Source organism: Variovorax sp. GW822-FHT04E09, assembly GCF_058800845.1.
Genome location: NZ_JBXAMR010000002.1, coordinates 893,772 through 949,390 on the forward strand (window position 1 = coordinate 893,772; position 55,619 = coordinate 949,390).

The 55,619-nt window shown below is 70.3% G+C and carries 50 protein-coding genes (2 of these 50 cut by a window edge); 27 read left to right on the top strand and 23 right to left on the bottom strand.

Annotated elements, in window-relative coordinates; translation table 11 throughout:
- The 6 genes from AC1RL8_RS11570 to AC1RL8_RS11595 form a co-directional block, all read right to left on the bottom strand.
- Positions 1–384 carry the 5' portion of a histidine phosphatase family protein gene (locus AC1RL8_RS11570; RefSeq protein ID WP_492685370.1) on the bottom strand. It extends 270 nt beyond the left edge of the window, so 384 of the gene's 654 nt are visible here — the first part of the coding sequence; it begins with the start codon at positions 382–384; its stop codon lies off the left edge, out of view.
- 3 nt (positions 385–387) lie between these two features.
- Positions 388–2,784 carry a penicillin acylase family protein gene (locus AC1RL8_RS11575; protein WP_492685371.1) on the bottom strand — a complete coding sequence of 799 codons (2,397 nt, stop codon included), beginning with the start codon at positions 2,782–2,784 and terminating at the stop codon, positions 388–390.
- Between the two features lie 100 nt (positions 2,785–2,884).
- A complete protein-coding gene (locus AC1RL8_RS11580; RefSeq protein ID WP_095744927.1) occupies positions 2,885–3,466 on the bottom strand; it encodes a glutathione S-transferase family protein in 582 nt (193 codons plus the stop codon).
- Positions 3,467–3,506: 40 nt separating this feature from the next.
- Positions 3,507–4,145, bottom strand: coding sequence for a CDP-alcohol phosphatidyltransferase family protein (locus AC1RL8_RS11585; RefSeq protein WP_062475593.1), 639 nt, complete (start codon positions 4,143–4,145; stop codon positions 3,507–3,509).
- Between the two features lie 88 nt (positions 4,146–4,233).
- Positions 4,234–4,980, bottom strand: coding sequence for a glutamine amidotransferase (locus tag AC1RL8_RS11590; protein ID WP_492685372.1), 747 nt, complete (start codon positions 4,978–4,980; stop codon positions 4,234–4,236).
- Between the two features lie 34 nt (positions 4,981–5,014).
- Positions 5,015–5,917, bottom strand: a complete 903-nt coding sequence (locus AC1RL8_RS11595) for a LysR family transcriptional regulator (protein WP_492685373.1) — start codon at positions 5,915–5,917, stop codon at positions 5,015–5,017.
- Positions 5,918–6,060: 143 nt separating this feature from the next.
- Here AC1RL8_RS11595 and AC1RL8_RS11600 point away from each other — a divergent pair, with 143 nt between their 5' ends.
- From AC1RL8_RS11600 to AC1RL8_RS11615, 4 genes are all read left to right on the top strand, one after another.
- Positions 6,061–7,215, top strand: coding sequence for a CaiB/BaiF CoA transferase family protein (locus AC1RL8_RS11600; RefSeq protein WP_492685374.1), 1,155 nt, complete (start codon positions 6,061–6,063; stop codon positions 7,213–7,215).
- Positions 7,216–7,267: 52 nt separating this feature from the next.
- The gene (locus AC1RL8_RS11605; RefSeq protein WP_492685375.1) at positions 7,268–8,236 is read left to right on the top strand and encodes a Bug family tripartite tricarboxylate transporter substrate binding protein; all 969 of its coding nucleotides are present in this window, start codon (positions 7,268–7,270) and stop codon (positions 8,234–8,236) included.
- Between the two features lie 8 nt (positions 8,237–8,244).
- Positions 8,245–10,059 (top strand): acyclic terpene utilization AtuA family protein, encoded by a 1,815-nt coding sequence (locus AC1RL8_RS11610; protein ID WP_492685376.1) that lies wholly within the window; start codon positions 8,245–8,247, stop codon positions 10,057–10,059.
- Positions 10,060–10,258: 199 nt separating this feature from the next.
- Complete coding sequence (locus AC1RL8_RS11615) at positions 10,259–10,882, top strand: hypothetical protein (RefSeq protein WP_492685377.1); 624 nt, start codon at positions 10,259–10,261, stop codon at positions 10,880–10,882.
- Between the two features lie 16 nt (positions 10,883–10,898).
- On the opposite strand, the gene AC1RL8_RS11620 is transcribed toward AC1RL8_RS11615, so the two are convergent.
- Positions 10,899–11,444, bottom strand: a complete 546-nt coding sequence (locus AC1RL8_RS11620; protein ID WP_492685378.1) for an SRPBCC family protein — start codon at positions 11,442–11,444, stop codon at positions 10,899–10,901.
- A 40-nt stretch (positions 11,445–11,484) separates the two neighbouring features.
- Positions 11,485–11,832 carry an ArsR/SmtB family transcription factor gene (locus AC1RL8_RS11625; RefSeq protein WP_070059311.1) on the bottom strand — a complete coding sequence of 116 codons (348 nt, stop codon included), beginning with the start codon at positions 11,830–11,832 and terminating at the stop codon, positions 11,485–11,487.
- Positions 11,833–12,008: 176 nt separating this feature from the next.
- On the opposite strand from AC1RL8_RS11625, the gene bla reads away from it, so the two are divergent.
- The 5 genes from bla (at position 12,009) to AC1RL8_RS11650 (ending at position 17,944) form a co-directional block, all read left to right on the top strand.
- Positions 12,009–12,896 carry a class A beta-lactamase gene (bla, locus tag AC1RL8_RS11630; RefSeq protein WP_492685379.1) on the top strand — a complete coding sequence of 296 codons (888 nt, stop codon included), beginning with the start codon at positions 12,009–12,011 and terminating at the stop codon, positions 12,894–12,896.
- Positions 12,897–12,943: 47 nt separating this feature from the next.
- Positions 12,944–13,939: a LysR family transcriptional regulator gene (locus AC1RL8_RS11635; RefSeq protein WP_492685380.1), complete on the top strand. Its 996-nt coding sequence runs from the start codon at positions 12,944–12,946 to the stop codon at positions 13,937–13,939.
- Between the two features lie 141 nt (positions 13,940–14,080).
- Positions 14,081–15,652, top strand: coding sequence for an AMP-binding protein (locus tag AC1RL8_RS11640; protein ID WP_492685381.1), 1,572 nt, complete (start codon positions 14,081–14,083; stop codon positions 15,650–15,652).
- 20 nt (positions 15,653–15,672) lie between these two features.
- Positions 15,673–16,911: an acyl-CoA dehydrogenase family protein gene (locus tag AC1RL8_RS11645; protein WP_492685382.1), complete on the top strand. Its 1,239-nt coding sequence runs from the start codon at positions 15,673–15,675 to the stop codon at positions 16,909–16,911.
- Positions 16,912–16,945: 34 nt separating this feature from the next.
- Positions 16,946–17,944, top strand: a complete 999-nt coding sequence (locus AC1RL8_RS11650; protein WP_492685383.1) for a tripartite tricarboxylate transporter substrate binding protein — start codon at positions 16,946–16,948, stop codon at positions 17,942–17,944.
- A 10-nt stretch (positions 17,945–17,954) separates the two neighbouring features.
- Here AC1RL8_RS11650 and trhA read toward each other — a convergent pair whose 3' ends face one another.
- Positions 17,955–18,578, bottom strand: a complete 624-nt coding sequence (gene trhA / locus AC1RL8_RS11655; RefSeq protein WP_492685384.1) for a PAQR family membrane homeostasis protein TrhA — start codon at positions 18,576–18,578, stop codon at positions 17,955–17,957.
- Positions 18,579–18,771: 193 nt separating this feature from the next.
- Between trhA and AC1RL8_RS11660 the strand changes: the two genes are divergently transcribed.
- Positions 18,772–19,767, top strand: coding sequence for a sialic acid TRAP transporter substrate-binding protein SiaP (locus AC1RL8_RS11660; RefSeq protein ID WP_492685385.1), 996 nt, complete (start codon positions 18,772–18,774; stop codon positions 19,765–19,767).
- Here the strand turns inward: AC1RL8_RS11660 and AC1RL8_RS11665 are convergent.
- Entirely contained in the window at positions 19,764–20,783 is a 1,020-nt protein-coding gene (locus tag AC1RL8_RS11665) for an AraC family transcriptional regulator (RefSeq protein ID WP_062475623.1), read from the bottom strand. The two genes, AC1RL8_RS11660 and AC1RL8_RS11665, sit on opposite strands and share 4 nt — an antisense overlap.
- Before the next feature lie 140 nt (positions 20,784–20,923).
- Here AC1RL8_RS11665 and AC1RL8_RS11670 point away from each other — a divergent pair, with 140 nt between their 5' ends.
- Entirely contained in the window at positions 20,924–21,715 is a 792-nt protein-coding gene (locus tag AC1RL8_RS11670; protein WP_354347690.1) for a crotonase/enoyl-CoA hydratase family protein, read from the top strand.
- A gap of 9 nt (positions 21,716–21,724) precedes the next feature.
- Here AC1RL8_RS11670 and AC1RL8_RS11675 read toward each other — a convergent pair whose 3' ends face one another.
- Positions 21,725–23,149, bottom strand: coding sequence for a GTPase/DUF3482 domain-containing protein (locus AC1RL8_RS11675; protein WP_492685386.1), 1,425 nt, complete (start codon positions 23,147–23,149; stop codon positions 21,725–21,727).
- The gene (locus AC1RL8_RS11680) at positions 23,146–24,531 is read right to left on the bottom strand and encodes a DUF2868 domain-containing protein (RefSeq protein WP_492685387.1); all 1,386 of its coding nucleotides are present in this window, start codon (positions 24,529–24,531) and stop codon (positions 23,146–23,148) included. The genes AC1RL8_RS11675 and AC1RL8_RS11680 overlap by 4 nt, the downstream gene beginning before the upstream one ends.
- Positions 24,532–25,008: 477 nt before the next feature.
- Between AC1RL8_RS11680 and tssE the strand changes: the two genes are divergently transcribed.
- The gene (tssE, locus tag AC1RL8_RS11685) at positions 25,009–25,599 is read left to right on the top strand and encodes a type VI secretion system baseplate subunit TssE (RefSeq protein WP_083258999.1); all 591 of its coding nucleotides are present in this window, start codon (positions 25,009–25,011) and stop codon (positions 25,597–25,599) included.
- A gap of 58 nt (positions 25,600–25,657) precedes the next feature.
- Complete coding sequence (gene tssF, locus AC1RL8_RS11690; RefSeq protein WP_492685388.1) at positions 25,658–27,538, top strand: type VI secretion system baseplate subunit TssF; 1,881 nt, start codon at positions 25,658–25,660, stop codon at positions 27,536–27,538.
- Here tssF and AC1RL8_RS11695 read toward each other — a convergent pair.
- A complete protein-coding gene (locus AC1RL8_RS11695) occupies positions 27,535–28,128 on the bottom strand; it encodes a TetR/AcrR family transcriptional regulator (protein ID WP_492685389.1) in 594 nt (197 codons plus the stop codon). The genes tssF and AC1RL8_RS11695 overlap by 4 nt on opposite strands.
- An 85-nt stretch (positions 28,129–28,213) precedes the next feature.
- On the opposite strand from AC1RL8_RS11695, the gene AC1RL8_RS11700 reads away from it, so the two are divergent.
- On the top strand, positions 28,214–28,642 hold the full coding sequence (locus tag AC1RL8_RS11700; RefSeq protein WP_492685390.1) for a VOC family protein: 429 nt from the start codon (positions 28,214–28,216) through the stop codon (positions 28,640–28,642).
- A gap of 109 nt (positions 28,643–28,751) precedes the next feature.
- On the opposite strand, the gene AC1RL8_RS11705 is transcribed toward AC1RL8_RS11700, so the two are convergent.
- Both AC1RL8_RS11705 and AC1RL8_RS11710 read right to left on the bottom strand, forming a co-directional pair.
- Positions 28,752–30,608: an ABC transporter ATP-binding protein gene (locus AC1RL8_RS11705; RefSeq protein WP_492685391.1), complete on the bottom strand. Its 1,857-nt coding sequence runs from the start codon at positions 30,606–30,608 to the stop codon at positions 28,752–28,754.
- Between the two features lie 94 nt (positions 30,609–30,702).
- The gene (locus tag AC1RL8_RS11710; protein WP_354347681.1) at positions 30,703–31,638 is read right to left on the bottom strand and encodes a LysR family transcriptional regulator; all 936 of its coding nucleotides are present in this window, start codon (positions 31,636–31,638) and stop codon (positions 30,703–30,705) included.
- Between the two features lie 100 nt (positions 31,639–31,738).
- Between AC1RL8_RS11710 and AC1RL8_RS11715 the strand changes: the two genes are divergently transcribed.
- A complete protein-coding gene (locus AC1RL8_RS11715; protein WP_492685392.1) occupies positions 31,739–32,566 on the top strand; it encodes a DODA-type extradiol aromatic ring-opening family dioxygenase in 828 nt (275 codons plus the stop codon).
- A 29-nt stretch (positions 32,567–32,595) separates the two neighbouring features.
- Positions 32,596–33,474 (top strand): alpha/beta fold hydrolase, encoded by an 879-nt coding sequence (locus AC1RL8_RS11720; protein WP_492685393.1) that lies wholly within the window; start codon positions 32,596–32,598, stop codon positions 33,472–33,474.
- A 19-nt stretch (positions 33,475–33,493) separates the two neighbouring features.
- Here AC1RL8_RS11720 and AC1RL8_RS11725 read toward each other — a convergent pair whose 3' ends face one another.
- Entirely contained in the window at positions 33,494–34,498 is a 1,005-nt protein-coding gene (locus AC1RL8_RS11725; protein ID WP_492685394.1) for a Bug family tripartite tricarboxylate transporter substrate binding protein, read from the bottom strand.
- Positions 34,495–35,490, bottom strand: coding sequence for a Bug family tripartite tricarboxylate transporter substrate binding protein (locus AC1RL8_RS11730; protein WP_492685395.1), 996 nt, complete (start codon positions 35,488–35,490; stop codon positions 34,495–34,497). Before AC1RL8_RS11730 ends, AC1RL8_RS11725 begins: the two co-directional genes overlap by 4 nt.
- Positions 35,491–35,656: 166 nt before the next feature.
- Here AC1RL8_RS11730 and AC1RL8_RS11735 point away from each other — a divergent pair, with 166 nt between their 5' ends.
- From AC1RL8_RS11735 to AC1RL8_RS11765, 7 genes are all read left to right on the top strand, one after another.
- The gene (locus AC1RL8_RS11735) at positions 35,657–37,111 is read left to right on the top strand and encodes an FAD-dependent oxidoreductase (RefSeq protein ID WP_492685396.1); all 1,455 of its coding nucleotides are present in this window, start codon (positions 35,657–35,659) and stop codon (positions 37,109–37,111) included.
- Between the two features lie 90 nt (positions 37,112–37,201).
- On the top strand, positions 37,202–38,044 hold the full coding sequence (locus AC1RL8_RS11740; RefSeq protein WP_492685397.1) for an IclR family transcriptional regulator: 843 nt from the start codon (positions 37,202–37,204) through the stop codon (positions 38,042–38,044).
- A gap of 50 nt (positions 38,045–38,094) precedes the next feature.
- Complete coding sequence (locus AC1RL8_RS11745) at positions 38,095–39,390, top strand: aconitase X (RefSeq protein WP_492685398.1); 1,296 nt, start codon at positions 38,095–38,097, stop codon at positions 39,388–39,390.
- Positions 39,387–39,851 carry an aconitase X swivel domain-containing protein gene (locus AC1RL8_RS11750; RefSeq protein ID WP_492685399.1) on the top strand — a complete coding sequence of 155 codons (465 nt, stop codon included), beginning with the start codon at positions 39,387–39,389 and terminating at the stop codon, positions 39,849–39,851. Before AC1RL8_RS11745 ends, AC1RL8_RS11750 begins: the two co-directional genes overlap by 4 nt.
- Positions 39,848–41,548 (top strand): dihydroxy-acid dehydratase, encoded by a 1,701-nt coding sequence (ilvD, locus tag AC1RL8_RS11755; protein ID WP_062475665.1) that lies wholly within the window; start codon positions 39,848–39,850, stop codon positions 41,546–41,548. Before AC1RL8_RS11750 ends, ilvD begins: the two co-directional genes overlap by 4 nt.
- Before the next feature lie 114 nt (positions 41,549–41,662).
- A complete protein-coding gene (locus AC1RL8_RS11760; RefSeq protein ID WP_492685400.1) occupies positions 41,663–42,790 on the top strand; it encodes a porin in 1,128 nt (375 codons plus the stop codon).
- 14 nt (positions 42,791–42,804) lie between these two features.
- Positions 42,805–43,767: a Bug family tripartite tricarboxylate transporter substrate binding protein gene (locus AC1RL8_RS11765; protein WP_492685401.1), complete on the top strand. Its 963-nt coding sequence runs from the start codon at positions 42,805–42,807 to the stop codon at positions 43,765–43,767.
- Here the strand turns inward: AC1RL8_RS11765 and AC1RL8_RS11770 are convergent.
- On the bottom strand, positions 43,754–44,581 hold the full coding sequence (locus AC1RL8_RS11770) for an aldo/keto reductase (protein ID WP_492685402.1): 828 nt from the start codon (positions 44,579–44,581) through the stop codon (positions 43,754–43,756). The genes AC1RL8_RS11765 and AC1RL8_RS11770 overlap by 14 nt on opposite strands.
- A gap of 170 nt (positions 44,582–44,751) precedes the next feature.
- Complete coding sequence (locus tag AC1RL8_RS11775; protein WP_492685403.1) at positions 44,752–45,879, bottom strand: ABC transporter substrate-binding protein; 1,128 nt, start codon at positions 45,877–45,879, stop codon at positions 44,752–44,754.
- A gap of 111 nt (positions 45,880–45,990) precedes the next feature.
- On the opposite strand from AC1RL8_RS11775, the gene imuA reads away from it, so the two are divergent.
- The 4 genes from imuA (at position 45,991) to AC1RL8_RS11795 (ending at position 52,455) form a co-directional block, all read left to right on the top strand.
- Positions 45,991–46,788, top strand: a complete 798-nt coding sequence (gene imuA, locus AC1RL8_RS11780) for a translesion DNA synthesis-associated protein ImuA (RefSeq protein ID WP_095744948.1) — start codon at positions 45,991–45,993, stop codon at positions 46,786–46,788.
- Positions 46,757–48,100: a Y-family DNA polymerase gene (locus tag AC1RL8_RS11785; protein WP_492685404.1), complete on the top strand. Its 1,344-nt coding sequence runs from the start codon at positions 46,757–46,759 to the stop codon at positions 48,098–48,100. Before imuA ends, AC1RL8_RS11785 begins: the two co-directional genes overlap by 32 nt.
- Entirely contained in the window at positions 48,093–51,458 is a 3,366-nt protein-coding gene (locus AC1RL8_RS11790) for an error-prone DNA polymerase (RefSeq protein ID WP_492685405.1), read from the top strand. Before AC1RL8_RS11785 ends, AC1RL8_RS11790 begins: the two co-directional genes overlap by 8 nt.
- A gap of 70 nt (positions 51,459–51,528) precedes the next feature.
- Positions 51,529–52,455: a hypothetical protein gene (locus tag AC1RL8_RS11795; protein ID WP_492685406.1), complete on the top strand. Its 927-nt coding sequence runs from the start codon at positions 51,529–51,531 to the stop codon at positions 52,453–52,455.
- A gap of 19 nt (positions 52,456–52,474) precedes the next feature.
- Here AC1RL8_RS11795 and AC1RL8_RS11800 read toward each other — a convergent pair whose 3' ends face one another.
- The 4 genes from AC1RL8_RS11800 to AC1RL8_RS11815 all read right to left on the bottom strand — a co-directional run.
- Complete coding sequence (locus AC1RL8_RS11800) at positions 52,475–53,491, bottom strand: phosphotransferase enzyme family protein (RefSeq protein ID WP_492685407.1); 1,017 nt, start codon at positions 53,489–53,491, stop codon at positions 52,475–52,477.
- A gap of 78 nt (positions 53,492–53,569) precedes the next feature.
- Entirely contained in the window at positions 53,570–54,175 is a 606-nt protein-coding gene (gene thpR, locus AC1RL8_RS11805) for an RNA 2',3'-cyclic phosphodiesterase (RefSeq protein WP_492685408.1), read from the bottom strand.
- Positions 54,176–54,211: 36 nt separating this feature from the next.
- Positions 54,212–54,448 carry a hypothetical protein gene (locus tag AC1RL8_RS11810; protein ID WP_070059288.1) on the bottom strand — a complete coding sequence of 79 codons (237 nt, stop codon included), beginning with the start codon at positions 54,446–54,448 and terminating at the stop codon, positions 54,212–54,214.
- A gap of 78 nt (positions 54,449–54,526) precedes the next feature.
- Positions 54,527–55,619, bottom strand: partial view of an SGNH/GDSL hydrolase family protein gene (locus AC1RL8_RS11815; protein ID WP_492685409.1) — the 3' portion only. The gene runs 176 nt beyond the window's last position; the window shows 1,093 of its 1,269 coding nt (coding positions 177–1,269); the start codon falls outside the window, past its right edge — the gene reads right to left on this strand; it ends in the stop codon at positions 54,527–54,529.

Sequence of the window (55,619 nt, forward strand, 5' to 3'; positions counted from 1 at the left end):
CCAGTCGATGTGGGCCGACGAGGTGCCGATGAGCGCGCCGAAGTGGCGCTCGCGCAGGTTCTCGTGCGCGCTGGGCACGAGGCCCAGGGCGCGCGCCACGGTGTGGGCGGTGTCGAAGGCGCGGCGCGCGTCGCTGCACACGATGGCGCCGATCGGCTCGCCGGCCAGCAGCTCGGCCGCCTGCACCGCCTGCTGCTCGCCGAGCGCGCTCAGGGGCTCGTCGGGCGCCTGGAAGACGCGCAGCGCGTTGCGCCCGGTCTGGCCGTGGCGCAGGAAGTAGAAGTGGTCGCAGGCCGGGGCGAGCGGCTGCTCGGCGGCCAGGCGGTTGAGCAGGTCGATGCCTGTGGCGGCGTGGGCGGGAAAGGGAACGGGGGTCGAGGACATGGTTCAGTACGCCAGCTGCAGCGGCTTGCCTTCGCGCTGCGCCTGCACGTCGGCCGGGTGGAAGGGCAGCGGATGCCACTGCTTGGCCGCGAACAGCGGCAATTGGTCGTAGGCGCGCGGCGAGGCCGGGTCGCTGCTCTGGCCGTAGGTGAGCAGGCCTTGCGCCGAGGGGCCGCGCGCGTCGAAGGTCACGACCTGCATGTAGCTGCTGCCGTAGTTGACGGCGTAGCCCTTCGGGTCGATCAGCGGCTGGCCCTGCGATTCGAGCTTGTTGAGCACGCCTTCGAACTCGTCGCCGCCGGGCAGCGCGATCTTCTGGCCGCGCACGGTGCGCGATTGCGGCACGCCCAGCGCCACGTCGGGGGCGAAGCCGGCGGTGCGCACGATGCCGACCGCGTCGCCCAGCGCCTTGAACACCGCCTCGCGCGTGGCGGGCGTGGCCATGTCCAGGCCGGTGGGCGTGGTCACGGGCTGCGCCGGGTCGAAGGGCACGCGCCAGACCTTCGGCAGGTCCTTGGCCTTGCGCCAGAACTCGCGGAACAGCGCCGCGCCCTTCGACTCGGCGTTGCTGGTGCGGTCCCAGGCGGAGAGCACGCGGCAGCCCAGGGCCTGGTCGGCGCTCAGCGCGGCGCCGGTGGCGGTGCACGCGGCCTTCAGGTCGTCCATCACCAGCATGCCGGCGAGGTTCCTGTCGCGGAAGATCACGCTGCGCAGCTCGGCCGCGCCCATGCGGTTGCCCGGCAGGCCGTCGGTGCCGGCCAGGCGGCCTTCGATTTCCATGATGCCGCTGCGCGTGCGCAGCCGCTGCGGCACGCCGACGGGGCCGACCAGTGGCGACACGCCGGCCATCGGTGGCACGCGCGGGTTGCTGAGCCAGAAGCTGTCGTTGCTGTTCTGCACCCAGTCGGGCGTGACGACGACGGGCATGCGGGCCGGCGCGATGATGCCGGGCGCGGCGGCGCCGGGGTCGCGGTGCCAGGCGCAGGCGCTGCGCGAGCCGTCGAGCACGGGCAGTCCGGCGGCGTTGAGCAGCGCGGCGGCGGCCGGCGAGGGCGCGCAGGTCTTGAGCATCTCGGCCGACACGTCGGGCACCACCGACAGGTCGGCGTACATCGCGTTGCCTTCACGGTCGGCCGCCAGGGTGTTGATCCACGGGATGCCCTGGTTGCCCATGGCGGCGCGCAGTTCGGCGACGTTGCGGGCCCGGCCCATCTTCATCCAGCTTTCGGCGGAGCGCACGTTGAGCGTGTTGGCGTCGCGGATCGCATAGGCCTTCTGGGCGGTCCAGCCCAGGCCGGCGCGCGGCAGCGACACCACGGGGCCCCAGTCGGTGGCGTAGAAGGTGTGCTGCACGGGCGCGCCGCCCGCCGTGGCGGCGGCCGGCAGTGCGACGGTGCGCGCGACCATCTTCTTCGGCTGGCCGTCGACCCAGTACACGGTCGGGTCGTTGGGGTCGAGCTTGAGTTCGTACAGCGTGAAGCGCTTGCCGGTCGACACGGTGTGGGTCCAGGCCACGTCCTTGTTGAAGCCGATCGACACCACCGGGCTCAGGCCGCCGGTGGCACCCATCACGTCGAGCTGGCCGGGAATGGTCAGGTGCATCTGCCAGAAGCGGTTGGTGCCGTTCCAGGGGAAATGCGGGTTGCCCAGCAGCAGGCCCTTGCCGTCGGGCGTGGCGTTGCGCCCGAAGGCCCAGCCGTTGGAGCCCAGCTCGCCGCCTTCGGGGTTGGCGTTGAAGCTGTGGCGGCCGATCTCGGCCACCGCCTGCTCGAGCGCGACCGGCGCCGCGCCAGTCTTGGCGCCCGGGGCCGGCGGCACGGCGGCCAGCACGGCGCCGGCCAGCGCGCCCAGGCCGCCCTGGATCATCGACTGCTCGGTGGCGCGCGCCAGGTCGGCGGCCGTCATCGGGCGCACCCAGGGCTTGCCACGGCAGGCCTCGGGCAGGCCATTGGGGCCCGCGTCCTGCAGGTAGCGGTTGTAGCCCGCCACGTAGCCGCGCAGCGCGGCCTTCACCTCGTCGTTGGTGGTGGCCGCCGCGCGGGCCAGCGCCGCGTCGTCCATGTGGTAGCGCACGAACAGGTCGATCTGCGCGTTGGGCATGCGGCCCAGGCCGAAGTCGCCGGTGTTCTGCGCCCCGAGGAACTGCGCGCGGTCGCCGCGCAGCGTCAGCAGGTGCTCGGCGGTCTGGCAGACGTTGTCCTGCGCATGCGCGTAGGCGGTGCCGTAGGCCAGGCCTTCGTAGTCGGGCGCCGTGATGTGCGCGATGCCGAAGGTGGTGCGCTCGATGCTCACGCTGCGGCTGCCGGGCGGCGGCGTGCTGGCACAGGCGCCGAGCAGGGCGACCAGGCCCAGGGAGAGGGCCGTCAACGAGAACCGGGAGCGCGAGGTGTTCGAAGTCATGGGGCGGGCGTGGTGGGAAAAGGGTCGAAAAAGAGGGACCGATTAGAGGATGAACCTCCGCCGCGCACTGTCGCCAGCGCGGCACGCCTTGCCACTTACCTCAGCCGAACTTCATGCCCTTGGGCCGCGCTTGCAGCCGGTGGATGTACGCGTCGAGCTTGGGCCGGTTGGTGCGCCCGCCGAAGGCGCGGTGCCAGATGAGCATCGAGCCGATCATCACGTCGGCGGCCGTGAACTGGGCACCGAACAGGTAGGGGCCGTCGCCGAGTTCGCGTTCGACGGCGTCCTTGGCCTGCTCGAAATCGGTCCAGCCGCGCGCGCTGTTGTTGCTCTTGATCTTCAGCAGGCTGTCGCCCATCGAGGGCTCGAGCTGCGCGGTCGAATAGACCATGAGCGACAGGTAGCGCCCGCGCTCGGGCGTGCCCACCGCTGGCGCCAGGCGCTTGCCGGGGTACTTCTCGGCGATGTACATGCAGATGGCCGCGTTCTCGAAGATGCGGGTGCGGCCGTCGACCAGCGCGGGCAGCTTGCCGGCGGGGTTGATCTTCAGGAACTCGGGGCGCTTGTGGGCGCCCTCCCGGATGAGCGTGGGCACGATCTCGTAGTCGACCTCGGCCTCGTCGAGCATCCACTTGGCGACCTGCGCACGGCTGCGCGGGTCGAAATACAGCTTCATCGCCATGCGGGGTCCCCTTTGTCAGGTGGGTGAGATGGGCGGGTTGTCAGAACTTGGGAATGCGCAGGGTCTTGCTGATCATCAGCGTGCCCGAGAGCGCGAACAGCAGCACCAGCGGGTGCAACTGCCAGGGGCCGAGCGTCCAGGCGCCGCCCCACACGTTGGCGCCGAGGGCGCCCTTCGAGGCCGCGTAGGCCAGCACGCCCACCAGCACCACGCTGGTCGGGATCGGCGTGCCTTCGAAGTACTTCACCTTGTCGGCGCCGGCCGAGAGGGCCTCCGCCGTCACGTTGTAGCGCGCGAGCCGGCTCACGCCGCAGCCGACGAAGTAGATGAGCACCGCGCAGTCCCAGCCGCCGTCCAGGCCGGCGGCGAAGCCGAGCGCGGCGGGCAGCACACCGAAGGAGATCACGTCGGCCAGCGAGTCGAGTTCACGCCCGAGCGCCGACTGGGTCTGGCGCCAGCGCGCGATGCGGCCGTCGAGCACGTCGAAGATGAAGGCGGCCGGGGCGAGCGCCGCGGCCCAGTAGAAGTGGGCGAGCGACTGGCTGCGCATGAAGGCCATCGCGAAGAACACCGCCCCGACGCCGCAGGCCGCGTTGCCGAGCGTGAACACATCGGCCAGGTGAAAGCCGCGGATCATCGAGAAGTGCTTGCGGGCCGGCGGGGACGAAGGCGTGGTCATGAGGCGGGGAAAGCTGCGAAAGGAACCGCACCTTAACCCAAGCGGGGCCCGCTTTTTGTAGTCGCGCGCCGACGCCCCGTCGGCGCCCTCAGACGGTTGGCTGCGCCCTGGCCTCGACGATCCGTGCGAAGCGCCCGAGCAGGCCCGCCGCCGCGTCGGTGGGGCGCACGCCTTCGCGCAGCGCCGCGGCATCGAGCCCGTCGGCGGCGAGGTCGCGGGCCAGCAGTTCGATGTAGCCGCCCATGGTCTCGGCGTCGAACTCGGGGTGGAACTGCAGGCCCCAGGCCTGCGCGCCCACGCGGAAGGCGTGCACGGGTTCGTGCGCGCTATGGGCCAGCTTCACCGCGCCTTCGGGCAGGCGCAGCGCGCTCTGCCAGTGGATCGCCTGCGCCGGGAACTGCGCGGGCAGGTCGCCCAGCAGCGCGTCGCCGGCGGCGGCCGCGTCGAGCGTGACGGTGACCGTGCCGACCTCGGGCCCTTGCGGGTGGTGGCCGGCCTCGCCGCCGAGCGCGTGCGCCAGCAGCTGGTGGCCGTAGCAGATGCCGAGCACGGGCGTGTCGCGCGCGACCAGTTCGGCGAGCCAGGCGGCGGTGGTTTCGCTCCAGGGTTCGCGGTGCGACACCATCGCGTGCGAGCCGGTGACGACCACGCCAGCGACCTGGCCGGGCGCGGGCAGCGTGTCGCCGCGGCGCGGGTCGACCACCACCAGGGGCAGGGTCTGCGTGCCGAGGCCGTCGGCGATCCAGTGCTCGAAGTCGCCGCGGCCTTCGCGCAGCGCGTCATGGGTGTCACCGACCTTGACGATGACCAGGGGATACGGGGGCGTGCTGTGCATGGCGTCGATCATGCCGCAGCGCACCGTGCGCCGGTCAGCGCCGGGACGATTCCCGACGGTGCAGCAGGTCCATGAAGGCGCGGCCCACGGGCGAGGGCGAGCGCCCCGCGCGCGTGACCAGCCCGATGGGCCGCGACATCAGCGGGCGCTGCAGCGGCACGGTGGCCAGCTCGTCGTTCTGCGACAGCTGCAGCGCGAGCCGGGGCAGGGCGGTGAGCCCCAGCCCGGCCGCCACCAGCGCGCCCGCCACGGCCACGCTCGGGTATTCGAGCGCGGGCTGCACCTGCAAGCCGCGCTGCAGGAAGGCGGCGTCGGTGATCGGCCGGATGCTGCTCTGGAAGCTGCTCGCAATGAAGGGCCGCGTCGCGAACACCGACCACGACACCGAGGCGCGCGCGGCCAGCGGGTCGTCGCGCCGGCACAGCAGCACGAAGGGGTCGTCGCGCAGGTGGCGGTACAGCAGGGGCTCGTGCGGGCCGGGGCGCACGCTGAGGCCGAAGTCGGCGCGGCCTTCGTCCACCGCGGCGCGCACCGCCTCGGCCGGTCCTTCGATCAGCGAGAACTGCACCTGCGGATGCTGCTGGCGGAACTCGGCGATGGCGCCGGGCAGCAGCGCCACGCCGGTCGAGGGCAGTGCCGCGATGGTGAGGTGGCCGCTACGGCCTTCGAGGAACTGCGACAGCTCGCTGAACGAGCTGTTGAAGTTCTCCAGGATGCGCAGCGCGATCGGCAGCAGCTCGCGCCCCGCCGGCGTGAGCTCGACGTGCCGCGTGTCGCGGTCGAACAGGCGCGCGCCCACCAGGTCTTCGACGATGCGCACCGTGCGACTCAGCGCCGGCTGCGACACGTGCAGGGCCTGCGCGGCGGCGCGGAAGTTGGTGGTCTTCGCGACTTCGACGAAGGCCTCGAGCTGCTGCAGCGTGATGTCGACTCGCACGGACGCGGCTCCCTCGGGGTGGCTGTGGATTGATCCATCCAAGTTATCACAGATATAGGAATATTGTTCTTCACAGATCAATGCGCGACGCCGAGACTGGCGCATTCGATACACGGAGACAAGGGGCCCCGCGCCCCCGTGACATGGACACCAAAATTCTGGAAGGCATCCGGGTGCTCGAGCTCGGACAGGTGCTGGCGGGGCCCTTCGCGGGCGCGATCCTGGCCGACCTCGGCGCCGACGTCGTGAAGCTCGAGCGCGTCGAGGGCGGCGACGACGCGCGCCACATGGGTCCGGCCTTTCGCCACGGCGACGCGCTCAACTTCCACGTCTTCAACCGCGGCAAGCGCTCGGTCGCCATCGACCTGAAGAGCGAAGACGGCATGGCGGCCTTCGAGACCCTGGCGGCCGGCGCCGACATCCTCATCCACAACCTGCGCCCGGGCGTCACGCAGTCGATGGGCATCGACGGCCCGTCGCTGTGCGCGCGCCATCCGCGGCTCATCTACTGCGAAATCTCGGCCTTCGGCCACATCGGCCCGCTGCGCATGCAACCGGGCTACGAGCCGTTGATCCAGGCCTTCAGCGGGCTGTCGAGCATCAACGGCGGGCCCGACGATCCGCCGATGCGCACCGGCGCCTCGGTCTGCGACCAGGGCACCGGCATGTGGGCCGTGATCGGCGCGCTGGCGCTGCTGCAGCGGCGCCACCTCACGGGGCGGGGCGGCGTGGTGAGCACCTCGCTGCTCGAGACCGCGCTGGTCTGGACCGGCCAGAAGGCCGACGCCTACGTCAACGAAGGCCGGCTGCCCGAGCGCCACCGCTCGGGCCATCCGGGCTTCGTGCCCTACGAATCTTTCGATACCGCCGATGCGCCGCTCCTGATCTGCTGCGGCAACGACCGGCTCTTCGCCAAGTTCGCGCACGAACTCGGGCGCGACGACTGGACCACCGACGCGCGCTTTGCCGGCAACCGCCAGCGGTTGCAGCACAAGGCGGCGCTGTTCGAGGAGATCGGCCCGCTGCTGCGCGCGCGCACCCGCGCCGACTGGATGGCGCGCTTCACCGCCGCCGGCGTGCCCTGCGCGCCGGTGCACACCGTGCCCGAGGCCGTCGCGCATCCGCAGGTGGAGGCACTGGGCATGCTGCAGCCGGTGCCGGGCGAAGACTTCCGCCTCACGGCGCTGCCGATGTCCATCGACGGCGTGCGGCCCGCGCACCGCGCGGTCGCGCCCCGGCTGGGCGAGCACAACGCGGCGCTCGGTGCGCCGCCGGTGCCGCCGCGCGACGGCGCCTGAGCGGCCGCACCTTTTCCCTTCTTAAAACTACATCCCACCGGAGACATCACCCATGCGCACTTCCATCTTCCGCCTCGGCGCGGTCCTGGCCTTCGCGGTCGCGGCGGCGGCACCTGCCCACGCGCAGGACTACCCCGCCAAGCCCCTCACCGTCGTCGTGCCCTTCGCGGCCGGCAGCGGCACCGACCAGCAGGCGCGCAGCTTCGCGCAGGCCCTGACCGTCGAATACAAGGTGCCGGTGATCGTGGAGAACCGCGCGGGCGCCAGCGGCTTCCTGGCTGCGCAGTACGTCGCCAAGGCCGCGCCCGACGGCTACACGTTGCTGATGACCACCAACACCACGCACGCCGCCAACGAGCACCTGTACAAGAAGCTGCCCTACGACCCGGTGAAGGACTTCACGCCCGTCGCGCTGCTGTCCAAGGGCCACATGCTGCTGCTGGTGGGGGCCGATTCGCCGATCAAATCGGTGGCCGACCTCGTGGCGGCGGCGAAGAAGTCGCCGGGCAAGCTCAACTTCGGCAGCGGCAGCTCGTCCAGCCGCGTGGCGAGCGAGCTGCTCAAGCAGATGGCGGGCATCGACATGGTGAACGTGCCCTACAAGAGCAACCCGATGGCCATCACCGACCTGCTGGGCGGGCAGGTCGACTTCATGTTCGCCGACGCGCCCACGGCGCTGCCGCACGTCAAGAGCGGCAAGCTGCGCGCGCTGGCCGTGAGTGGCGACAAGCGCCTGGCCGCCGTGCCCGCGCTGCCGACCGTGGCCGAAGCGGGCGTGAAGGGCTACGACATGTCGTACTGGACCGCCGTCTACCTGCCGCCGGGCGCGCCAGCGGCCGTCACGCGCAAGCTCAACGAGATGCTGGTGAAGGTGTCGGCCTCGCCGGCCATCGTCGCCTACCAGGCCATCTCCAGCGGCGAGGCCGCCACCGGCACGCCCGAGGCGCTCGCGAAGTTCCAGGCCGCCGAGTCGCAGAAGTGGGGCCGCGTGATCCGCGCCGCCGGCATCGAGCCCGAATGAGCGGCGCGATGAACCCCCCGGAGACGCATAAGAAGACCGTGCGCATCGGCGGCGCCTCGGGCTTCTGGGGCGACAGCAGCACCGGCGCGCCGCAGCTCGTGGCGCACGGCGGCATCGACTACCTCGTGTTCGACTACCTGGCCGAACTCACGATGTCGCTGCTGGCCGGCGCGAAGCTGAAGAATCCCGACGCCGGCTACGCCACCGACTTCGTCACCACCGCCATGGCCGCCGTGCTGCCCGACGTGATGCGCCAGGGCATCCGCGTGATCGCCAACGCCGGCGGCGTGAACCCGCGCGCCTGCGCCGCCGCGCTCACGCAACTGGCGGCCGGCATGGGGCTCGCGCCGCGCATCGCCGTGGTCACCGGCGACGACGCGCTGCCGCATGCCGAAGCGCTGCGCGCGCAGGGCACCGGCCACGTGGGCACGGGTGCGCCGCTGCCCGAGCGCCTCGTGAGCGCCAACGCCTACCTGGGCGCCGTGCCGATCGCGCGGGCGCTCGATGCCGGCGCGCAGATCGTCATCACCGGCCGCTGCGTCGACAGCGCCGTCACGCTCGGCGCGCTGATGCACGAATTCGGCTGGGCCGACGACGACTGGGACCGCCTCGCGGGCGGCAGCCTGGCCGGCCACATCATCGAATGCGGCGCACAAGCCACCGGCGGCCTGCACACCGACTGGGAGCAGGTGCCCGACTGGGCCCACATCGGCTACCCGGTGGTCGAATGCGCGGCCGACGGCAGCTTCGTCGTCGGCAAGCCGCCCGGCACCGGCGGGCTGGTGAGCCGCGCCACCGTGGGCGAACAGCTGCTGTACGAGATCGGCGACCCCGCGGCCTACCTGCTGCCCGACGTGACCTGCGACTTTCGCGCCGTGCAGATCGAGGCCGTGGGCGCGGACCGGGTGCGCGTCTCGGGCGCGAGAGGACGTGCGCCCTCGGGCCGCTACAAGGTCACGGCCACCTACGCCGCAGGCTACCGCTGCAACGCCGAGCTGCTGATCGTCGGCTTCGACGCCGCCGCCAAGGCGCGGCGCAGCGGCGAGGCCATGCTGCGCCGCACGCGCGACCTGTTCGTGCAGCGCGGCTGGGCCGACTTCTCGGCCACCCATATCGACGTGCTGGGCGCCGAGCAGTGCTACGGCCCGCACGCCACCGCCCAGCCGCCGCGCCAGGCGGTGCTGCGCGTGGCCGTGACGCACGCGGACAAGGCGCCGCTCGAACTCTTCGCGCGCGAGATCTCGGCGGCCGGCACCTCGTGGGCGCCCGGCACCACCGGCCTGGGCGGCGGGCGGCCGTCGGTGGCGCTGTCGATCCGGCAGTTTCCGCTGCTCGTGGACAAGGCGCTGTTCACGCCCGTGGTCGAGATGGCGGGCGAGTCGTGGCCCGTGGCCGTGAGGGCGCAGGCGGCGGAGGTCGCCGTGGCCGATGAGGTGGCGCCGCAGGCGGACGCCACCGACCCGGACGCGGACGCGGACGACGAATGGCTCGAGGTGCCGCTGATCCGCCTGGCCTATGGCCGCAGCGGCGACAAGGGCGACGTCTCGAACATCGGCATCCTCGCGCGCGAGCCGCGCTACCTGCCCGTGCTGCGCGAGCAGCTCACCGCGCAGGCCGTGCGCGCCTACATGGCGCACCTGGTCGAAGGCGAGGTGACGCGCTACGAGCTGCCCGGCATCGGCGCCTTCAACTTCGTCTGCGAAGCGGCGCTGGGCGGCGGCGGCATGGCCTCGCTGCGCACCGACCCGCTGGGCAAGAGCATGGCGCAGATCCTGTTGTCGATGCCGGTGCGCATCGCGGCCCGCCGGCTGCGCGCGGCCTGAGCCGACGCGCCGCCGGGCCCGCGTTTTCAGCGCGGGCCCACACCATCGCACATCGCTTTCGGATTCGTCCGATGGCCTGCCGCGGTGGTTTTTCCTAGAGTGCTTCGTTCCCTGAGCGCTGGCCGTTTCCCGGCCGGCCCGCTCTTCCTTCTCTTCGCCAGATGGCTGCCTTTTTTTGTGAAGGCGCTCGAAGCACGCCATGTCCTTGTCCAGATTCCTTTCCTTCCATCCCCGCCTGCGCGCGGGCCGCTGGCTGCTTGCCGCCTCCACGCTGGTCGCGGGCTGCGGCCCCGTCGCCGTCACGCCGTACGTGCCCCTGCCTCCGATGCCGCCGCCCTCCGAGCCGATGAACATGGCCGTGCCTGTCGCGGTGTCGGCCACGAGCTCGCGCAAGGGGGCCGTGTACCGGCCCGCGCCCGCGGTGGTGCCCGAGCTGGCGCAGGTCGTGTTCTTCCGCCGCGCCACGGCCACGCCCAGCACGGGCGCGGCGCATGTGTATGTCGACGGCGAGTTCCACGCCGCGTTGATGCCCAACGGCTTCACGCGCCTGTGCGTGGCGCCGGGCGCGCACTCGCTGGAGGCCTACATCGACGATGCGCCGCTGTACGCGGGCAAGTCGCAACCGAAGACGCAGGCGGTGCTCGAAGGCGGGCAGACGGTGTTCGTGGCCGTGTCGGAAATGGGCGAGGGCGCGCCGGTGCCCCACGGCAGGGTCGCGGCCGAGCGCCTGCTCAAGGGGGCGCGCGAGCAGCGGCAGGTGATCAGCCGCGCGGTCCGCGTGCAGCCCTGCCGCGCGCCTTCGCAGCCCGCCCGCCGGGCCTGACGCGATCCGACGTCCTTCAGCGGATGTGCGTCGCGTAGGCCGCCTCGGCGGCCTCCAGCTGCGTCCAGAAGCCTTGCGGCTCGCGCCCGTGCAGCACCTCGTCGAGCACGCCCAGGTGCGCGTGCCAGCCGCTGGCCACGCTCAGCGTTTCCTTGCGGTCGGGCAGGCGGCGGTGCGTGAGCACCAGATGGGTGGCTTGCGCGCCCTGCGGCGACAGTTCGAAGCTGACCTCGGACGCGTCCTCGCGCTCGCTGCCCCAACTGATGACCAGCAGGGTCGGCGGCTCGATGCGCAGCACGCGCGAGTGCTGCACATGGGTCTCGCGGTAGGCCGCGAAGCGCTCGGGCGCGACCTCGCCCGACAGCTCGGTGTGCTGGAAGCGCAGCTCGAACACCGCGCCCGGCGCCTGCGCCATGGTGCCGCCGGCCAGCCAGCTGCGGCGCTTCTCGGGATCGACGAGGTAGGTCCACACGCGGTCGATGGGGCCGGGCAGGGTGCGCTCGATGCGCAGGGTGCCGGGCTCGGTCTGCGTGCCCAGGCTGTGCTTCAGGGTCGTGGTCATGGGGCGGTGCTCCTTGGGTGAATGAGGGGAGAGACGTTGTTCACGCGCTATCGCCGGCATCGCGCCGCAGCGCATCCGCCAGCGCGTCCAGGCGGTGGTTCCAGAAGACTTCGTACGCGCGCAGCCACGCATCGGCCGTGGCGAGCGCCGCCGGTTCCAGCCGGCACACGTGCGCGCGGCCCTGCACGGTGCGCGACACCAGCCCCGCGCGCTCCAGCGTCTTGACGTGCTTGGAGGCGCCCGCGAAGGACATGCGAAACGGCGCACCCAGCTCGCCCACGCTGCATTCGCCCTGCGCAAGCAGCTGCAGCATGGTGCGCCGCGTGCTGTCGGCCAGGGCGTGGAACACGGCGTCGAGCCGTTCGTCTTCGATTTCAAGTTCAACCATGAAGTTGAATATAGATCGGTCCCGAAAAAAATTCAACCTGAAGGTTGAATGAGGTAAATGGCGTTACACCTGATACACCCGGGACGCCGTGCGCGCCCCGGGCGCTGGAAGCGCGGCGGCAGCGCTCCTACGATGCCTTTCATTCCATCCACTCGCGAAAAGAAAGACGCACGCACATGAACCCTCTGATCCAGCGCCGCACCCTGTTGCTCGCCGCCGCCGTGACCCCGCTCGCCGGCGCCTGCAGCGCATGGCCGAAGAAGGGCGCGCAGTCGGACGCCGAAACGCAGCTCGCCGAACTCGAGCGCGCCTGCGGCGGGCGCCTGGGCGTGTCGGGCTTCCACACCGGCAGCGGCGCGCGCCTGCAGCACCGTGCGCACGAGCGCTTTCCGCTGTGCAGCACCTTCAAGCTGGTGCTCGCCGCGGCGGTGCTCGAACGCAGCACGACCGACGCCAGCCTGCTCGGGCGCCGCGTCAGCGTCGGCAAGGGCGACCTGGTGTCGCACTCGCCGGTCGCCGAGAAGCACCTCGCCACCGGCATGACCGTGAACGAGATGTGCGCCGCCACCATGCAGTACAGCGACAACGCCGCCGCCAACCTGCTGCTGAAGGTGCTGGGCGGGCCGGCCGCCGTCACCGCGTTCGCGCGGCGCATCGGCGACACCACCTTCCGCCTCGACCGCACCGAGCCCGAGCTGAACACCGCCATTCCCGGCGACCCGCGCGACACGACCACGCCCGCGGCCATGAGCGACACCGTGCAGCGGCTGGCGCTGGGCGATGCGCTCGGCGCGCCGCAGCGCGAGCAGATGCGCGAATGGTTGCTCGGCAACACCACCAGCACCGAGCGCTTCCTGGCCGGCGTGCCCAAAGGCTGGCGTGTGGGCGACAAGACCGGTGCGGGTTCTTACGGCAGCACCAACGACGTCGGCGTGCTGTGGCCGCCGTCGGGCGCGCCGCTGGTGCTGTCGGTCTACCTGACCTTCCCCGACAAGGACGCCAAGGGCCGCAACGACGTGGTCGCCTCGGCCACGCGCATCGCGGTGAAGGCCCTGGCAGGCTGAGTCAGCGGCGGGGCCACAATGGGCGGCCCATCTTTCCCCGTCGCCCCATGGACCTGAGGTCTCTTCGCTATTTCATCGCGGTGCTCGAAGCCGGCAGCCTGTCGCGCGCGGCGGCGTCGCTGTACGTGGCGCAGCCCGCGCTGACCGCGCAGATCAAGAAGCTCGAGGCCGAACTTGGCACGCAGCTGTTCGACCGCTCGCACGTCGGCGTCACGCCCACGGCCGCCGGGTTGCAGCTGTACCAGGACGCGCGGCGCCTGCTATCGGATGCCGCTGCCATGCGCGAGCGGCTGCAGCGCGCGCCCGACGGGCCCGAGGGCTCGGTCACGGTGGCGGTGCCGTTCCTGCTGGCCTCGCTGCTGCTCGGGCCGGTGCTGGCGCGGCTGAAGCAGTCGCACCCGCGCATTCGCGTGTTCGTGATCGACGACCTGAGCCTGATGGTGCGCAAGGCGATGGTCGATCGCCGCGCCGACATCGGCCTGCTGGTCGACACCCCCAGCGTCGAGGGGCTGGACGTGCGTCCCTTCGTGCGCGAAGGCATGTTCCTCTGCGGCTTCGATGCGAAGGGCGAGGTGGCGGCGTTGCTCGGCAAAAGTGCGAAGGGTGGGCGCGGGAAGAAGGGGGCGCCCGCGCGCCCCACGGTGCCCTTCGCACGCGCCGCGAACCTGCCGCTGGTGCTGCAGTCGCGCCGCTTCAGCATCCGCCAGCGCGTCGAGGCGGCGGCCGAGGCCGTGGGCGTGGAACTCAACGTGGTGCACGAGCACGACTCGGCGCGCGTGCTGCGCTCGCTCTACCTGGCGGGCGCGGGCTTCACGGTCACGCCGGCCTGCGCGCTCGCGGACGGGCCGGGCGATCAGCCGAACTGGTTGATCGCACGCATCGTCGAACCCGAGCTGGCGCGCACCTACCACCTGGCCACGCCGGCCGGCAAGGCGCCCGATGCGGCCACGCAGGTCGTGAGGCAGGCGCTGGCCGACGAGGCGCGCTCGATGATCGCCTCGGGCCGCTGGGACGCGCAGTTCCTGGGCGACGGCAAGGCGTAGCCATCGCGGGCAGGAGGATCGCGCGCCGGGGTCATCATCTTTTGTGATGGCCGCGCATCAGCAATCGGTATTTGTTGTGCGGCGGCGTTGTTTGCGAAAGTTCTCCCCACGGTGCACAGGCACCGGCCTCAAGGAGACAACTTGCCCTCACTTTCGCCAGAGGTCGCCAACGTCGGCGAACTCGCATCCCGCGCCGCCCGCCTGCATGCCCGGCAGATCGCCGTGACCACGCCGCAGCGCGCCTGCACCTACGAACAGCTCGACCGGCGCGCCAACCGCCTGGCCAATGCCCTGCGCGGGCTCGGCCTGCATCGCGGCGACCGCGTGGGCGTGTACCTGCCCAACTGCGTCGAGATCGTCGAGCTGGAGCTGGCCTGCTACAAGGCCGCCCTGGTGAAGGCGCCGATGAACGCGCGGCTCGCCCCGGTCGAGGTGGCCGAGGTCATCGAGAACAGCGACGCCGCGCTGATCGTCACCACCGCCGCGCGCGCCGAGACCTTCCTGCCGCTCCTGAAGGGTGCGGCCCCGAAGCTGCTGCTGCTCGACGCGGCCGAAGGCACGCCTGCCTCCTACGAAGGCCAGCTGGCACTCGCGAGCGACGCCTTCACCTGCGAGCGCGTGCGCGCCGACGAGCTGGCCGTGCTGCACTACACCTCGGGCTCCAGCGGCGTGCTCAAGGCCGCGATGCAGACCTTCGGCAACCGGCTGGCCCAGCTGCGCAAGTTCCTCTCGCGCAGCGAGGGCCTGCGCCCCGGCGACCTGCTGGGGCTGGTGGGGCCGATCACGCACGCCTCCGGCATGCAGATCGTGCCGGCGCTGTGCAGCGGCGCGACCATCCGCCTGTTCACCGGCTTCGAGCCCGCGCGCTTCCTGGACGACATGAAGAAGGAGCGCGTGACCCACACCTTCATGGTGCCCACCATGATCAACATGCTGCTGGCCGAGCTGCAGGGCCGCTACCGGCCGCTGCCCGACCTGCAGCGCCTGGGCTACGGCGCCGCGCCGATGGCGCCCGCGCGGATCATGCAGGCGATGGACGTGTTCGGCCCCGTGCTGTCGCAGGGCTACGGCGCGGGCGAGACCACCTCGGGCGTGTGCGGCCTCTCGGTGGAAGACCACCTGTTCGCGCGCGCCGCCATGCCCGAGCGGCTGGCCTCGTGCGGCCGGCCGTTCCTCGAGTCGCTGGTGGAGATCGTCGACGACGAAGGCCGGTCGGTCGCGCCCGGCGAGGTGGGCGAGATCGTGGTGAGCGGCGAGGACATCTTCGCCGGCTACTGGCGCGCGCCCGAGCTCACGGCCGAGGTGCTCAAAGAGGGCCGCTATCACACGGGCGACCTCGCGCGCGCCGACGACGAGGGCTACATCTACATCGTCGACCGCAAGAAGGACATGGTCATCAGCGGCGGCTTCAACGTGTACCCCTCGGAGGTCGAGGCCGTGCTGTACCAGCACGCGGCGGTGGCCGAGGCCTGCGTGTTCAGCGTGCCCGACGACAAGTGGGGCGAGGCGGTGGCCGCGCACATCGTGCTGAAGCCGGGCGCCTCGCCCGACACGGCCGGACTCGACGACTTCTGCGCCGCGCGCCTGGCGGGCTTCAAGCGGCCGCGCCGCATCGAGTTCGTCGAGTCGCTGCTGAAGAACGCCAACGGCAAGGTCGCGCGCAAGGCGATCCAGACGCCGTACTGGGCCGGCCACGCGCGGCGCGTCAATTGAACAAGAGCGAAGAGAACGACATGGACACCACGCTGACCCCTTCCGCCGCAGCCACCGAGGCTTCGGCCATCCGCGCGCCGCTGTTCGACGGCCCCTTCGAGGGTTCGCCGCGCGCGGCCGAGCTGATCGCCCGCATCGGCGATTTCCTGAACGGCGAACTGGCCGACCTCGTGCGCGAGAAGGGCATCGATCACGAGCACGGCCCCGACAGGGACACGCTGCGCCACGTCTGGCGCCGCTCGCACGCGATGGGCTTCTACGGCATGACGCTGCCGCCGGCGATGGGCGGCCTGGGCCTGTCGCTGCTCGACCATGTGCTGGTGAAGGAATCGATCTACGCCAGCGGCTCGCCGCTCGCGCCGCATGTGTTCGGCGAACTCAGCGGGCCGCCGCGCGTCGGCGCACTGGCCAAGTTCGCGACGCCCGAGCAGATGGCGCAGTTCATCCGTCCGGTGGCGCAGGCCGAGAAGGCGATCTGCTTCGCGCTCACCGAGGCCGAGGCCGGCTCCGATGCCGGCGCGGTGCAGACGCAGGCGCGGCGCGAGGGCGACGTGTATGTGCTCAACGGGCGCAAGCGCTTCATCTCGGGGTCGCCGTTTGCCGACCTCGCGGTGCTCATGGCGTCCACCTCGGACGATCCGGCGCGCCGCGAGGTGACGGCGTTCTTCGTCGACCTGACGCAGCCGGGCGTCGAGGTGCAGGCGGGCTACAAGACCATGGCGGGCCAGTCGACCACGGGCGACATCGTGCTCACCGATTGCCGCGTGCCGGCCGCGAACCTCATCGGCGAGCCCGGCAAGGGGCTGGCGCTGGCGCTGGGGCGCATCACGGTCAACCGGCTGCTGCACTGCCCGGGCATGGTGGGGCTGGCGACCGTGGCGTTGAAGGACGCACGCGACTACGCGCGCACGCGCCGCCAGTTCGGCCGCGCCATCGCGCAGTTCCAGGCGATCCAGCATTCGCTGGCCGACATGGCAACGCAGCTGTGCGCGGCGCGCGCGCTGATGCTGTCGACCGCGCGGCAGATCGACGCCGGCGGCGACCCGCGCGCCGAGGCCTCGATGGCCAAGCTGTTCTGCTCGGAGGCCGCGTTCCGCGTGGCCGACGCGGCGGTGCAGATCCACGGCGGCGAAGGCATCGTGCAGGGACGGCGCGTGGAGTTCCTGTTCCGCATGTTGCGCATGTACCGCGTGCTCACGGGCACCAGCGAGATCCAGAAGAACATCATCGCGCGCGAGCTGATCGGCGATGCGGCCTGAGGCCGAACCAGACAATCAGGAGACAAGACAAGCCATGACTTTCATCAATGCCCATCGCCGCGCGCTGTGCGGCGCGATCGCGGCCTCGGCGCTGCTGCCGGCCTTCGCCCGCGCAGCCGGTGCAACCGCCGCCCCCTGGCGGCCGACCCGCCCGGTCAAGTGGGTCGTGCCGTACCTGGCCGGCACCGGCCCGGACAACGCCGCGCGCATCCTCGCGGAAGCGCTCGGGCCCTTGCTGGGGCAGCCGGTGGTCATCGAGAACCGGGGCGGCGCGGCCGGCAACATCGGCGCGCGACAGGTCGCACGGGCCGCGCCCGACGGCTACACCTGGATCTACTCGAGCGCGCCCATGGCCGCCAACATGCGCATGCAGCAGAACCCGGGCTACGACGCGCTCAAGGACTTCCGCCACATCATGCGGCTCACCACCTCCGACGTGCTGCTGGTGGTGAATGCGGGCTCGGGCATCCAGACCCTGCAGGAGCTCGTGGCACGTGCGCGCGCCAACCCCGGCAAGCTCGACTACGCCTCGGGCGGCGTCGGCACGCCCTCGCACCTGGGCGTGGAGCTGTTCCTGCAGGCGGCGGGCGTGCAGGCCACGCACGTGCCGTACAAGGGCGCGTCGGAAATCGTCAACGCGGTGCTGGGCAACCAGGTGAACTTCGGCATGCCGATCTTCTCGGTGGCGCTGCCGCACGTGCAGGGCGGCAAGCTGCGCGCCCTGGGCGTGGCCGGCACCAAGCGCAACGCGGCCTTGCCGCAGGTGCCGACGCTGGCCGAGCTGGGGCTGCGCGGCGTCGAGCTCACGTCGTGGGGCGGTGTCTCGGTGCCGGCGGGCACGCCCGACGCGATCGCTGCGCGCATCTACGAGGTGTTCGGCCAGGCGCTGAAGCAGCCGTCGGTGATCGCTGCGCTGACGGAGCTGGGCAGCGAGGTGAGCCCGTCGACGACCGAGGCCTACGTGCAAGGCTTCGCGAGCGAGATGGAACTGACCGAGCGGATGATGAAGACCGCGAAGCTGCAGCCGCTGTAAGAAGCAGGCTTCAGAGCACGAACCACCCCACGGCCACGTAGTGGCTCGTGGTGCCGGCCAGCACGAACAGGTGCCAGGCGCCGTGCGCGTGGCGCAGCCCCCGCCGGTTGCGATAGAACACCGTGCCCACCGTGTAGAGCACGCCGCCCGCGACCAGCCAGGCCAGGCCGGTGGCGTGCAGCTTGGCCGCCAGCGGCGCGGCGGCCAGCACGCCGAGCCAGCCCATGCCGATGTACAGCGGCAGCGAGGGCTTCTTCGCCGTGCCGGTCTCGGCGGGTTTCAGCTCGCGCCAGATGCCGAAGCCCGCCGCGCTCCAGATCGCCGCAAGCAGCGGCCAGCCCCAGGGGCCTTGCAGCGTGACGAGCGCGAAGGGCGTGTAGGTGCCCGCGATGAGCAAAAAGATCGCGCAGTGGTCGGCGCGCTCCCACAGGCGCTTGCTGCGGCCGCGCGTGCTGTGAAAGAGCGTGGAGGCCGCGTACAGCGCCACGGCCGAGAGCGAGAACACCAGCCCGCCCGCGATGCGCGCCGGATCGCCCGTGGGCAGCGTCTTGGCGAGCAGCAGCGCGGCGGCCGGCAGCGCGAGCAGCAGGCCGAACAGGTGGCTGTAGCCGTTGAGTCGTTCGCCGGGGTACATGGGATGGATTGGAGTGGGCGCGTCGGGCGCCCGCGATCCTAGGCAACCGCCATGACTGCCCCGTGACCGGGCAAACCCTGTCTGGATTCTGGTTGCAAATGTTTACATTCAGCGGCCGGGATGCGTTCCCGACACCCGCCGCGTGCTTTGGCGCACCCGCGCCGGCGGGCCTTCTCACCGTGAGGGACTGCCGATGAAAAAAAGTTTGATGTCGTGGCGCCGGGCTGCTGTCCTGTGCGTCGCCATGGGGAGCGCCGCTGTCGCTTGTGCGCAAGTGCAGCAGTTCAAGTGGGGCCACATCTACGAGCCCGCGAGCATCTTTCACCAGCAGGCCGAACTGGCGGCGCGCAAGCTCGCCGAGCAGTCCGAGGGCAAGATCAAGATCGAGGTGGTGCCCGCCTCGAAGCTGGGGCAGGAGCGCGACTACGCGCTGATGCTGGCCAACGACTCCCTACAGATCGCCTACGTCGGCCAGGCCACGCTGGCCGAGGGCTATCCGCCGCTGGGCCTGGGCAGCTACCCCTTCGCCTTCAAGGACCTGGACCACGTGCGCAAGTACCTCGCGAGCCCGCTGCTCGCGGACCTGATGAAGGGCTACAACGAACGCAGCGGCAACCGCATGGTCGCGTCGGTCTACTACGGCGCGCGGCAGGTGACCTCGGGCAAGCCGCTGCAACGCCCCGAAGACTTTCGCGACCTGCGCCTGTACGTGCCCGACGCCGCGGCCTACCAGCTCTTCGCCACCGCGCTCGACGCCAAGCCCGTGTCGCTGCCGTTCAACAGCCTGTACGGCGCACTCAAGAAGAACGAGGTCGAGGCGCAGGAGCATCCGCTGGGCACGGTGCGCGCCAAGCAGCTGTACGAGGTGCAGAAGTACGTGCAGCTCACGGGCCACATCTACGACACGCTGGGCATCGTCATCGGCAAGGCCGCCTGGGCCCGGCTCACGCCGGCGCAGCAGGCGATGGTGGAGAAGACGCTGGCCGACACGGCCAAGTGGACCAATGTCGGCGTGATCGCCAGCGAGCTGGAAGACGAGCAGTTCCTGCGCGGCAAGGGCATGACGGTGCAGCCGGTCAACCGCCTGCCGCTGCTGGAGCGCGTGACGAAGCGCTCCACGCCCGAGCAGATGGGGGCGCGGCCGGGCGACTTCGCCAAATTGCAGGCGCTGGCCGGGGCGGCGAACTAACCCGCGCGCTGGCGGTAGCCGCGCGGCGTGCTGCCGGTCCACGTGCGAAACGCACGGTGGAAGGCCGGCGTGTTGTCGAAGCCGACCGAGGCGGCGATGCGGTCGATGGGCTCGCGCGTCTTCACGAGGCGCTGGATCGCGAGGTCGCGCCGCACCTCTTCCTTCAGCGCACGAAAGCTCGTGCCCTCTGCCGCGAGCTGGCGCGACAGCGCACGCTCCGACATGTGCACCGCGCGCGCCGCCGCGCCCAGCGTGGCGTCCGAGGCGAGGTGCGCGGCGACGAACTCGCGCACCGTGGCGCTGGTGGTGTCGTGGTCGAAGGTGACGAAGATCCAGTCGTCGGGCGCGCGGCGCACGAAGTCGAGCAGCTCGGCGCGCGTGCGCTGGAAGGTCTGGCGCAGCACCGGTTCGGCAAAGCGCACCGAAGATGTGTCTTGCTCGAACTGCAGCGGGCCGGGGAACAGGTTGGCGTACTCATCGAAGCGCGCCGGGCGCGGGAATGCAAAGCCGACGCCCAGCACCGGCAGCTGCCGCCCCATGAGCCACGAGGCCACGCCGTGGATCAGCTTGACCATCAGCGCATGGCCGAAGGGCGTGGTGGGCCGCGCGGCGGCTTCGGGGTGCGGCGCGATGGCGATCGTGGCCACGCCGTGGGCGCGCGTCATGCGCAGGCGGTGGTCGTCCAGCAGCAGGTTCCAGAAGCGCGTGAAGCGGTACATGGCGACCATCAGCGAGGGCGCATCAAGCAGGCTGAGCCCGAGGTACTTGAGCGCACCCGCGCGGATCGGGCGCGACCACAGGCCCAGCATCTCGTCGCCCATGAAGAGCGACACGCACTCGTACATGCGAACGAACTGCTCGCGCGTGACGCGCGCGCCGTCCTGGCGCAGCAGCTGCGGCGAGAGGCCGGCCTGCGCGGCCAGCAGGTCGATGTCGCGCGGGCTCAACTGGCGGCGCGCGCCGCTCAGCAGGTGCTGCAGGAAGCTGACGGCGACGGTGGCGCGCTCTGGCGGCATGACGGGTTCAAAAGACGGTTGGCGGAATCTGCAAATGAATGGGCGCGATCTGCAAGCAATGGCGCGGCGCCCAGGGCTATCGTAGCCCTGAAGCGCCCCATTCCGGTGGCGGAACCCGCAACAACCCAAGGAGCCCTGCCGTGATCGAACGGAACGTCACCCTGCACATGGACGAAGAGGTCGCCGTCGTGACCCTGAACCGTCCCGCCAAGCGCAACGCCATCGACGAGGCCACGCTGACCGCGCTGGACGCCGTGTTCAGCGCGCTGCCGCGCGAGGCCAAGGCCGTGGTGCTGACCGGCGCGGGGCCGCATTTCTGTGCCGGGCTCGACCTCAAGGAACACCACGACAAGGAGCGCACGGCGGTCGACTTCATGCGCGTGTGCCAGCGCTGGCACAGCACCTTCGACAAGATCCAGTACGGCGGCATCCCGGTGGTCGCGGCGCTGCACGGTGCGGTGGTCGGTGGCGGGCTGGAGCTGGCGGCGGCCACGCACGTGCGCGTGGCCGACCCGTCGACCTATTTCGCGCTGCCCGAGGGGCAGAAGGGCATCTTCACCGGCGGCGGCGCGACGGTGCGCGTGGCACGCATCATCACGCCGGGCCGCATGGTCGAGATGATGCTCACCGGCCGCGTGCTCGACGCCCGCGCCGGCAAGACACTGGGCCTGGCACACGAGATCGCCGCGCCCGGCGAGAGCCTGCGCGCCGCGATGGTGCTGGCCAAGCGCGTGGCGAAGAACGCGGCGCTGTCGAACTACGCGATGGTCACGTCGATCAGCCGCATCGCCGACATGTCGGCCACCGACGGCATGTTCGCCGAGTCGCTGATGGCGGCGGTGGTGCAGACCGGGGGGGAAGTGCAGACGCGGCTGGGGGCGTTCGTCGACAAGTCGCTGGCCAAGGTCACGCCCGAGCAGGTCGCGGGCTGAGGCGAGGCCTCAGGCGTCGAAGGCGCGCCGCAGTTCGCTCGACAGCGTGCCCGCCAGCGCCTCGCGCTGCGGCGCGGGGCGCCAGAAGCTGCGCGTGAGGGCGCCGGTCGACTCCCATTCGGGATGGCTGCGCGCGGGCTGCACGGCGCGCACGGCGCCGGCGGCTGCACGCATCAGCGTGTCGTCCTCGTCCGCCGACGGAGCCTCGGCCCGGATGCGCTCCACGGCCGCATGGCCGCGCCGCTCCAGCGCCTGCGCCAGCTGCAGTTGCCATGCCGCGAGCGTGAACAGCACGCTGTCTTCCACCGTGAGCTCGTGCATGTCGCGCAGCTTGTTGGCCAGCTTGCGCCCGAGCGGCCCCCAGCCCTGCGACACCGCGCCGCCGATGGCGCCGCCCAATGCCGCGCCCGCGCCCAGCGACAACCCCGCCACCGCGAGGTCGGCGACCACGCCCACGGCGGCGCCGATGACCGCGCCCTTGCCCAGGCGCAGGCCCGCGTCCTTCATCGCCTCGGGGTTGAAGAAGTCGAGCGTCCAGCGGCCTTCGATGATCGGCAGCGGCGCTTCGTCGGCGTCGTCCTGGCGAAAGCCGTAGAGCGCGAGCAGGTCGTCGGTGCAGCGCTGGGCCTTGTCGAACACGTCCTTCTGCACGCCGGCGACCAGCGCCTGGCGGCGCGTGGCGTCGGCGAACTCGGCGGCGGGCACGGTGCGGCGGATGGCCGCGGCGTCGACCAGCAGGTCCGCGATGCGCGTGCAGGCCGACTGGCGGCGCGCGTCGGCCTCGGCATCGAGCGCGTCGACCACGCCGCGCAGCGCGTCGCGGCGGTCGCGCAGCAGGGTGGCCAGGTCGTTGTAGAGGTCGTGCTCGGCGCCCACGAAAGGCGCCGCCGCATCGAAGCGCACCTGCACGTGCAGGCCGTAGGCCGAGAGCAGTTCTTTCCAGGCCGGCTCGCGGCTGGCGGCGTCGCGCACGAAGTTGAGCACCGGCAGCACCGGGCGCGCGCAGGAGTTCAGCAGTTCGATCTCGTCGCGAAACTTGGGCAGCACTGGCTCGCGCACGTCGATCACGAGAAAGGCGGCGTCGATGTCGAGCATCGCGCGCAGCACCTTGGCCTCCTGCTCGAACACGCCCTGCGCCTCGGGGCCCTGCAGGAAGCGGCGGATGCGCTCGGGCGGCGTGGCCTGCTGGGCGGCGTCGAGGCCGGCCAGGTGCTCGCGCAGCGCGACCGCGTCTTCCAGGCCCGGCGTGTCGAGGAAGCGCACGGCCGGCTGGCCGTTCACCTCGAGATCGACCGACTCGACATGGCGCGTGGTGCCGGGGCGCTGCGACACCTCGCCGAAGTTCACGCGCCGCGTGAGCGTGCGCAGCAGCGAGGTCTTGCCCGCGTTGGTGTGGCCGACGACGGCGATGCGGATCGGAGTCGGGGTGGTCATGCGGTGGCGGTGCCTTCCGTGAAGACGGCATGGAGCCGGTCGCTTGCGACCAGGTGGGCCAGCCCGGCGTCGCGCAGCCAGTCGCGCCAGCGCTGCGTGGCGGCGGCGTGGGGCGCGTCGGCCAGCCAGAGGCGGCATTCGCCGCAATGCGCCAGCACCTCGCGCAGGAAACGCTCGGTGCCACGGTCGGGGCTCGAGGCCGCGTGGCAGACCAGCAGCACGGTGCGCGGGTGGATTTGCGCGAGCTGGTCGAGCAGTGCGCGGCGTGCCGGCGCGCTGCCGTCGATGCGAACCGCCGATGCCGGCAGGCCGGCGGGCGGCCAGGGCAGGTCGGGCGGCAGTTCGAAGCCGACGACGAAGAGGCCGTCGTGCTGCTCGGAGGCCGGCAGGCCCGTGGGTGCGGCGGGGTGCGCACGGCCCGGGTCTGCATCGACGATGGCGGGCGGCGCCAGCGCGGCGAAACGGGCCAGCAGCTTGCGGTAGTAGGGCGCCTGCCAGTCGGGCTGCAGCGCGGGGCGGCGGTGGCGGCAGACGGCGGCGCTCAGCAGCACCAGCGCCAGGCGCGGCAGCAGGCCGTACACCGCGATGCAGCCGGTGAGCCACAGCGCCCAGGTGCGCTGGGCCGCAGCGACCGGCACCGCCGATTGCACGGTGGCCGCATCGGGCACGGGAAAGCCGAACTGCGCCGGCAGCCAACCCAGCGCCTGCACCACGCGCACGAAGAAGGTGGGTTCGAGGATGGTGGTTTCCCAGCTCAGCGTGTAGCTGCGAAAGGCGAGGGCGAACAGCATCGCGGCCAGCACCACGGTGAACGACAGCGCCCAGATGCCGTGGCTCACGAGCCCGAAGGCCCAGGGCAGCAGGCGCGCACGCGTGAGCAGCCCCGTGGCCGCGCGCACCAGCTGCGGCGCCTGGCCGCGCTGGCCGCCCGCCACGCGCGCCGTGAGCGACAGCCACAGCCAGCCCAGCGAAGCCGTGCCGAAGGTGCCCGACGGCAGCCACAGGCCGGCCAGCCACAAGAGCAGCGTGAGCGCATGCAGGCCCAGCAAGCTGACGAGCGCGACGATCACGTTGATGTGGCGGTCGTTGCCGCCGACCACCTGGCCGGCGAGGCCCAGCCCCGCGATCACGACCAGCGCCACCAGCGCCAGCAGCACCCACGGCGCCCATTGCCGGCCGCGCGCGAGTTCGGCCTGCAGGCCCATGCGCTCGCCGAGCTGGCGGGCGCGTTCAACGATGCGGGTGGGGCCGTCGGCTGCGCGCGAGGCCGCGGTGCGAAGGGCCGACGCGTCGTCGAGCGGGCCGTTCTGTTCGGTCCATCGGACCGCCTCGGTGATCACCGCATCCGGGAAAGCAGGTTCGCGCAGTGCGGTGGTGGTCAACAGGGTCCCTTCTTCTTCGCCAATGACGCCCCGGCGCAGCAAAGCGGCGGCGGGGCGCGCAAATTATGCCCGGCGCTTCGCGAGGTCCGGCGCACGGCCAACGGGGCCGCGAACGGCCCCGTTGCGCTGCGCGTGCAGCAAAAGAAAGGACGCGCGGTCGGCGGGTTTCAGCGCAGGCCGAAGAACGACAGCACGGCGACGACGACCACGACCAGGCCGACGATGTAGATGATGGAATTCACGCGAAGGCTCCTTGTGGTTGGCGATGACCCAGCATCGGGCGCCCGCCGGCGCGCGGGTGTCGGCGAGGGACGGTGCGTGCTGTAGGACTCGCGAAGCGCGCACACGGCGACAAATGCCCGAGATGGGCGTGGACGTGGGCGTGGGCGTGCACGCCCGGCCCGCTGTGTGACCATTGTTTGCAATGAGCGGCGGGCATCCACGCAAGACTCTGCCCCTTCCAGAAAAGGCCAGGTCATGCGGCTCACCGAGCAATCCCCGTTCACAGGTTCCCACCCCGCGCACCCCGGCGCCCGCGCGCCCCGCGGGCCCGATGCACCCGCCGCGCCACGCGTCAACGCGCAGCTGCTGCCCACGCTGTTCGACCGCCTGCGCGACGAGGCGCCCGGCCGCAGCGCCGAGCTGCCGTCCGAGTACACGGCCACGCCGGCCCGGATGCGCGAGATCATCCAGCGCGACCTGGCCCTGCTGTTCAACACCACCAACGCCGAAGACCTGATCGACCGCACGCGCCATGCCGACGCGGCGTCTTCCACCGTCAACTACGGCGTGCCGCCGCTGGCCGGCAGCTACCTGTCGGAGCGCAAGTGGGCGGACATCGAACGCATCATCCGCCGCGCCATCCGCGACTACGAGCCGCGCCTGATTCCCGACAGCGTGCAGGTGGTGCCGCTCATGAAGGAAGACGGCGCGGCCGAGGCCTACAACGTGCTGCTGTTCGAGATCCGCGCGCTCATCCACCTGAAGCCGTACCCGCTGGCGTTCACGGTGCAAAGCGCGGTCGATCTCGAGACCAACCGCATGCGCATCGTCGGCGCGGCGGACTGAAGCCTGTCTGTCTTTCATTTCTCCTTTACTTCAACCACGCCAGGGAAGGCTCACCGTCATGGACCCGCAACTCCTCGAGTACTACAACCGGGAACTCGTCTACATGCGCGAGGCGGCAAGCGAGTTCGCCGCCTCGCACCCCAAGATCGCACGCCGCCTGGGCATGCACGGCATCGAGGTGGCCGACCCGTACGTGGAGCGGCTCATCGAGTCGTTCAGCTTCATGTCGGCGCGCATGCAGATCAAGCTCGACGCCGAATTTCCGCGCTTCACGCAGCGCCTGCTCGAGGTGCTGTACCCCAACTACCTGAGCCCCACGCCGTCGATGGCCGTGGCGCAGCTGCACCCCAGCGTGAAGGAGGGCGACTTCACGCGCGGCTTCGTGGTGCCGCGCGGCACGGCCTTCCATGCGCGCGTGCCCGCGGGCGAGCAGACGCCGTGCGAGTTCCGCTCCAGCCAGGACGTGACGCTGTGGCCCTTCGAGATCGCCGAGGCCCGGCTTACCGGCGCACCGCCCGACATCCCGGCGCTGGAGCGCTACGTGCCGCCGCATGTGCAGGTGACGGGCGCGCTGCGCCTGCGGCTGCGCATCGTGGGCGAGATGGGCTTCTCGGCACTGTCGGGGCTCGACCGGCTGCCCATCTACCTGCGCGGCAACGAGCAGGTGGCGTCACACCTGTTCGAGCTGCTGCACACCTCGGCGGTCGCGACCTTCATTGGCGAGCCGGGCCAGCTGATGGACCGGCCGCACGTCGTGACCGAAGGCGCGCTGGTGCACGAAGGGCTGGGGCCGGGCGAAGGCCTGCTGCCGCTGGCGTGGAACACCTTCCACGGCCACAACCTCCTGCACGAGTACTTCGCGTGCCCCGAGCGCTTCTACTTCTTCACGCTCACGCAGCTCGCGCCGGGGCTGGCGCGCATTCCCGGCAAGGAGGTCGAGATCGTCGTGCTGCTGAGCAAGCCGCCCGGCGCGCTGGGGGCGCTGGTCGATGCGGCGCAGTTCGCGCTGTTCAGCACGCCGGTGGTCAACCTGTTCGAGCGGCGCACCGACCGCATCGAGCTCGACAGCGCGCAGACCGAGTTCCATCTCGTGCCCGACCGCTCGCGGCCGATGGACTTCGAGGTGTATTCGGTGCAGCGCATCACCGGCCAGCAGGCGCGTACCACGGCCGAGATCGACTTCCGCCCGCTCTACCAGACGCTCAACGAAGACGAAGGCAACCACGGCCGCTACTTCTCGGTGCGGCGCGAGCCGCGGCTGGTGTCCGAAACGGCGCGCAAGTACGGCACGCGCACGCCCTACATCGGCACCGAGGTGTTCCTGTCGCTGGTCGACCAGCAGGAGGCGCCGTACCCCGAGAGCCTGCGCTACCTGTCGGTGAAGGCGATGCTCACCAACCGCGACCTGCCGTGCCTCGTGCCGCGCAACGGGCAGGCCGACCTTGCTGTGGCCGATTCGATCCCGGTGTCGGCCGTGGGCCTCATCCGTGCGCCGAGCACGCCCAAGTCGCCGTTCGCACAGCGCGAGATCGCATGGCGGCTGATTCGCCAGCTGGGTTTCAACCACCTGCCGCTGGCCGACATGCCGCACCGCGAGGGCGCACAGGCACTGCGCGACATGCTGCGGCTGTTCGTCACCGCCGACAACGACGTGCTGCGCCGGCAGATCGACTGCCTCGTCGGCTCGCGCATCGAACCCGTGACGCGGCGCCTGCCGGGCGCGGGGCCGCTGATCTACGGGCGCGGCGTGCAGTGCACGCTGAGCGTCGATGAAGAAGGCTTCTCGGGCACGAGCCCGTACCTGCTGGGGCTGGTGCTGGAGCACTACCTGGCGCGGCACGTGAGCATCAACGTGTTCACGCAGACCACGCTCGAATCGATGCAGCGCGGCACGGTGGCCAAGTGGCCCGTGCGCATGGGCGGGCGAGGCGCGGTCTAGTTACTCTTGGGCGGGAGCGCCTGCTCCAGCAGCCACAGCATGGCCGCCCGCACCTTGGCGGCATCGGCACCGGCATCGATCTCCAGCGCCGCGCGGTCGAAGGCGGCCGACAGCAGGCGGGCGAGGGCGTCGAGCGACACCTCGCCGCGGCCCATGCCGGCGCGCGCCAGCCCCTGGCGCAGCGAGTTCGCCGAGGTGGCGTCGTCCATCGACATCATTTCCGCCAGGCCCAGCACGGCCGGCCCGTCGATCAGCAGCAGCCGGGTGCGCCCCGGCACCGTCATCGCCTTCAGGTAGGCCTCGCTGCCCACGAGCAGGGCCTCGCGCGGGCCGAGCTCGTCGGGCGTGGCGGCATCGATGTCGGCCGCGACCGCCTGCGCCTCGAGCAGCAACACCTGGCGGAACAGGTCGCGCTTGTCGTTGAAGTGGTGGTACAGCGCCCCGCGCGTGATGCCGGCGGTCATGGCGATCTCGGGCGTGGAGGTGTCACCGTAGCCCTTGCTGACGAAGAGCGTGCGGGCCGCCTCGGTCAGGGCGAGGCGGGTGGTTTCGGTGCGTTCGCGGTTGGTGCGTGCCGGGGTTTTGGCCATGACCCTAATTTACATGCAGTCTGTTTGTGGATTAATATTTAACTTACATGCAGTTTGTACGTTTTATCCACGAAGGAGCCATCCCATGAAAGTGACGAGCTATTACCCGGTGATCATGACCAACGACGTGGCCGGCACCGCGGCCTTCTACCAGGCGCATTTCGGGTTTGCGTCGCTGTTCACGACCGACTGGTACGTGCACCTGCAGCTGGCGGACGATGCCTCGGTGAACCTCGCCGTGCTCGACGGCACGCACAAGACCATTCCCGCCGAAGCGCGCGGGCAGGTGGCGGGCGGGCTGCTGCTGAACTTCGAGGTGGAAGACCCCGACGCGGTGCACGAGCGCCTGAAGGCGGCGGGCCTGCCGATCCTGCTGTCGCTGCGCGACGAGGCCTTCGGCCAGCGCCACTTCATCACGCGCGACCCGAACGGCGTGCTGATCGACATCATCAAGCCGATCCCGCCGTCGGGTGAATACGTCGCGCTGTACGAGGCCGGCACGTCGCCAAGCTAGGCTCTCCCCCAGGCTTCGCGCACTTCGTGTCGCTGCGCCAACCCCCTTCCGGGGGCAACACCTGCGGCCCGGCAAAGCCGGTTCCGCGGTGTTTCACGAAGGAGCCTTATCAGGCGCGCAGGGCTTCGTCTTCTTCGAGCCCGTCGCCCAGGAAGCCGCCGCTCTGGTGCGCCCACAGCCGCGCATACAGGCCGCCTTGGGCCATCAGCGTGCGGTGGTCGCCTTCTTCGACGACGCGGCCTTCGTCGAGCACGATGAGCCGGTCCATCGCGGCGATGGTCGAGAGCCGGTGCGCGATGGCGATCACGGTCTTGCCTTCCATCAGCGTGTACAGGCTCTGCTGGATCGCGGCTTCGACCTCGGAGTCGAGCGCGCTCGTGGCTTCGTCGAGCAGCAGGATCGGTGCATCTTTCAGCATCACGCGCGCGATGGCCACGCGTTGGCGCTGGCCGCCCGACAGCTTCACGCCGCGCTCGCCCACGTGCGCCTCGTAGCCGCGCCGTCCGCCCGCGTCGCCCAGCGTCTGGATGAAGTCGTGCGCCTCGGCACGCTTCGCAGCCGCTTCGATCTGCGCCAGCGTGGCGTCGGGCCGGCCGTAGGCGATGTTGTCGGCCACCGAGCGGTGCATGAGCGAGGTGTCCTGCGTGACCATGCCGATGTGCATGCGCAGCGAATCCTGCGTGACCTTCGAGATGTCCTGCCCGTCGATGAGGATGCGGCCGCTTTCCAGGTCATGGAAGCGCAGCAGCAGGTTCACCAGCGTCGACTTGCCGGCGCCCGAGCGACCGACCAGGCCGATCTTCTCGCCGGGCTTGACCACGAGGTTCAGGTCGTCGATCACGCGGCGGCCCGCGTCGCCATAACGGAAGCTCGCCTGCTCGAAGCGCACCTCGCCGTGCGGCACGTCGAGCACCGTGGCATGGGGCGCGTCGAGCACCGTGCGCGGGCGCGACAGCGTCTTCATGCCGTCCTGCACCGTGCCGATGTTCTCGAACAGGCTGGTCATCTCCCACATGATCCAGTGCGACATGCCCTGCAGCCGCAGCGCCATCGCCGTGGCGGCAGCCACCGCGCCCACGCCCACCGTGCCGTGCGACCACAGCCACAGCGCCATGCCCGCCATGCCGGCCGTGAGGCCCATGCTCAGCGTGTGGTTGACGATCTCGAAGGCGCTCACCAGCCGCATCTGGCCGTAGCCGGTCTTCATGAACTCGCGCATCGCGTCGCGCGCAAAGCCGGCCTCGCGCTGCGTGTGCGAGAACAGCTTGACGGTCGCGATGTTGGTGTAGGCGTCGGTCACGCGCCCGGTCATGAGCGCGCGCGCATCGGCCTGTGCCTTGCCGACCTTGCCCAGGCGCGGCACGAAGTACACCAGCGAGGCGATGTACAGCGCCAGCCAGATGACGAAGGGCCACACCAACTGCGCGTCGAGCACGCCCACCAGGATGATCATCGTGGCCACGTACACGCCCATGGCCACCAGCACGTCGGCCAGCACGAACACGGTCTCGCGCACGGCCAGCGCGGTCTGCATCACCTTGGCCGTGATGCGGCCCGCGAACTCGTCCTGGTAGAAGGCCATGCTCTGGCCCAGCATCAGGCGGTGGAAGTTCCAGCGCAGGCGCATCGGCAGGTTCACCGCCAGCGTCTGGTGCTTCACGATGGTCTGCAGCGCCACCACGCCGATGCTGATCACCAGGAACGCGGCCAGCCACAGCAGCGTGTCGCCGCGCTCGGCCCACAGCTTGGACGGCACCTGGCCGCCGAGCCAGTCGACGATGCGCCCGAGGATGGCGAACAGTGCGGCCTCGAAGGTCGACATCACCGCCGTGAGCACCGCCATCGCGGCGATCTTGCCGCGCACGCCGTGCGTGCAGGCCCACAGGAAGGCAAAGAAGCCCTGGGGCGGCAGCGTCGGTTCGGCGGCGGGGTACGGGGGAAGGAGTTTTTCGAAAAAGCGGAACAAGGAATCGGTCTCCAGCAGAGCCTTCGAATGTAGCCCTGCATGCATGACCTTGCCCCGAAAAGGTGCGTTCGTGGCCGGTGCCTTCAGCAACCCTTCAGCTGCGTCGTGTCTTGCTGTCGTCGGCGCGTGCTGCCTTTGTTTCCATGCCCCCCAGCCGCGCGCTCAGGAAGTCGATGAAAGTTCGCAGCTTGGGCGACATGTACTGCCGGCTCGTGTACACGGCGAACAGCGTGACCGGCGTGGCTTCGAACGCGGGCAGCAGCCGCACCAGCCGGCCTTGCGCCAGGTCGTCGTCGATGAGCCACACGGGCAGGTACGCAATGCCCATGTCGGCGCGCACCGCGTGCAGCGTGAGCGTGGTGTCGTCCGAGCGCATCGCGGGCGTGAGCCGCAGCGGGAACATGCGCCCGCCCGGTCCCTTGAGCGCGAGGTTGTCCAGGTTCACGTAGCTGGGCACGATCGCGCCCAGCTTCGCGAGGTCGGCCGGCACCGCGGGCAGGGCGCCGTGGCGCTTCAGGTAGGCCGGCGTGCCTGCAAGATGAAAGGGCACGCGGCACAGCGGCCGCGCGATGAGCGCGGGCGAGGGCTCCTGCGTGGCGCGCAGGGCCAGGTCGTAGCCGTCGGCCGCGAGATCGACCTTGCGGTTTTCCAGGTGCATGTCGACCAGCACTTCCGGGTACGCCGCGCGGTAGTCCGCCAGCACGCGCGCAAAACGCGGCGTGGCGCACCACACGGGCGCGCTCACCTTGAGCTGGCCGCGCGGTGCGTCGCTGGTCTGGCCGATGGCGGCCTCGGCCGCGTCGAGCAGGTCGAGTGCGCGGCGGCTCTGCTCGTACCAGGCGGTGCCGGCCTCGGTCAGGCTGAGGTGGCGGCTGGAGCGGTGCAGCAGCCGCGCACCCAGCGATTTCTCGAGCTGCGCCACGTGCTTGCTGGCCATCGGCGCCGACAGGCCCAGGCGCTCGGCCGCCGCCACGAAGCTGCCGGCCTCGACGACCTCGCGGAACACGCGCAGGCTGGTCATGCGGTCCATCGATGATTTCCTGTGAAGAAAGGATTCGATGCATCGTAGCCTGTCGATTTCCTGAAAGGAAATGTCTACAGTCGATCCAACGCCTTCAAGGAGCATCGACTTGACCCACGACACCAACACGCTTTCCCGCCTGCCCACGTACTTCATCTCGCACGGCGGCGGCCCCTGGCCCTGGATGAAGAAGGAGATGGGCGCCACCTACGACCAGCTCGCCGCCTCGCTGGCCGACATGCCGCGCCAGATCGGCCGCACGCCGGCGGCCATCCTCATGGTCTCGGCGCACTGGGAATCGCCCGTGTTCACCGTGCAGGGCAACCCGCGCCCGCCCATGATCTACGACTACGGCGGCTTTCCGGCCCACACCTACGAGGTGCGCTACGCCTCGCCCGGTTCGCCCGAACTCGCGCAGCGCGTGCAATCGCTGATCGCCGCCGCCGGCCTGCCGGCGCAGATCGACCCCGAGCGCGGCTACGACCACGGCATGTTCTCGCCGATGGCCGCGATGTACCCGAACGCCGAGGTGCCGGTGGTGCAGCTGTCGCTGCGGCGGGGGCTCGACCCGGCCGAGCACCTGGCGCTGGGCCGCGCCATCGCGCCGCTGCGTGACGAGAACGTGCTCATCGTCGGCAGCGGCCTGAGCTATCACAACCTGCGCAACTTCGGCCCCCAGGCGCACGGCGTGTCCAAGGCCTTCGGCGACTGGCTCGACGAAACCGCTGTGCAGGCCACGCCGCAGGCGCGCGTGCAGCGCCTGCAGGACTGGGCCTCGGCTCCGTCGGCGCGCATGGCGCACCCGCGCGAGGAGCACCTGATTCCGCTGATGGTCGCGGTCGGCGCGGCCGAGGGCGATGTCGGCGAGCGCGTCTACCACGAGGACGACTTCATGGGCGGGCTCGTGGTGTCGAGCTACCGGTTCGGCGCGGCGTGAGGCTGCGGGCCGCGCGGCAGAATGAAGCCATGCCCACGCCCGCTCTTCCCACCCCCGACGAATCCGCCGAAGCCCGGCGCCAGATCGCCCGCATCGAAGCCCTGTCCACCTCGCACGAACTGGTGCACGACGGCGTGCGCGTGCGCTGGCGCCGCTTCGGCACCGACACGACGCAGCCGCCCATCGTGCTGCTGCACGGCGGCCACGGCAGCTGGATGCACTGGCTGCGCAATGCCGAGGCGCTGTCGGCGCAGCGCACGCTGCTCCTGCCCGACATGCCCGGCTTTCATAATTCCGACGCGCTGCCGCGCGTGGCGCCCGGCGAAGACGCGCTGGTGCCGCTCCTGGCCGCGCTCGGCGGCACGCTCGATGCGCTCATCGGCGCCGGCACGCCCATCGACCTGGGCGGCTTCTCGTTCGGCGGGCTCACCGCCGCGCGCTTCGCGGTGCGGCGCGGCGCGATCCGCCGGCTGGCGCTGATGGGCAGCGGCGGCCATGGCACCTTGCGCCGCATGACGGTCGAGATGATCAACTGGCGCGCCGCCCCCGACCGCGAGACCGAGCGCGCCGCGCTCATGCACAACCTGGGCGCGCTGATGCTGCACGCGCCCGCCGCCATCGACCCGCTGGCCTTCGAGATCCACGACCTCTCGTGCCACGGCACGCGCTTTCGCAGCAAGGAGGTGTCGCTCTCGGGCGGGCTGCAGGCCGCGATCGACGCGCTGGGCGTGCCGACGCTGCTGCTGTGGGGCGAGTTCGATGTCACCGCCGACTCGCGTCCGCTGGTGGCGCAACTGGCCAGCGAAGGCCCCGGCCGCGAAGGCGTGGTGATCGACGGCGCGGGGCACTGGGTGCAGTACGAGCGCGCCGACGAGACCAACGCGCGGCTGCTGAAGTTCTTCGGCTGAACTTCGCAGCCACTCCTGGCTACTGCTTCGTGAGGCCGAGCTTGCGGATCGTCTCGGCCCACTGGTCGTAGGTCGTGCGCGTCAGGTCGGCCAGTTGCTGCGGGGTCGACGATTCGGCCTCGTACGCACCCTGGCGGAAGAAGTCGCGCGTGGCCGGCATCGCCAGCACCTGCGCCAGCGCGGCATTGAGCTTGGCGACCACCGGCGCCGGCATGCGCGCCGGGCCGTAGAAGCCGAGCCAGCTCGCCATGTCGACGCCGTTCACGCCTTGCTCGCTCATCGTGGGCACGTCGGGCAGCATCGCGCTGCGTTTAGGTGCCGCCACCGCGAGCATGCGCACCTTGCCGGTGGCCGTGTTCTGGATGGCGTTGGGCGCCGCGTCGAAGTAGTACTGCACGCGGCCCGCGAGGAAGTCCTTCGCCGCATCGGCGCCGCCCTTGTAGGGTACGTGCACGACGTCGAGCCCGGCCTGCCGCGCGAAGGCCTCGCCGTAGATGTGCGACGAGGTGCCGGTGCCGAACGAGGCGTAGCTCATCTTCCCCGGGTTGGCCTTGATGTACGCCACCAGCTCCTGCACGTTGCGCGCCGGCACGCTCGCGTGCACCGTCAGCACCAGCGGGCCGCGCGCACCGAGCGAGATGGGCGTGAGGTCCTTGAACGGGTCGTAGCGCACCTGCGCCAGCGTCTGCGGGTTCTGCGCCACCACGGAAGAGGGGGCGTACATGAAGGTGTAGCCGTCGGGCGCCGCGCGGATCACTTCCTCGGTCGCGAGGATGAAGCTCGCGCCCGGGCGGTTCTCCACGATGACCGGCGTCTGCAGCACCTCGCCGAGCTTGTTGGCGACGAAGCGCGCCTGCGCGTCGGAGGCGCCGCCGGCCGCCAGGCCGAGCACGATGCGGATGCTGCGGCCCTTGACCGGAAAGTCCGCCGGTGAGGCTGCGAATGAAGACAGCGGCAGGGCGATCGCGCCCAGCGCAAGCCATGCGGCCGCGCTGCGTCGGGTGATGAAAGAAGAAGGGCTCATTGCTTGGCCAAGCCTACCTGCTGCACCATCGCGCCCCAGCGCTCGTAGGTCGTGCGCGTGATGCCGGCGAATTCTTCCGGCGTCGTCGCACCGGCTTCGTAGCCGCCCGTGCGATAGAACTCGCGCACCTGCGGCATCGCCAGCACCTGCGTGAGCGCCGCGTTGAGCTTTGCGACCACCGGCGCCGGCATGCGCGCCGGCCCGTAGAAGCCGAGCCAGCTCGGCAGGTCCAGCCCTGCGTAGCCTTGTTCGGCGAAGGTGGGCACGTCGGGCAGCGCCGGGATGCGCGCATTCGCCGCGATGGCCAGCACCTTCACCTTGCCCGTGGCCGAGGTGATGATGGCCGACGAAGCCGAGTCGAACATGTACTGCACACGCCCGCCGATCAGGTCCTTGGCCGCGTCCGAGCCGCCCTTGTAGGGGATGTGCACCGCATCGACGCCGGTCTTCTTCACGAAGGCCTCGCCGTAGATGTGCGACGAGGTGCCCGCGCCGAACGAGGCGTAGCTCACCTTGCCGGGGTTCGCCTTCACGTAGGCCACGAGTTCCTTCACGTTGTGGGCCGGTACCGAGGTGCTGACCGACAGCACCAGCGGCCCGCGCCCGCCCATCGAGATGGGGGTGAAGTCCTTGAACGGGTCGTAGGGCACCTGCGCGAAGGTGTGCGGGTTCTGCGCCATCGTGGACGAGGGCGCGTACAGCAGCGTGTAGCCGTCGGGCAGCGCGCGCGACACCTCGTTGGCCGCGAGCATGGTGCTGGCGCCGGGCTTGTTGTCGACGATCACGCTGGTGCCCAGCACCTCGCCGAGCTTCTGCGCCACGATGCGCGCCTGCGCGTCGGTGCCGCCGCCGGCGGTGAAGCCCACGACGATGCGGATCGGTTTGTTGCGCGCCGGAAAGTCCTGCGCGAACGCGAGCGGCGCCAGGCCCAGCAAGGCCGCGGCGCCGAGGGCCGAGCCGAATGCACGGCGGGTGCCGTTGAGTTTCTTCATCGATGTCTCCGTTGGAATGTTCTCCTGATATTGATTTAGAAAGTCATAAAAATCCAGATTGACTAGGGAATACCCCGAACAATGGCCTTTTCACGGCTTTTGCGTTTGACAAAATGAACATTGAAATCAAAATACGACGAAACAGCCAATCCAAGACACCCATCTCATGAAAACTGTCGTCCGCACCGACGAGCGCATCCTGTCCTCCGACATCTTCGACCGCGACAGCCGCGTCAAGCGCCCTGACCACGGCAGCTGGGCCGAGCCCGGCAAGAACATTCCGGTCTATCACCGCTGCGGCGTGCTGGTGGTCGGCGGCGGCCCGTCGGGCACCGCCGCTGCCGCTGCCGCCGCCCGTGCGGGTGCCGACGTGGCACTGCTCGAGCGCTACAACCACCTGGGCGGCTTGTCGACCGGCGGCCTCGTGATCTGGATCGACCGCATGACCGACTGGGAAGGCAAGCTGGTGATCCGCGGTTTTGCCGAAGAACTGTTCGACCGCCTGCCGGCCGACGCCATCGCCGGCCCGCAGCGCGCGGACTGGGGCTCGCAGGACGTGGCCAAGGCCGCGCACTGGTCGCAGCGCACGGCCGCCTACCACGGCATCGTCACCTGGTCGCCCACCATCGACCCCGAGCGCCTGAAGCTGCTCTCGCAGGAGATCGTGCTGGAGCGCAAGGTCAAGCTCATCTACCACTCGTGGGCCGCCATCCCGATCGTGCAGGACGGTGCCGTCAAGGGCGTGGTCTTCGAGAGCAAGGAAGGCCGCATGGCCATCATGGCTGACGTGGTGGTCGATGCCACCGGCGACGGCGACCTGTTCGCCCGCGCCGGCGCCGCCTACGTGAACGACATCGAAGAGGCCGACGTGCACCACTGCATGAACACCTCGTGGCTCTTCGGCGGCGTGGACATGAACCGCTGGATCGACTTCAAGGCCGGCCAGCCCGAGGCCTTCGCCGGCTTCATGGCGCGCGGACGCGAGCAGCTCGGCCTCTTCGAGCGGCCCTTCGTCTCGTGGCGCAACGACGTGGCGCTCTTCATGGGGCCGCGCCAGTCGGGCTACTCGGCGCTCGACGTGGACGACCTCACGGCCGTCGAAGTGCGCTCGCACCGCGCCATGGCTGCGCACCTCGATTACTTCAAGGCGCACGCGCCCGGCTTCGAGGATGCCTACCTGATGCTGAGCGCGCCGCAGATCGGCGTGCGCCATGCGCGGCGCCTCACCGGCGTGGGCGCGGTGCTGCGCAGCCAGTGGCCCGACGGCGTGGCGCTGGCGGACGAGATCGGCGTGACGCCCGCGGTGTCGCCGAAATTCCCGAACATCTCCATTCCCTATGGCGCGCTGGTGCCGCAGCAGCTCGACGGCCTCGTGGCGTGCGGGCGCCACATCTCGTGCGACCGCAACTCGCACGGCTTCATGCGCGAGATTCCGCAGTGCTGGATCACCGGGCAGGCGGCGGGCGTGGCGGCGGCGCTGGCGTCGCAGGGCGGCATCGCGCCGCGCTTCGTCGATGTCGGCGCGCTGCAGTCCGCGCTGCTGGCGCAGGGCGTGTACCTGCGGGCCGGGGCTGAAGGCGGGCAGGGCGCGGCCTCCGTCGCGGCCGAAGCCAGCGCCTGACCCGGCTCCTTTTTTGCCATGAACCCGGCCGACCTCCTTTCGCGAGCCTCTACATTGCAGAGTCTTGCAAAGCGTTCAAAGGGTCCTTCCATGTCCACCGATAAAAACGACAGCTCTCTTTCCGCGGCCGATGCGTCCGATGCGCGCGGCGAACGTTCCGACACCGTGAGTGCGCTGGAGCGCGGCATCTCGGTGCTGCGCTGCTTCAGCGAAGACCGCCCCGTGCTCGGCCACGCCGACGTCGCGCGCATCACCGGCATTCCGCGCCCCACGGTCAACCGGCTGGTCGCGACGCTGCTCTCGCTGGGCATGCTCAAGCCCGCGCAGGCGCCCGACCGCTTCATGCTCGGCCCCGGCGTGGTGTCGCTCTCGCGCGTGTTCCTCGGCAGCCTCGATGTGCGCGCCGCCGCGCGGCCCAGCATGCAGGCGATGGCGGAGGAGGTCGGCGCTTCTGTCTACCTCGCCGTGCGCGACGGCATGGAGATGGTGCTGATCGAAGCCTGCCGCCCGCGTTCGTCGATGCTTTCGGCGCGGCTCGACGTAGGTTCGCGCGCGCCGCTGCCGAACTCGGCGCTCGGCCGCGCGTACCTCTCGGCGCTGCCCGACGCGCAGCGCAACCAGCTGGTCGATTCGATGCGCCTGCTGCGCGGCCCCGAGTGGGACGGCATCGCCGCGCCCATGACGCGCGCCATCGGCGAAGCCAAGCGGCTGGGCTACTGCCTCTCGCTGGGCGAATTCCACCGCGAGATCAACTCGGTGTCGGTGCCGCTCATCGGCCCCGACGGCGAGGTGATGGCGCTCAACGGCGGCGGCGCCGCCTTCGTGTTCACCGAAGACAGATTGCGCAACGAACTCGCACCACGCCTGCACGACATCGCGCTCACCATTGCGCGCGACATCGGCGGCCACGTGCCTTCACCCTCGCCGGGTTAGCCGCCCGGCCGGGGACCCTTCCCCACGATAGAAGAACGGAGACACAGGTCATGCACCTGAGCGATGAAGAAAAAGCCATGTACGACGGCCGCGACGGACCGGCCGTGCAGAAGGCGATGGACCTGCTGATGCGCTACGGTGAAGCCCTCGGCGCCGAGCGACTGGTCGAGACGCGCAACGTCTGCGCCACCATCACCTCGACCACGCCCTTTCAGCGCGACTTCGCGCTCGCCAAGGGCGGCGGCATGGACGCGGTGTTCTCCGAATTCAGCCTCGACAGCCAGGAGACCGTCGAGATCCCGAAGTTCAAGGTCTTCACGAGCCACCTGCAACTGGGCTTCGACCCCGGCCAGCCCGAGCGCATGGGCGTCAGCGAGGAGATCGTCCAGTTCTACAACAAGAGCGAGCGCCATGCGGCCGGCCTCGGCGCGCAGATCATGAACACCTGCACGCCCTACCAGGTGGGCAACATCCCGACGCGCGGCGAGCACTGCGCGTGGATGGAGTCGTCGGCCGTGGTGTATTGCAATTCGGTGCTCGGTGCGCGCACCAACACCGAAGGCCGCGAGAGCACGGGCGCGGCGATGCTTACCGGCCGCATTCCCTACTGGGGTTACCACCTCGAAGAGAACCGCCGCGCGACGCACGTGATCGAGCTGGACATCGAGGTCGAGTCGGTGCAGGACTGGGGCCTGCTCGGCTACTACATCGGCGAGCACGTGCAGGAGCGCGTGCCGGTGGTGCACAGCCGGCGTGGCATCGGCCGCGTGCCGAATTTGCCGCGGCTCAAGCACTTCGGCGCAGCCGCGTCGTCCTCGGGCGGCGTGGAGATGTACCACATCGCCGGCGTCACGCCCGAGGCGCTGACGCTGGCGCAGGCGCTCGGCGGCAAGGCGCCCATCGAGGTGCTGCGCTACGGCGAGGCTGAGCGCCGCACGACCTACGAGAAGATCAACGTCACCGGCAAGGACAGCGAAGTCCAGTACGTGATGCTCGGCTGCCCGCACTACACCATCGAGCAGATCTGGGAGGCCGCGCAGCTCATCGAAGGGCGCAAGGTGCACCCCGATTGCGAGCTGTGGATCTTCACGCCGCGCGCCATCAAGTCGCTGGCCGACCGCAATGGCTACACCAAGATCATCGAGGACGCGGGCGGCATCCTCATGACCGACAGCTGCTCGGCCATGAGCCGCGCCGTGCCCAAGGGCACGAAGACCGTGGCGCTCGATTCCGCCAAGCAGGCGCACTACCTGCCCGCCATCCTCGGCGTGCAGGCGTGGTTCGGCAGCACGGCTGAATGCGTCGATGCGGCCTGCACCGGCCGCTGGAACGGGGGCTACGCATGAACGCCGCCGTCATGACCGAAAAGAAGACCATCGCGATCCGCGGCCGCAAGGTGGTCGGCGGTGTTGCGGAGGGGGAGGCGCTGGTCACGCGCGACCGCATCTCGGGCTGGGGCGGCATCGACCCGCGCACCGGCACTGTCATCGAGACGCGCCACGAACTGCGCGGCCAGAGCTTCGCCGGCAAGGTGCTGGTGTTCCCGGGCGCCAAGGGCTCGTCGGGCTGGTCCGCGATGTTCCACATGACGCGGCTCATGAACTCCGCGCCCGCGGCATTCCTGTTCAACGAGATGACGACCAAGATGGCGCTCGGCGCCGTGGTGACGCACTCGCCCTCGATGACCGACTTCGAGCGCGACCCGCTCGCATGCATCGAGACCGGCGACTGGGTGCGCGTGGACGCCGACCGCGGCGTGATCGAGATCACCAAGAAGAACAACAGCACATCCGGAGACCGCCCATGACCCGCCCCCTGCGCAGCAACTTCCCGCGCGGCTCCTATCTCTGGTCGGTGCGCAATGCGCACTGGCGCGCGCTCGGCATCCCCGAAGAGGATTGCGAGAAGCCCAAGATCGCCATCGTCAACAGCTCCTCGGAACTGGCCGCGTGCTTCAGCCACCTCGACAAGGTGGCGGCGGAAATCAAGGCGGCGATCCGCGCGGCGGGCGGCGTGCCTTTCGAGATTCGCACCGCCGCGCCCAGCGACTTCATCACCGGCGCGGGCGCACGCGGCGCCTACATGCTCGGTGCGCGCGACCTCGTGACCAACGACATCGAAGTCGCGGTCGAAGGCGCGCAGCTCGACGGCATGGTCTGCCTCACCTCGTGCGACAAGACGGTGCCGGGGCAGCTCATGGCGGCCGCGCGGCTCAACATTCCGACATTGCTCGTGCCCTGCGGCTACCAGCCCAGCGGCGAGTACCGCGGCAAGCACATGGACATCGAGGAGGTGTTCATCGGCGCGATGCACGCGGTCACCGGCCACCTGCCGGTGGAAGAACTCGTGGGCATGAGCCGCGAGGCGATCCGCGGGCCGGGCGTGTGCTCGGGCCTGGGCACGGCGAACTCGATGCACATCGTCTGCGAAGCGCTCGGCATGGCCTTGCCCGGCAGCGCGCCGGTGGCCGCGCTGAGCCCGAAGATGATGGACGACGTGCGCGCGGCCGGCACGCGCATCGTGCAGATGGTGCTGGACGACCTGAAGCCGCGCGACATCCTCTCGGCCGGCGCCTTCGCCAACGCGGTGCGCGCGGTGCTCTCCGTCGGCGGCTCGCTCAACACGGCCAAGCACCTGCAGGCGATATCGACCGAGGGCGAGTGCGGCGTCGATGTGTACGGCCTCTTCGAAAGCCTCGGCCCGACGACACCGGTGCTGGCCGGCGTGCGGCCCATCGGCGAGCATTCGATCGAGGCCTTCGAGGCGGCGGGCGGTTGCCGCGCGCTGATGAAGCAGCTCGCGCCCTTGCTCGACACGGGTGCGCTCACGGTGACCGGCGGCACGGTCGCCGACAACCTGCGCCACGCCGAAGTGAGGGACGCCGAGGTGATCCGCCCCATCGACCGCCCGGTCGCGCCGCTGCCGGCCATCGTGCTCCTGCGCGGCAACCTCGCGCCCGAGTCGGGCCTCATCAAGACCGGCATCGCCGAGCGCAAGGTGCGGCGCTTCACCGGGCCGGCCGTGTGCTTCTGGACTTCGGACGCCGCCATCGCCGCGATCAAGAACCACGAGATCGTGCCGGGCCAGGTGGTCGTGATGCGCGGCGCCGGCGCGTGCGGCGGACCGGCCATGGGCGGTGGCGCATCGCGCGTGGTCTTCGCGGTCGATGGCGCGGGGCTCGGCGACCAGGTCGCGCTGCTGACCGACGGGCATCTCTCGGGCCTGGTCTGCAAGGGGCTCGTGGTGGCCGAGGTGTCGCCCGAAGCGGCACTGGGCGGTCCGCTCGGGCTGGTGCGCGACGGCGACGTGATCACCATCGACCTGGACGCGCGCCGCCTCGACATCGCATTGACCGACGCCGAACTCGCGGCCCGCCGCGCCGACTGGCAGGCGCCGCCGCCGGCCTTCGACACCGGCTGGCTGCAGCAGTACCGGCGCAACGTGAGTCCGCTGTCCAAGGGGGCCGTGCTCGTGCGCACCGAGCGGCCGCAGCCCGCCAGCTAGACCTTTTTCACCCCGGCCTTCGCCAACCGGTGCGCACCCCCGTGCGCACCCGGTGGCGCAGCCCTGCGCGCGATCCAAGTTTTCAACCCAAAAAAGAGCAGGAGACAAGAAACCATGAAGAGACTTTTGATGTGGTCGGCCATTGGCCTGGCCAGCAGCGGTGCGGTGCACGCGCAATCCAGCGTCACCGTGTTCGGCGTGATGGACCTCGGCGTCCAGTACACGAAGGGCGAGGGCGGCGGCTCGATCAAGGCGCTGTCGAACGGCGGTCTCTCGACCAGCCGGATCGGCTTTCGCGGCACCGAAGATTTGGGCGGCGGCCTGCGCGCGGGCTTCTGGCTCGAAGGCAGCCTGAACCCCGACCTTGGCACCGGTCGGCCGAGCAACACCAACAACCAGACGAGCGGGGCGGGCCCGGCGGGGCCGATCACCTTCGACCGCATGTCCTTCGTGAGCCTGTCGCACGATGCGCTGGGCGAAGTGCGGCTGGGCCACGACTTCATTCCCACGCACTACAACAGCATCTACTTCGACCCCTTCAATGCCAACGGCGTGGCGCGCGCGGGCAACCTCACCTTCGCGGGCGCGGGCACCGGGCCGCTGCCCACGGCCATCACTGGCAGCAACACGGTGAGCTACTGGCTGCCGGCCAAGCTGGGCGGCTTCTACGGCATGGCGATGATCGGCACGGGCGAGAACAACTCCACGGCGCCGAACCGCGACGACGGCAACTTCGGCGGCGCGCGCTTCGGCTTCGCCTCGGGCGCCTTCGACATCGCGGCGGCGGTGACGCGCTCGCACTTCAACGCCACCTCCACCATCGGCAACTACACGCACGCCAACATCGGCGGCTCGTGGGACGCGGGCTTCGCGAAGTTCTTCGCGCTCTACAACAAGGTGACGGTGAAGCTCGCAGCCGGCACGGTGCGCAAGAACACCGTCGAAATCGGCGCGCACATCCCGGCCTTCGAGGTCGGGCGCATCCGCGTGAGCTACGCCTACCTGGACGACCGCAGCGACGAGAGCCTGCGCAACGCCAACGGCATGCCGCGCAACCGCGACGACGCGCGCCAGTTCGGCATCGGCTACGTGCACAACCTCTCCCGGCGCACCGCGCTGTACGGCACCTACGCGCGGCTGATGAACAGCGGGCAGGCGCGCTACGTGGTGAGCGGCGGCAGCGCGCCGGCGGGCGGGATGCGCTCGTCGGGGTGGGAGTTCGGCGTGCGGCACCTCTTCTGAACAAGGAGGCTTTCATGCGACGCAGAACCTTGACTCTCGCGGCCCTCGCCGCCACGGCACTGCCCGGCGCGGCGGCCTGGAGCGCCGACGCCTATCCGAACAAGCCCGTGCGGCTGATCGTCGGCTTCGCGCCCGGCGGCGGCGCCGATTCGCTCACGCGGATCATTGCGGAGGGGCTGTCGAAACAGTTCGGCCAGCAGGTGATCGTGGAGAACCGACCCGGCGCCGACGGCGTGCTCGCGGCGCAGGCCACTTCGTCGGCCAAGCCCGACGGCTACACGCTGCTGATGGGCACCAACACCGCGATGGTCGCCGCGCCCACGCTGCGGCCGACCTCACCCTACGACCCGTTCAAGGCCTTCACCCCGATCAGCTCGGCGGGGCAGTTCTCGATGTTCCTCGTGGTGCCGTCGAGCTTGCCGGTGAAAAGCGTGAACGAGCTGCTGGCGCTCGTGGCGTCGAAGCCCGGCGCGCTCAATTCGGCTTCGAGCAACAGCGCCTCGGAACTCGCGATGCTGCAGCTGCTGGGCGAGCGCAAGGTGGTCAACGCGCGCTACAAGGGCGACATGCAGGCCATGACCGACCTGCTGGGCGGGCAGATCCACATGATGTTCACCACCGGCACGCTGGCGCCGGGCTTCGTGAAGGAGGGGCGCATCCGCGCGCTGGTCACGCTGCTGCCGCAGCGCAGCGGCTTGCTGCCCGATGTGCCGACGGGCGGCGAGCTGGGGCTGGGCAAGCTCACGATCACGCCGTGGGCCGGCTTCTTCGGGCCGCCGGGGCTGCCGAAGGAGATCACCGACAGGCTCTCGCAGGAACTGCAGAACACGCTCAAGCGGCCCGACGTGCATGCGCAGCTGGTGCAGCAGGGCTTCGAGGGCTACGGCATGAGCCCCGCGAAGTTCGCCGAGTTCTTCCGCACGCAGTACGACGCCTTCGGCGCGACCGTGCGGGAGCACAACGTCAAGTTCGAATAGAAGAGGCCTCGCGGCGCCAGAAGGCGGCATCGGGGAAGGTGCCGGCGCCGGCCGCGGCGTTGTCGGCCATGTGCTCGGCGCGGCCCGTGCCCGGGATCGTGCAGGTCACGGCCGGATGGCTCAGAACGAACTTCAGCAGCACCTGCGCCCAGCTCGTGCAGCCGATCTCGCCGGCCCAGGCGGGCAGCGGCTTGTCGCGCAGGCGGCGCAGCAAGCCACCGCCGCCGAAGGGCATGTTGACGATCACCGCCACGCCGCGCTCGGCGGCGAGCGGCAGCAGGCGCTGTTCGGCATCGCGCGCATCGAGCGAGTAGTTGATCTGCACAAAGTCGAGCGTCTCGGCGCGCAGCACCGCTTCGACCTCGTCGTAGGCCGAGGCGGTGTAGTGGGTGATGCCGATGTAGCGCACGCGGCCCTTCTCCTTCCAGCCGCGCAGCGTGGCGAGGTGGGTGCGCCAGTCGACGAGGTTGTGCACCTGCATCAGGTCGATCTGCTGCGTGCGCAGCCGAGTGAACGACTGTTCCATCTGCGCGATGCCGGCCTCGCGGCCCGAGGTCCAGACCTTGGTCGCGAGGAAGGGCCTGGCGCCCGGCTTCGCCGCGGCCAGCAGTTCGCCGGTGGTTTCCTCGGAGCGGCCGTACATCGGCGAGCTGTCGATCACCGTGCCGCCGGCCGCGAAGAGCGTGTCGAGCACGCCGGGCAGGCGCCCGTATTCGTCGGTGCCGGGGCGCCGGTCGAAGCCGATCCAGGTGCCGCAGCCGACGACCGGCAGGGCTTCCTTCGTGGAGGGAATGGGGCGGGTGGTCATCTGCATCGCGGGCCTGCGGGGTGGCTGCTGGGCGAAGGAGGGGAGCGCGACGCCCGCGCACAGGGCTGCGCCCAGTCGGAGCAACCGGGCGCGCGTGAGGGCGTAAGGGTGTGCGTTCGTGAGGGGCGTCGTCACGAACGAAATTCTGCGCCCGCGAGGCCGGCGGGCGGAAGGGCTCAGCGCAGGTAGCGCCCGTCGGCCTTGAGCATCGACAGTTCCGAGAAGGTCAGCCCGCGGTGCTCGCCGGGCCGGTACGACACGGCGATGCCGCCGAGGTCCAGCGTCTTGAATGACTCCAGGCCCTTCTGCAGCGACTCGGGCGTGGGGTTGGCGCCTGCGCGCTTCAGGCCTTCGACCATGACCTTGGCCGTGACGTAGCCCTCCAGGCTGGCGTAGCTGAACTCGGTCATGCCGATCTTCTTCATCGCCGCCTGGTACTCGGCAATCACCGGCATCGCGCTGTTCCACGGGTAGGGCACGACCTGCGAGATGACCACGCCGGCCGCGTCCTTCCTGATGTCCTGGAACAGCTTCTGTCCGTTCAGGAAGGAGAACGAATAGAACGCCGTCTCGCCGCCGGTCGCGCGGTAGGCCGCGATGAACTTCGCCGCCACGTCGTTGGTGGCCGACAGCACCACGGCCTTGGGCTTGAGCTTGGCCAGCTCGGCGGCGCGCTCGGCCGCGTCGGAGCCGTCGTTCTTGATGGCCACGCTGCCGACCATCTTGTCGCCGCGCTCCGCAATGAACTTCTGCGTGCTTTCCATCGCCGAGCGCGCGCCGGGGTTGTCGTTGTGCGCGAAGGCGATGCGCGACAGGCCGATGGTGAACAGGTGGTTCACGATGCGGCTGTATTCCTCGTCGAAGCTGATGCGCACCGGAAAGCCGAACTCGCTGAACTTCACCACCGGGCCCGCGCCCGTGTAGGGGCCGACGACGGGAATCTTCAGCTCGTTGGCCGCCTTCAGCGCGCCGACCGCCGACGAGGTGCCGATGGGCATCAGCACGCCCACGGCGCCGTCGCGCGCGAAGGTCTTGACGTTCTCGGCGCCCTTGGCGGGGTCGTAGGCGTCGTCGAGCTGGCGCAGCTCGACCGGGCGGCCGTTGACGCCGCCGCTCGCGTTCAGCGCGGTGAACATGGCTCGGATGCCGACCAGCGGCTCGGTCGACAGCGACGCGAGCGGGCCGGTCTGCACGTAGGTCTGGCCGATCAGGAGCGGCTTGGCGGGCTGGGCCGAGGCGGGCACCCCTGCGAAGACGAGCGCGGCGAGGGCCAGAAACCGCAGGTGAATCATTTTGTGTCTCATGGTCACTAATTGTTAATAAACCGATCTTAAGGCGCGGGCCTTCGCAGGTAAATCGATCGCTGGTTGCGACCTGGGGAATACTGTATAAAAATACAGTTAACAACTGCAATCATGGGCCTCCCTTTCCTCGACTCCTTTTCCACCGCCGCGGGCCGCGGCGTCTGGCACGCCGACGAACTCGGCCTGGCCGACGCGCAGGTCGTGGCCACCGGGCATGCCGCGCTCGACGCCGAGTTGCCCGGCGGCGGCTGGCCCGTGGGCGCGATGACGGAGCTGCTGCAGGCCACGCCCGAGGCCCATGTCTGGCGCCTGCTGCTGCCCGCGCTGGCGCAGGCCGTGGAAGCGCGCGGCGGGCCGGTGGTGCTGGTCGGCGCGCCCTACGAGCCCTGCGGCACCGCGCTGGCGGCGCAGGGCTTGCCGGTGGAGGCGCTGATGTGCGTGCGCAGCGACGCCCCGGCCGCGCGGCTGTGGGCCTGCGAGCAGGCGCTGCGCTGCGCCGAGATCGCCGCCGTCGTCGCCTGGCTGCCGCAGGCCCGCGTGGGCGAGCTGCGGCGGCTGCAGCTGGCGGCCGCGCAGCACGAGGTGCTGCTGTTCGTGTGCCGGCCCGAGTCGGTGGCGCTGTCGGCTTCGCCCGCGCGCCTGCGCCTGCGCGCCGAGCGCTGCCCGGACGACCCGGCGCAGATCGCGCTGCACCTGCTCAAGCGCCGGGGGCCGCCGTTGGCCGCGCCGGTGCGGGTGCCGGCGCGCAATGCCCGCATGAGCGCGCTGCTGGCTGCCGCCCGCGTGCGGCGCCAGCTGCGCCTGCAGCCGCCCGTGGCACCGGCCGCCGCGCCGTCGGCCACGGTGGTGCGCATCGACGCATGGAAAGGAGGCCCGGATGCACTGGATCGCCTTGCAGTGGTCGTCTGAGTCCGAAGAAGCCGACGCCCCCGACATGCCCCCGCCCGAGGCTCTGGGCTGGTGGGCGCTGCAGTTCACGCCGCACGTCGCCTGGCAGGACGAGGCGCTGATGCTCGAGGTTTCGGCCTGCGAGCGTCTGTGGGGCGGGCGCGCGCCGCTGATGCGCCAGCTGCTGGCCCTCAACCCCGCGCCCGACGCGCGCATGCGCGGCGCGCAGGGCGCCACCAGCCTGATCGCGCTGGCGCGGCTGCGCCTGTTCGCGCGCAACGAGCACCGGCCCGCCGACGTGCCGGCCGGCCTGCCGCTGGACACGCTGACGGCCGCGCAAGGCCACCTCGACCTGCTCGCGCGCCTGGGCTGCCGCACCTGGGGCGAGGTGGCGGCGCTGCCGCGCGGCGGGCTGGCGCGCCGCTTCGGCGCCGGGCTGCGCGAGGCGCTCGACATCGCCTGGGGCCTGCGTCCCGAAAGCCACGCCTGGCTCACGCTGCCCGACGTGTTCGAGCAGAAGCTCGAACTGCCCGCGCTGGCCGAGACCGGGCCCGAGCTCATGTGGTCGACCAACCGCCTGCTGTCGGCGCTGCAGATCTGGCTGCGCGCCCGCCAGCGCGGCGCGCGTGCGCTCGAGCTGCAATGGACGCTCGACCTGCGGCGCCTCAACGGCGTGACCCTGCCGCCGCACCAGCAGCTCACCGTGCGCACGGCAGAGCCCACGCAGGACATGGCGCACCTGCGCCGCCTGCTGTCCGAAAAACTCGCGCTCACCACGCTGGCCGCGCCCGCGAGCTGGCTGAAGCTGCGCACGCTCGAAACCGATCCGCTGGCCGGCGCCAGCACCAGCTTCCTGCCGGAAGACAACCGCAAGGGCGACAAGCTGCACGAGATGGTCGAACGGCTCAGCGTGCGGCTCGGCGCCGACCAGGTGCTGGTGCCGCTCGCGCAGGCCGACCACCGGCCCGAGCGCCAGCAGCGGTGGCGGCCCGCGCTGCAGAAAGAGAAAACCCCGGCGCCCGACAAGGCCCGCAAGGACGCCGCCTCGCAGCCCGATGCGATCTACCCGCCCTGGCTGCTGCCCGAGCCCTTGCGGCTCGAGATGGACGGCGAGCGCCCGTGCTACTGCGGGCCGCTGCGCAAGCTGGTCGGGCCGCAGCGCGTGGAGGCCGGCTGGTGGGGCGGTGAAGAAGACGGCGGCCAGCCCGCGATGCGCGACTACTACGTGGCCGAAAGCCCCGAGGCCGGCCTGGTGTGGATCTTTCGCGAGCGGCCCGCCACGCGCTTTTCGTCGGGCGAGGTGCGCTGGTATTTGCAAGGCTTCTATGCCTGACCTGAGCGGCAAGGAGGAACGCAAGCGCCAGCCTGCCAAGGTGCATGTGCTGCCGCAGCGGCTGCGCCCGGCGCCGGGCCTGCCCGGCTATGCCGAGCTGCACTGCCTCACGAACTTCAGCTTCCAGCGCGGCGCCTCGACGTCCGAAGAGGTGGTCGAGCGCGCCTACCACCTCGGCTACGCAGCGCTGGCCATCACCGACGAATGCTCGGTGGCCGGCATCGTGCGCGCGCATGTCGCGTTGCGCGATCTGCCCGCCAAGCTGGACACCTACGAGCGCGAACACCCGGACGAGCCGCCGATTCCGCGCCACCCCGAATTCCGCCTGCTGTTCGGCAGCGAGTTCCGCTTCGAGCGTTTCAAGCTCGTGGTGATCGCGAACGACACCGAGGGCTGGGGCAACCTCTGCGAGTTCATCACCGCCGCGCGCAACACCGAGCTGCCCAAGGGCGAGTACCGCGTTGATTGGGACACGAGCGACGTGGCCTCGCTGCAGCGCTGCCAGGTCCTCTTCGTGCCGCACCGTCCGCCGGGCGGCATGCCGGATGCGGCCACCGTGCAGGACGACCTGGCGGCGGCCAGGGCGCTGTACGGCGACAACCTCTGGCTGGCCGTGGAGCTGTTCAACGAACTCGACGACGACCTCTGGCTCGTCACGCTGATGCAGGCGGGCGAGCAGGCCGGCGTGCCGCTGGTCGCGGCCGGCGATGTGCACATGCACGCGCGCGGCCGCAAGCCGCTGCACGACGTGCTCACGGCCGTGCGCGAAGGCCGCACGGTGGCCGAGTGCGGCTTTGCACTGCAGTCGAACGCCGAGCGGCACCTGCGTCAGCGGGTGCGGCTGGCCGAGCTGTACCTGCCCGCGATGCTGGCGAACACGCTGGAGGTGGCGCAGCGGTGCCGTTTCGATCCCGAGGTGATCCGCGAGACCTACAAATACCCGCTGGAGACCGTGGGCAGCAGCGAGACCGCGGCGCAGACGCTGGTGCGCAAGACGTGGGAGGGGGCACTCAAGCAATATCCGCTCGAAAGATATGCCTCGGGCATTCCTGAGGCTGTCTGCCGCCAAGTGCAGAAAGAGCTGAGCCTCATCCTTGAGCTCGAATACGAGATGTTCTTTCTCACGGTGGAAGACATCGTGCGTTTTGCCAAGTCGAAGAACATCCTCTGCCAGGGCCGCGGCTCCTCGGCCAACTCGGCGGTCTGCTACTGCCTCGGCATCACCGCGATCAACCCCGACAAAGGCCACCTGCTGTTCGAGCGCTTCCTGAGCCGCCACCGCAAGGAACCGCCCGACATCGACGTCGACTTCGAGCACCAGCGGCGCGAAGAAGTCATCCAGTACATCTACGAAAAGTACGGCCGCGAGCGCGCCGCCATCGCCGCTGTCGTCATCTGCTACCGCTCGCGCAGCGCCTTGCGCGACGTCGGCAAGGCCATCGGCATCGACGAACGGCTGGTCGACGAGTTCGCCAAGGACCATTACTGGTTCGACGACACCGTGCTCGGCGAGCAGCTCGACAAGGCCGCCGCGCGCGTCGGCGTGAAGGAAGACCGGCTCAAGCTGATGCAGTGGATCGAGCACACGCAAAAGCTCAAGGGCTTTCCGCGCCACCTGAGCCAGCACGTCGGCGGCTTCGTGCTCACGCACACCAGGCTCACGCGGCTGGTGCCGGTCGAGAAGGCGTCGATGAAAGACCGCTCCGTCATCCAGTGGGAAAAAGACGACCTCGAGGCCATGGGCATGCTCAAGGTCGACGTGCTCGCGCTGGGCATGCTCAGTGCCATCCGCCGCGGGCTCGACCACATGAACCGCTGGCGGGGTTCGATGATGGAAATGCACCACATCCCCAACGATGACCCGAAGGTGTTCGACATGATCTGCGACGCCGACACCATCGGCGTGTTCCAGATCGAGAGCCGGGCGCAGATGTCGATGCTGCCGCGCCTGAAGCCGCGCACCTATGAAGACCTGGTGATCGAGGTCGCGATCGTGCGGCCCGGGCCGATCCAGGGGGGCATGGTGCATCCGTACCTGAAGCAGCGCGAGCGGGTGCGCAAGGGCTTGCCGATCCTCTATGAAAAAGACGAACTGAAGCCGGCGCTGGAACGCACGCTGGGCATTCCGATCTTCCAGGAGCAGGTGATGCAGATCGCCATGATCGCGGCGAAGTTCAGCGCAGACGAAGCCGATCAGTTGCGTCGTGCCATGGCCGCGTGGAAGCGCAAGGGCGGCCTCGACAAGTTTCACGCGAAGCTCGTGGATGGGATGGTGGACAACAAGTACCCGAAGGAGTTCGCCGAAGCCATCTTCAAGCAGATCCTCGGCTTCGGCGACTACGGCTTCCCCGAAAGCCACGCCGCGAGCTTCGCGCTGCTGGTCACCATCAGCAGCTGGCTCAAGAACTACGAGCCCGCCTGCTTCCTCGCCGCCTTGCTCGACTCGCAGCCGATGGGCTTCTACAGCCCCTCGCAGCTGGTGCAGGACGCGCGCCGCCATGGGGTCGAGGTGCGGCCGGTCGACGTCACGTGCAGCGAGATCGACACCACGCTCGAAGCCCGCGCGCCCGATGCGCCGCGCATGCCGCCAGGCACCGACACGCGCTACGCCGAGCGCCTGGGCAACGAGAACCAGCCGGCGGTGCGGCTGGGCCTGAACCGGGTCCTGAGCCTCAGCGAAGCCGGCGCCAGGCGCCTGCTCGCAGCGCGCGCGCAAGCGCCTTTCAGCAGCACCGAAGATTTGGCCCTGCGCGCCGAACTCGAAGGCAAGGACATGGCCGCGCTCGCCGCGGCCGATGCGCTGATGTCGCTCTCGGGGCATCGGCGCCAGCAGGTGTGGGATGCCACTGCGCAGCACCGCTCGTCGGCCCTGCTCAAGGGCGTGCCGATCCACGAACAGGCGCTGCTGCTGCCCGCCGCACCCGAGGGCGAGGAAATCGTCGGCGACTACGCGGCGCTGGGCCTCACGCTGCGCCGCCATCCGCTCGCGCTGCTGCGCCCGCGCCTGGCGCGCATGCGGCTCCTGAGCGCGGTGGAGTTGCGCGCCGCGCGCAGTGGCCAGACCGTGCGCGCCTGCGGCATCGTCAAGGGCCGGCAGCGGCCCGGCACCGCCAACGGCACCATCTTCGTCACGCTGGAGGACGAGACCGGCAACGTCAACGTGATCGTGTGGAGCCACGTCATCGAGGCCTGGCGCGAGCCGCTGCTCAAGTCGCACCTGCTCGCGGTGCAGGGCACCTGGCAGCGCGACGACGACAGCGGCGGCAAGGTGCAGCACCTGATCGCCACCGGCTTCAAGGACCTCACGCCGCTGCTGGGCCGGCTGGCGCAGAGCAACACCAGCCGCGACTTCCACTGAGGCATTGCGAATGCAACCGATCGTTCCATGCCTCGCGCCGCCCCTCACTTTTCGCTAACCTGTTCCTCCCATGTCCGCACTCGCCGCAACCGCCGCATTTGCCCTTGCCGATGAGGTCGTCGCCACGCCGATCGGCCCGCCGCCGCCCGCGCCCGATGTGCCCATGCCGCCACCGCCGCCGCCCGTGCGGCCGCCCGAGGGCGATCCGCCGCCGGTCATGCCCCCGGTGACGGACCCCGGTTTTCCGCCGCCGGTGAGCGACCCGCCGCCCCTGCAGACGGCCGTGCCCTTCGGAAAGCCGCACGCACGGCGGCTGCGCGAGATCTACCGCTCGGCCGGCTGGCCCTGCTGCGACACCATCGAGGTCGAACTGCTCGCGGGCGGTTTTCTCGAACGCGTGCGCAGCGCGCTGGGCCACGAGACGCTGCGCGTGACCGACGCGGGCATTGCGCGCATCGCCACCACGCTCACGGTCAACCGCGCGGCGCTGTCGCCGCACGAGGCGCTGGTGGAGCGCGTGGCGCGCGAGATGACGCGCGGCGGCCGCATCGCCTGGCGCGGCCTGGGCCTGCGCGCCCGGCTGCCGCCGCTGGAAGAGGGCGGCAAGCCGCGCTGGTGCATGGCGCGGCCCGATGTCTTCTCGATCCGCAACACCAGCGTCGAGGCCTATGCGCACCCGATCGTGCACGAGGTGAAAGTCAGCCGCGCCGACCTGCTGGGCGACCTGCGCAAGCCCGACAAGCGCGCGGCTTATCTCGACCTGGGCGGCGAATGCTGGTACGTGCTGGGCAACGACGCCAAGGGCCGCTGCATCGCGTCGCCCGACGAGATCCCAGCCGAATGCGGCGTGATGGTGCTCGAGGGCGAACGCCTCGTGGTGGCGCGCGCCGCGGTGCACCGCGCCTTCGAGCGCATTCCTTTTTCGGTGTGGCTGGCGCTGGCCAAGGCACAGCCCGTGGCGGGCTTCGAGGACGACGCGCAGGACTTGCTGATCTGACCCGCGCCCTTCAGGTGCTTCAGGTGATGGCGTCGTAGTCGCGGTGCGCGACGGCGACCACGTTGCCCGGCTCGAACTGGCTCGCCATCTGGCGCAGGCCTTCCTCGCGATCTTCACGGCTGGCCTGCGGGTCGAACATCTGGTCGCAGAACTCGAGCAGGTCGCGCACGATGCGTTCGTGGCGGTAGTAGGCGAGGGCGAGCGTGTCGACCGCCTCGCTCGTGCCGTAGCCCTGGAAGAACAGCGCTTCTTCGCGCGGCTGGTTCCACACGCCGCCGACCCCGCCGCCGATGAACATCAGGTCGCGCTCCTTCGGCGCGAGGATCAGCGTGTCCCAGTCGACGATGCACAGGCGGTCGTCGTCGCCCAGCAGCACGTTGCCCGCGTGCAGGTCGGCGTGGCACAGCACCTGCGGCAGCGACTTCTCGAGCAGGATCGAGGCAAGCTGCTCGCTGCGGTAGACGATCGAATCGATCTCTTCGTCGTGCACGTCCCAGAAGGCCAGAAAGCGCTTCACCAGATCGTCGCCCGCCACGCCGTTGATGAAGCGGCGCTGGTAGCGGCGCACGCCTTCGCGCCAGTGGTGCGAATAGCTTTCGCGTGGCAGGCCCGCCCGCAGCGATTCGGGCAGCTCGGTGCGGTGGATGGCGTTCAGCGCGGTGCCGAGTGCGGTCCATTGCCGGTCGGTCGGCGTGCGCGTGAAGCCGTCAGCGCCGTCGAAGAAAGGGTAGAGCGCCCAGTCGAAGCCATGGTCCTGCACGCTGAGCCGCCGCGTGCGCGTGAGCAGCGGGGCCATCACGGCGTCGATGCCATAGGTGTGGTGCAGCACGGCCGGCACGTCGACCACGGCGGGAGTGAAGCCGCCGCGGCGCAGCTTAAGGAAATAGGCGCGGCCGTCCGATGCCTCGATGCGGAACGCGGCCGAATCGACGTCTGCGCCCAGCGGCAGGAATTCGGCGCGTGTCGCCTGCAGGCCGTAGGTTTCGGCGAGACGCGCTTGAACGGCGTCGGGGGCGATATCGGGTGGTGTCAGCATGCGGCGGGCGTGGCGTGGGTTCGATGGGCGCCAAAAATTGTCTCACCCGATAAGGCCACGAAAGCCGGCCCGTCGTTGTCAGACGGCGTCTTCTTTGTCTTCTTCGTCGGCCTCGTAGGTGGCCAGCACCTTGTGCTCGACGGGATGCGAAGTGAACGAGCGCACGAGCAGGAATTTCCTCACGTGCCACGGGATCGGCGGCAGGCGCATCGGGTAGGCGGCGCCCTCGGTGCGGCGGGCGATGGTGATGTGCGGTGTGAACGTCGGCGTTTCCGTGACGATGCCCGCCTTCTGGACGGCACGGCCGATGTCCGCATGCAGGGTGCGCAAGGCGCCGTGCTCGGCGGGCTGCAGCACCGCGATGTCGTTGCGCCATGTGCGCGAGCTGTCCAGCACGAGGCTCATGGGCCGGACCCGAACCTGGGCGAGCGCTTCACGCAGGCGTTTCTCGACCTCCTTGGACTGGTCGCCGAAGCAGTGGAGCGTCAGGTGCAGTCGCGGGCTGCGAGGAAAGTAGTGGCCCTTGGGCCAGATCCATTCCTTGCGGTGCGCTTCGATCGCCGCTTGCACGTCGGGCTCGGGAAACAGCGCGATGAGAAGGTGGCGTTGCCTCTCGAAAGCGGGGGAGTCCCAGTCGGGTTCGGGCTCGTTCGCAAACGCATCGCCACGGTTGAAGTCGTCCATTGCAGTTCTCCGGGGGAAGAAGGATGAAAAGGCGGTTCAGGGCTCCGGCGGCCACCAGTGCGCGGCCGTCGTCCGGATGACGCGCGCCGCCTGAACGCGGATGTCATCCTGTTCGTTGCTGTCGTCGTGGCCGTGCTCCCGGGTCACGCGGAAGGGCCAGTTCGAAATCCGGCCTGTCTTGCCGGTCGTGCGCGAACGCGACTGCAACGGATGCTGTCGCGAGGAGAAAAAAAGCACCTGCGCCGAGGGCGCAGGCGGGTTGGCGGTGGTCATGGCGTCGCCTCGAATGTTGTTCTTGGAGACGAGCCATTCTAGAGAAAAGACTGTATTTATGTACAGTATATTTGCAGTCTATCGAAGATCGTTGTCCAGCAAGGCGTCGAGGTCGATGGCCGCCGCCATCGCCCGGTAGCCGGCGTCGCCGGGATGCAGGTGGTCGCCCGAATCCATGGCGGCCTTCAGCCGTGTCGGCCGGGTCGGGTCGCGCAGCAGTGCGTCGACATCGACCACCGCATCGAAGGCACCGCTTTCGCGGACCCAGCGGTTGACGGCCTGGCGCACTTTGTCTTTCTCGGGCGAGTGATGGCCGGCCAGCGGCGTGCCTTCGAGCGCGCGTTCATTGGGCGGAATGGTGGCGCCCACGATGCGCACGTTGTGGGCGTGGGCCATCTCGATCAGCTGGCGAAAGCCCTGGATCACGGCCTCGGCGCGCACCGCGGGCTCCTGCGGTGCAAAGGGGCCACCGGGCCAGCCGATGTCGTTGGTGCCCAGCAGCACGACCATCGCGCGCACGCCGGGCTGCGCGAACACATCGCGGCCCGCGCGTTCGAGCGCCGCGCGGCCCATGCCGTCCTTCAGCAGCCGGCCGCCCGAGATGCCGGCGTTGAGCACGCCCACGCCGCGCGGCGCGAGCCGTTCGGCCAGCGCGTCGGGCCAGCGCGTGTGGGCGCCGGGCGTCGAGCCGTTGCCGTCGGTGATCGAGTCGCCCAGCGCGACGACGGTGACGGGCGCTTGCGGCGTCTCGACGATCAGCCCGCTCACGTAGACGCGGGTGCTCCACGAGGTGGCGGCGGCCGGCAACCGCGCGGCGGCGCTCAGGTCGCCGTCGGCGATGTACAGCGTTTGCCGCGCGTCGAAATGAAAGCCCGCGGGCTGGCTGGGTTCCGGCAGGTAGAGCGACACGGCCACCTCGCTCAGCGCGGGCAGCGGCAGGTCGACCGGGTCGCTCACGAGGCGCGCGCCGGGCGGCAGCGTCACGTCGCTGCGGCCGCCGAAGCGCAGCACGCGGTCGGTGCCTTCGACGACCGCCGAGCCGCTCGCATGGCGGGCCACGCGCGCCGCGCCGATGTGCAGCGGCGTGGTGCCGCCTTCGTTGCTGATCACCACGCGCAGCCGCGTGCCGCCGATGCTCAGGCGCGCCACCTGGCGCAGCGTCTGCCGCTCG

Bases quoted from the DNA above. Each gene is read 5' to 3' on its own strand.
- AC1RL8_RS11795 (WP_492685406.1), top strand. From the start codon at position 51,529: ATGTCCGCACTCGCCGCAACCGCCGCATTTGCCCTTGCCGATGAGGTC.
- AC1RL8_RS11725 (WP_492685394.1), bottom strand. From the start codon at position 34,498: ATGAGCCCTTCTTCTTTCATCACCCGACGCAGCGCGGCCGCATGGCTT.
- AC1RL8_RS11615 (WP_492685377.1), top strand. From the start codon at position 10,259: ATGTCCTTGTCCAGATTCCTTTCCTTCCATCCCCGCCTGCGCGCGGGC.
- AC1RL8_RS11800 (WP_492685407.1), bottom strand. From the start codon at position 53,491: ATGCTGACACCACCCGATATCGCCCCCGACGCCGTTCAAGCGCGTCTC.
- AC1RL8_RS11580 (WP_095744927.1), bottom strand. From the start codon at position 3,466: ATGGCGATGAAGCTGTATTTCGACCCGCGCAGCCGTGCGCAGGTCGCC.
- AC1RL8_RS11585 (WP_062475593.1), bottom strand. From the start codon at position 4,145: ATGACCACGCCTTCGTCCCCGCCGGCCCGCAAGCACTTCTCGATGATC.
- AC1RL8_RS11760 (WP_492685400.1), top strand. From the start codon at position 41,663: ATGAAGAGACTTTTGATGTGGTCGGCCATTGGCCTGGCCAGCAGCGGT.
- AC1RL8_RS11750 (WP_492685399.1), top strand. From the start codon at position 39,387: ATGAACGCCGCCGTCATGACCGAAAAGAAGACCATCGCGATCCGCGGC.
- AC1RL8_RS11610 (WP_492685376.1), top strand. From the start codon at position 8,245: ATGAACCCCCCGGAGACGCATAAGAAGACCGTGCGCATCGGCGGCGCC.
- ilvD (WP_062475665.1), top strand. From the start codon at position 39,848: ATGACCCGCCCCCTGCGCAGCAACTTCCCGCGCGGCTCCTATCTCTGG.
- AC1RL8_RS11650 (WP_492685383.1), top strand. From the start codon at position 16,946: ATGACTTTCATCAATGCCCATCGCCGCGCGCTGTGCGGCGCGATCGCG.
- tssF (WP_492685388.1), top strand. From the start codon at position 25,658: ATGGACCCGCAACTCCTCGAGTACTACAACCGGGAACTCGTCTACATG.
- AC1RL8_RS11590 (WP_492685372.1), bottom strand. From the start codon at position 4,980: ATGCACAGCACGCCCCCGTATCCCCTGGTCATCGTCAAGGTCGGTGAC.
- imuA (WP_095744948.1), top strand. From the start codon at position 45,991: ATGGGCCTCCCTTTCCTCGACTCCTTTTCCACCGCCGCGGGCCGCGGC.
- AC1RL8_RS11600 (WP_492685374.1), top strand. From the start codon at position 6,061: ATGGACACCAAAATTCTGGAAGGCATCCGGGTGCTCGAGCTCGGACAG.
- AC1RL8_RS11605 (WP_492685375.1), top strand. From the start codon at position 7,268: ATGCGCACTTCCATCTTCCGCCTCGGCGCGGTCCTGGCCTTCGCGGTC.
- AC1RL8_RS11625 (WP_070059311.1), bottom strand. From the start codon at position 11,832: ATGGTTGAACTTGAAATCGAAGACGAACGGCTCGACGCCGTGTTCCAC.
- AC1RL8_RS11660 (WP_492685385.1), top strand. From the start codon at position 18,772: ATGAAAAAAAGTTTGATGTCGTGGCGCCGGGCTGCTGTCCTGTGCGTC.
- AC1RL8_RS11735 (WP_492685396.1), top strand. From the start codon at position 35,657: ATGAAAACTGTCGTCCGCACCGACGAGCGCATCCTGTCCTCCGACATC.
- AC1RL8_RS11810 (WP_070059288.1), bottom strand. From the start codon at position 54,448: ATGACCACCGCCAACCCGCCTGCGCCCTCGGCGCAGGTGCTTTTTTTC.
- AC1RL8_RS11620 (WP_492685378.1), bottom strand. From the start codon at position 11,444: ATGACCACGACCCTGAAGCACAGCCTGGGCACGCAGACCGAGCCCGGC.
- tssE (WP_083258999.1), top strand. From the start codon at position 25,009: ATGCGGCTCACCGAGCAATCCCCGTTCACAGGTTCCCACCCCGCGCAC.
- AC1RL8_RS11745 (WP_492685398.1), top strand. From the start codon at position 38,095: ATGCACCTGAGCGATGAAGAAAAAGCCATGTACGACGGCCGCGACGGA.
- AC1RL8_RS11785 (WP_492685404.1), top strand. From the start codon at position 46,757: ATGCACTGGATCGCCTTGCAGTGGTCGTCTGAGTCCGAAGAAGCCGAC.
- AC1RL8_RS11740 (WP_492685397.1), top strand. From the start codon at position 37,202: ATGTCCACCGATAAAAACGACAGCTCTCTTTCCGCGGCCGATGCGTCC.
- AC1RL8_RS11775 (WP_492685403.1), bottom strand. From the start codon at position 45,879: ATGAGACACAAAATGATTCACCTGCGGTTTCTGGCCCTCGCCGCGCTC.
- AC1RL8_RS11575 (WP_492685371.1), bottom strand. From the start codon at position 2,784: ATGACTTCGAACACCTCGCGCTCCCGGTTCTCGTTGACGGCCCTCTCC.
- AC1RL8_RS11700 (WP_492685390.1), top strand. From the start codon at position 28,214: ATGAAAGTGACGAGCTATTACCCGGTGATCATGACCAACGACGTGGCC.
- AC1RL8_RS11770 (WP_492685402.1), bottom strand. From the start codon at position 44,581: ATGCAGATGACCACCCGCCCCATTCCCTCCACGAAGGAAGCCCTGCCG.
- AC1RL8_RS11665 (WP_062475623.1), bottom strand. From the start codon at position 20,783: ATGCCGCCAGAGCGCGCCACCGTCGCCGTCAGCTTCCTGCAGCACCTG.
- AC1RL8_RS11675 (WP_492685386.1), bottom strand. From the start codon at position 23,149: ATGACCACCCCGACTCCGATCCGCATCGCCGTCGTCGGCCACACCAAC.
- AC1RL8_RS11710 (WP_354347681.1), bottom strand. From the start codon at position 31,638: ATGGACCGCATGACCAGCCTGCGCGTGTTCCGCGAGGTCGTCGAGGCC.
- AC1RL8_RS11645 (WP_492685382.1), top strand. From the start codon at position 15,673: ATGGACACCACGCTGACCCCTTCCGCCGCAGCCACCGAGGCTTCGGCC.
- AC1RL8_RS11730 (WP_492685395.1), bottom strand. From the start codon at position 35,490: ATGAAGAAACTCAACGGCACCCGCCGTGCATTCGGCTCGGCCCTCGGC.
- AC1RL8_RS11720 (WP_492685393.1), top strand. From the start codon at position 32,596: ATGCCCACGCCCGCTCTTCCCACCCCCGACGAATCCGCCGAAGCCCGG.
- AC1RL8_RS11765 (WP_492685401.1), top strand. From the start codon at position 42,805: ATGCGACGCAGAACCTTGACTCTCGCGGCCCTCGCCGCCACGGCACTG.
- AC1RL8_RS11635 (WP_492685380.1), top strand. From the start codon at position 12,944: ATGGACCTGAGGTCTCTTCGCTATTTCATCGCGGTGCTCGAAGCCGGC.
- thpR (WP_492685408.1), bottom strand. From the start codon at position 54,175: ATGGACGACTTCAACCGTGGCGATGCGTTTGCGAACGAGCCCGAACCC.
- AC1RL8_RS11790 (WP_492685405.1), top strand. From the start codon at position 48,093: ATGCCTGACCTGAGCGGCAAGGAGGAACGCAAGCGCCAGCCTGCCAAG.
- AC1RL8_RS11695 (WP_492685389.1), bottom strand. From the start codon at position 28,128: ATGGCCAAAACCCCGGCACGCACCAACCGCGAACGCACCGAAACCACC.
- trhA (WP_492685384.1), bottom strand. From the start codon at position 18,578: ATGTACCCCGGCGAACGACTCAACGGCTACAGCCACCTGTTCGGCCTG.
- bla (WP_492685379.1), top strand. From the start codon at position 12,009: ATGAACCCTCTGATCCAGCGCCGCACCCTGTTGCTCGCCGCCGCCGTG.